Raw genomic sequence first — 56571 nt, forward strand, 5'->3', positions numbered from 1 at the left:
CGAACCCGCACAAAAAAAAGCGAGCACTGGTGATGAATTCGCAAGCGTTAAGAAGCGCATTGCTGGCCGGACCGGTTCAGCACGAGCGGCTTGTCAAACTGGATACGCCGCTCGGCCCCGACGTCCTGCTGCCGCATCGCGTCAAGGGACGATCGCGGCTCGGGCGCCATTTCGAGTTCACCGTCGATACCGTCTCGGTATCCGACAACCTCGAACTCAAGAAACTGATCGCGCAGCCGGTGACGCTGTGGATCCAGCAGAGTGACCGGTCGTACGCGCCTCACCACGGCTACGTGCATGCCGCCCGCCGGCTCGGATCGGACAGCGGCGTCACGCACTATCAGATCGTGTTCGCGTCGTTCCTGCACTTCCTGAAGTTCCGTCGCGATCAGCGCATCTGGCAGGACCGGTCCGCGGACGACATCATCGCCGACGTGCTGAACCAGCACCCGCAGGCCAAGGGGCGCTTCACTTTCAAGCTCTACCAGCCGCTGCCGTCCCGCTCGTTCTGCATGCAATACGAAGACGACTGGAATTTCGTGCATCGCCTGATGGAATCGGAAGGCCTGTACGGCTTCTGGGAACAGAACGAGGACGGCAAGTCGCATCGGCTCGTCATCGTCGACCGCATCGACGCGTTGCCCGCGCTGTCGCCGCGAACCGTGCGCTTTCATCACGCAGGCACGGGCGACGAAGCCGACACGCTCGTCCAGTTCTCCGGTACGCGTACGCTGCGAAGCGTCGAGCGCACCACGCGCACGTTCGACTACAAGCAGCCGCCCACCGCGTCGAATCCGAAAGCGACCCATACGCCGACGATCGCGAACCAGGGCGACCTGCCGCAGCAGCTCGAAGTCTACGAATACACGGGCGCCTACACGTATCCCGAGCAGTCTCGCGGCGACCATCTGTCGAAGATCTGGATGGAGGAGCAGGAGTCTCATGCGAAGCGCTTTCACGGCGTCGGCGGCGTGCGACGCATGGACGCGGGACGCACGTTCGAGTTCGCGGATCACCCCGAACACGACAAGGACGATGCCGGCCAGCGCGAATTCGCCGTGATCGAGACCGCATGGATCATCGTCAACAACCTGCCCGTCGGCGGCGAGCAGGCCGCCTTCCCGCACAGCCTGCAGGCCGAGATCGGCAGCATCGTGCAGGCCGGTGGCGCCGACTCGTCGCGCGTTCGCCATCCTGACGGCAGCGAGGGCTTTTTCCGGATCAGCATCGAAGCGCAGCGCACGACCGTGCCGTTCCGCAGCCCGCTCGAACACGCGAAACCGCCGATGCACCTGCAATCGGCGATCGTCGTCGCACCGCAAGGCGAGGAAGTCCATACCGACGAACTCAACCGGGTCAAGGTCCGCTTCCATTGGGACCGCCTCAACGACGGCGACGAGAAAGCATCGTGCTGGCTGCGTGCCGCGACGTCGGATTCGGGCAACGGCTACGGCGCCGTCCACCCGCACCGCAGCGGCGAGGAGGTGCTGGTCGATTTCCTCGGCGGCGACTGCGATCGCCCGATCATCGTCGGCAAGCTGTACAACGGCGCGACGAGCCCGCAGTGGCACACCAACGGGATCCTGTCCGGATACCGGTCCAAGGAATACGCAGGCGCCGGCTACAACCAGCTGGTGCTCGACGACGCGACCTCGCAGAACCGCGTGCATCTGTACAGCAGCCAGACCAACGCACACCTGCATCTCGGCTACCTGATCGACCACACGGGCAACAACCGCGGCAGCTATCTCGGCAGCGGCTTCGACCTGCGGTCCGACGCATACGGCGCCGTGCGCGCGAACCGCGGCCTGTACGTCACGACGCATCCGAAACGGCCGGCAAGCCAACCGCTCGACGTCGAGGAGACGCAACAGCAACTCGTTCGCGCGGAAGGCCTGATGGAGGCGATGTCGGATGTCAGCGCACAACATCAAGGCGAGTCGCTCGACCCCGGCCACGCGGCGCTGAAGCAGTTCACCGACGCGACGCAAAACAGCGTGAGCGGCAGTGCATCGGGCGGCCGAACCGCCGGCGGCGGAACCGGCAGCGCCAATGCGTTCAAGGAGCCGGTGATGCTGTTCGGCAGCCCGGCCGGCATCGGGATGTCCACGCAGCAGTCCACGCAGCTTGCCGCGGACCGTCACATCAACCTCGTCAGCGGGCAAAGCACGCACGTCGCCGCCGGAAAGTCGCTGATCGCGAGCGTCCTCGACCGGATCAGCCTGTTCGCGCAGAACGCGGGGATGAAACTGTTCGCGGGCAAGGGCAAGGTCGAAGTCCAGGCGCACGCGGACAACATCGAGCTGACCGCACAGAAGGCGCTGAAGCTGATGGCGGTCACCGAGTCGATCGAAGGCGCCGCGGCGAAGGAAATCCTGCTGACGTCCGGCGGCGCCTACATCCGCATCGCGGACGGCAACATCGAAGTGCACGCGCCCGGCAAGATCGACATCAAGGGTGCGCAGCATGCGTTCAGCGGCCCCACGCACCTGTCGCAAACCATGCCGACGCTGCCGAACTCGACCGGCAACTACGATCAGGCGTTCATCGCGCACTGGGCCGGCACCGACATCCCGGTCGCAAACACGCGGTACCAGATGTTCTCGAACGGCAAGCTGCTCTCGGAAGGCGTCACCAACGCGGCGGGAGAGACGGGGCTTACACAGAGCCATGTACCGCATGACGTCGTCGTCAAGTTTCTAGGGAAATCGAATGGCTGACGGACAACAGGAAAAGGTGCTCGGCACCGGCTCGGGGATGCTGACGCCGACGGGGTACAAGGATCGGCCGAAGGTGGAGATCAATATCTGCGACAAGCATGTCACGCCGGCCGCCGATTCTGTAATCGGCACGTGCACGTTCTACTACCAACCACTTCACGGCGAGTATTGGGAGACGGTCGAGAAGGTCAGCATGTCGAGCGCATGGGCGACCGTCAAGAAATTCGCCACGTCATGGGATCCTTGGAAAGACAAGAAAGTCGTGCATGAACTGCTGCATCGCCGGGAGAATCTGATCAAACCGGAAAGCACCGATTCCGACTGGTCACGCCATGGCAATTTCATGATGCGTCATATCGGATGCGGACATAAACCTCCCGATTACTATGTCAGCTACGGCTATTACTATTGCTCGGATTATGGCGCAAACCTCTACCCGCACCTCACCGAAAGAGGGCAAGCCTGGCTTCGGAATGCCAGGTGGTGGCTGCAAAAGTACATCGAGTTGGGACTCCAGCAGAACATGAAACGCGGGAAAATCTCGCTGGTGGGTTTGAAGCAGGAATACGGCGACTGCCAAATGACGGTGCCACAGTTCGAACTGGAAGTGGAAAACAACGGCGAAACGTTCAAAACGTTCGCCTTCAAGACACACCCGCTGGCTTATTTGAATGGTGGATTAGCCAACCTTCCCGTTCGGGATCTCGTGAAAATCGGTATGCGGCCGAACCTTCAAGAATGGGGAGACGGACGGACGCGCGACCAGGCGGTGGACGCAGGAGTCCCCGTTGCCAAACAGAAAATACGCGATTGGGCCGCGTATGTGATGGAAAACGGAGCCGATCCGGACGAGCAAGCCGGCCGCGCGCTGGGAAGACTGCTGACTAAATGACATGGCAAAGCACAAGCGCTGGAAATGGGTCGCCGGAGGCCTCGTTGCCCTGGCCATTGCAACATATGGATACGTAAATATGACGACGGGCTGGGAGACTATTTCGACAAGCTTCATGCGGGATGACGCCCCGTATGGCGGCGGCAACTTCCGCATCAACGGAAATGAGGTAATGAGCGTGAAGCTCGCCCACCCCGAAGTCACGTTCAAACCTGCATCCGAATTGAAGGATCCGCAGCGGGCCGAGCCGACGGAAGCGTGGATGAACGATACAAGCGAATTGCTAAACCGGATGACAGTCAACTTCTATCGGGGAACCATAGACGGTGGCATGCGCAGACATTTTCAGCAACCCGGTCAGGATTCGACATGGTGGTACTCGAAGGATTGGAGTACCCAGTTCATCAGTACGTTGTGGATCGACTACAAGGCTCCGAACGGCCCAGACGGTTTCGCGCCACAAGTCACCAAATTATGGAAGTCGGTTGACGGTGGCCAAACGTGGTCGCAAGTTAAGTGGCCCGAGAACCAGGACATCGGCCGCTTGCTGTTTCTCGATCCGCAGCGCGGCTACGCCGTCGGCGGCGGACCGCACGTATGGCGCACCTCGGATGGCGGAAATACGTGGCAAGCAATCGAAGTACCCGTCCCTGCACACGATGTAGGCAAACCGCGCAAGGACTTCAGTGCAGTCAACCTTGGGCCGGACGGCGTCTTGCGCGTCGTCTATTACGTCGGTCGAACCGCTCAATCGCCGGCAGTGAGCATCGTCGATCGGCTCGACTGGGAACAGCGGACCTTTGTGCATGACACCACGCTGCCGAATCAAGTTGTCCTCGCCATAGACGCCACACCGGTGTCTGCCGAGCGTTACTCGCTGTATACGGTATCCCTTCTGGATAGCCCCCAGGATGCCGAGAGCACGCATGGCAACAACCGCCGCACCGGAGCAATTTCAACTTGGGCGAATGGACATCCTGAGTCCGTACAGCAACTGCACACGTTCGACGGAAAGCTCCGGCTTGAAGATCTGAATGTCGGCCGTGACGGTGTCCTGCTCGTCCATGCGACCGACCCGAATACGGAGAACGGCGGCGGTGCACCGATCAATCTGACATTCAGCAGCACCGATGCAGGCAAAACCTGGAAGCAGGCGGTCAACAATCCCGATCAAGGTGGATATTTCGATCCGCAGACCAATACGCTCTACTCCCTATTTGCATACACGCTGAAGAAGCGAACGTTCTGACCGTCAACTCGGCCCCCAACCTCCTGACAGGCAGGGCGTCGCAAAGTACTCCACTACGAATAGGGCCATCTTCATGAACAAAGGGCTGACGTTCGCGACGCTCGTGCTATGTACCATCCCGTCCGTCACGTTCGCCGGCACCTGCCCCGCCGCCGACACCGCCGCACGCGCGGCAATCGACGCGCAGCACCGCGTGCAGCAGGTTCGCAATCCGCAAGGCGACGGTGGCGGCAACGTCGATGTTTCACCACCGCTGCGCGACGCGCTTCGCGCATACAAGCAGGCGCTCGTCGGCGCGATCGACGCACGGATCGCGTGCAGCGACGAACACGTCGACCCGGCTGCACTGAAACGCACGCTCGCGGCCGCGCTCGGCGTGCCCGCCCAGTCAGCCCAGTCGGCCCAGTCGGCCCAGTCGGCCCAGTCGGCAGCACCGAAAAACGGCGAATCGGCGTTCGGCCGCAATCCGGACGTCGACGTCGAACGCGGCGGCGCGCCCCGCCCGCTTCTGTTCGTGCGCGCCGGCTTCGACATCGCATGCGGCGACGACAACCTGCTCACCGCATACGCATGGGAAAACGGCGGCTGGCGGCGCGTGCTGCGCTGGCAGGCCGACGATTACAAGGACATCGGCGGCGCCTACGGCGGCGGCTTCCGGTTCTCGGTGCTGCCCGGCGGGCAGGTCGCGGTCGTCCACGGCACGCCGTGGTGCTCGTCGCGCTGGAGCCGGTTCGGCGCGGACGTGGTCGCACCGGCAAACGGCTCGACCGCGCAACGCACGCTGTTCCATACCGAACACGGCTACGTGATCGACGACGACGCGATCCGGTTCAAGGTGCGCCCCGACGGCTTCGAGCTGCGCACGACGGTCGGCTCGCTCGACAGCGAAGTCATGACTCGACCGGGCATCTTCCGCTACCGCGTCGACGGCGACACCGTGCAACGCGTGCAGCCCGCGGCGCTCAACGGCCGCGATTTCGTCGACGAATGGCTGAAGGTGGACGATGCGCTTGCGCGCGAATGGAGCGAGCCCGCCGCCGCAGCGGCCGCGCTGAAAGCCCGGCAGGCGTTCAACGCGGAAAGCAAGGCGCCCGATACCGGCTTCGCGTACGGCCCCGTGCGCGGCTGCTCGGACAGCAAGGAGCGCTTTCAGGTCGAACTGGATCTGACGGGCAAGAGCGGGGAAACGGCCGCGCGGCGCTATGCGCTGATTCGCCAGGAGCGCAACGGATTCACGATGCTCGGGCTGCGCAATTCGGCCGAACCGGCCTGCCGCGGCGCGAACCTGATGCCGCAGCACTGAACATCGGGCGCGCTCGGCGCAACGGCCGCGCGTATCGACTTTCGACGGCCGCGCGAAACGGTGCGGCCGGCCAGCGGCAAAACCGGACGGAAAACGGCGCGCAGGGCACGCCGTCCGACATCACTCGCCGCGTCGCGGCTCGAACACGAACGGCTGGGTCAGCAGGAACGGATTCGCGGTCGCGCCCGTCTGCGCGCAGGTCGCGTGCGTCATCGCGTCGACGGCCGCACGATCGGCGGCCGCATTGCGGCTGCTCGTCGTCACGGTGACGTTCTGCGCTTCGCCGGACGTCGTCATCAGCGCGCGCACGAGCACGGTCGCCGGGCGCGTGAGCGGCTTCGCGGTGTCCGGATAGACGGCGCGCGGAATGTGGCAGGTCAGCTTGCTTTCCTGCGACGACGACAGCATCGCGCAGCCGGAAAACAGCATCGCGACGGCGGGCAGGATCAGGTAGGTCGAGCGAATGGCCATGGTCGAATATCGTTCTTCATCACTGTTCTGGACGAACGCGCCGCGCACCGGAAGACCTCGCTCCCGCATCACGTGCGTCGCACTGCGCCGCGGCCATCGGACCGGCGCCCCGTTACGGCCGCACGGCCGATCGATGCTCGGCCGCGATCCTGCCCTGGCGGGGTTCCTGGATAGCCGGGGTGGCCCGCGCTCACGCCGGGCCCCGTGCCACATGCGGGCCGGCTCGCGAGCGCTTGCGCGCATTGTGCACGCGCCACGCGGCCAGCGGCGCCGATTTGACAATGGTTGACGCGAATCGACGCGCCTTCGGCCGGAATCCGCGCCATTCGCGAGGTAATCGATACCCGGCCGAATTCACGCGGTTCACGCAAGGCCGATCTGTCCGGCGGCGGCCCCTGCCGGGCGCCGCGACGCGGCAAACGCCGGAATGCCCCGTTCCGGCGGCCGCTGCGCGTTTTAATCCGAGTCGTCGTCGTCCGAGTCGTCTGCCGCATCGGCCGGCACTTCCCCGTACTTCGCGACAACGGCCGCCTTGAACACCTTCAGCGCCGGTTGCTGGTCGCACAACTTGTACAGCAACGCCAGTTGTTGCGGCCAGTCCTTCAGTTCCTTCGCAAACACATGCAGGCGCGCGACGGTATCGAGCGCGTCGGCCTCGCGGCCTGCCAGCGCCTGCAGCGCCGCATAGCGGCGCAGCACCGTCTCGCCGGGCAGCAGCGCGATCGCGCGCTCATGGGCGGCGAGCTTGGCCGGCAGGTCTTCCGGCGAAATCGTCAGCAGCGTCGCCGCGCCGTAATCGCCCCACGCGCCGAACAGCAGCGACGGCGCGTCGCGATACTGCGCGGCCGGGTCGCTGCCGTAATACAGCACTTCCGCGCGCTGGTAGTCGCGCAGCACGGGCACCGCCGCCAGCACGCCGCCGAACGACAGCACCGCGAACAGACCGAACGCCGCGCGGCCCGGCAGGATGCGCAGCGGCTTCACGTCGAGCAACCCGATCACGAACATCGCCGGCAGCAGGAAGAACATGTACTGCTGCGGATACTCGACGAGCGCATGCATCAGCAGGATGCCGATCAGCGCGAAACCGAACACGCGCGTGCTCGACTGCGGCGCGCGCAGCGCACGCACGAACCACATCACGAGCGTGACGGCGAGCACGCCAAGGCCGGCGAGCCCCGACTTCGCGAGCAGGTCGATGAAGATGTCGTGCGAGTTGTTCGCGATCTCGACGCCGCCGAGCGTGCGCACGAGCGCAAACTGGTGCGACGGGAATTCACCCCAGCCGACGCCGAGCAGCGGATGCTCGCGGAACATCGCGAGCCCGTACTTCCACAGGGCGAGGCGCGGCGCGATCTGCCCCGCATCGCGCATCCGGTCGGCCGCCGACTCCGCGAGATTCAGGTGATAGTGCACGTTGGCCCAGCGCACCGCGACGTTCACCGCGATGAACGCAACCGCGAGCACGACCGGCATCAGCCACGCACGCGTATTGCCCGGCGCACGGCGCGATTCGAGCCACGCCATCCAGAAGCCCGCGACGACCATCACCGCGACCTGCAGCCACGGCCCGCGCGACACCGTCAGCGCGAGACCGACCGACAGCACGATCGACAGCACGAACCACGCCCATACCGCGAGCCGGCGCGTCTGCACGAGATACAGCGCGCCCGCGAGCGCGAACGCGATGTAGGTGGCCAGATGGTTCGCCTGCGCCATGTTGCCGTACGGGCGGCGATCGACCGCGATGTTGTACATCACGACGAACGGCGATACGGTCGACTCGAGGTGAAACAACTGCACGATCTGCGTTCCGACCGCGAACACGCCGCCGACGAGGAGCGCACCGGCCATCATCCGCGAGACGACTTCGGCCAACCCGTCGCGCGCGAGCGCGTAGCCGGCCTGCATCGCGACCAGCGCGGCGGCGAGATAGCCGAGCGCCAGCCAGTTCATCGACGGCACCTTGAGCGACATCAGCGCGACCTGCGCGATCAGCACCGCGGCGAACCCGAGCGGCACGACGAACGCGGCCGGCGCGGCAAACGGCTCGGCCGCTCGGCTCGTCCGCACGAGCAGGACGACCGACAGCCCCACCAGCAGATACAGCACCAGCGCGGAAAATTCGGAATAGAAGGTCGGGATCGGATACGTGTGATTCGTGATCGCGTACGGCACGATCAGGGCGACAGCCAGCGCAACGAGCGACAACGAACGGGAAAAAGTAGAAGGCATGAGCGAACCGGATGTCAGCAACCGGCGCACTATACAAAACTTTCCCCCCTCTGTGCGGGGCCGTCGCTCGGCCACCCGACTCGGCGCGATCGGGCCGGCCGGCCGAAGCGACGGCCGGCGTGCCGCGCGCGCCGCCGCCCTCCTCCTCCGCGGGCGCTACGCGCGACACTCCGCGGGCGCATATTTCGCAGGCAGCGTCGCGGCGGTGCCCGGCAGCGGCCCGGCCCCCGGCGCCGGCAGCGACGACGCATCCTTGCCGGCGGCGAAGCATTCCCATGCAATCGCACCGGCTTGCATCGCGCCCTTTTTGAGCGCCACGCGCGCGGTGGGCGCATCGGCCTTGTCGGGCGCGGACGGTATGAGTACCAGCGTATTCGTGCCGGCCGCGGCGACGCGGGTCGTAAACGCGACCGTGATCTGGCCGGTCTCGCCGTCGATGGCAACCGATTCGACGTTGCGGGTCGCGGCCGGCGGGCTGTAGCCGCCGTCGAGGCTCGCGCCGCTCGCCGCGTTGTCGGCGACCGCGAGCCGCGCGGACGACGCGAGCGCGAGCCCCTCGCCGACGCGCGAACGCGCGAGGTAATCCTGGTACGCAGGAATCGCATAGGCCGCGACGACGCCGACGATCGCCAGCACGATCATCAGCTCGATCAGCGTGAAGCCGGCCGGCCGCCAGCGCGGCGACGGCCGGTTCGCGCGCCGCAGATCGGCGGCAACGCGACGGAACAGTGAAACGGAAAAGGCTTCGAACATGGCAGGCTCCGGAAACGAAAAACGCCTGCCGGTAAAGGCAGGCGTCTCGATCGTAGCCAGCGGGCCGCGATTCCGGCAGTCGGCCGGACGGCCAACGTCAGTGCGCTTCCGGTGCGCCGCGGCGGCGCCTGAGCGCGTAACCGGCCGCCACGACGAACAGTGCGCCGGCCATGCTCGCACCGTAGATCGCTGGTGGCGTGTCGAGCACCGGCCAGCGATCGCCGACCGGGTCGTTCACGATCAGCCCGCCCGCGATCCAGCCGAGCAGCGCGGCGCCAAGCGTCACGACGATGGGGAAGCGGTCGAGCATTTTCAGGACCAGCGTGCTGCCCCACACGATGATCGGCACGCTGACGACGAGCCCGAAGATCACGAGCGCGATCCGGTGCGACGGGTCGGCCTGCTCGGCCGCGCCGGCGATCGCGATCACGTTGTCGAGGCTCATCACCGCATCGGCGATCACGATCGTCTTCACGGCGTCCCACAGCCGGTCGGCCGGCTTGATGTGATCGTGCGCGTCGGCGGCCGGCGCCATCAGCTTGACGCCGATCCACAGCAGCAGCAGCCCGCCGCCGATCTTCAGGAACGGTACGTCGAGCAGCGCGACCGCGAACGTGATCAGCGCGACGCGCAGCAGGATCGCCCCCGCGGTGCCCCAGACGACGCCGCGCAGCCGCTGGTTCGCCGGCAGGTTGCGGCACGCGAGCGCGATCACGACCGCGTTGTCGCCGCCGAGCAGGATGTCGATGATGACGATCTGGAGAACGGCGCCCCAGTGCAGCGACGTCAGGAATTCGAGCATGGGGGGATATGCAGGATATGGCCACCCGGCGGGCGACCCGGTTCATCGCCGGCACATGCGCGATGCATGCCCGGTGCTTACGAATTCATTGCGCGAGCATAACAAAAAACGCCGGCAAAGCCGGCGTTTTCTGCAGGACGAACCCAGGGGAAATATTACAGCGCCTTCTTCAGCAGACGGCCCATTTCCGACGGGTTGCGCGTGACGGTGATGCCGCACGCTTCCATGATTTCCAGCTTCGCTTCGGCCGTATCCGCACCGCCCGAGATCAGCGCGCCGGCGTGGCCCATGCGCTTGCCCGGAGGCGCCGTGACACCCGCGATGAAGCCGACGACCGGCTTCTTCATGTTGTCCTTGATCCACTCGGCGGCGTTGGCTTCGTCCGGACCGCCGATTTCGCCGATCATCACGACTGCGTCCGTATCCGGATCGTCGTTGAACATCTTCATCACGTCGATGTGCTTCAGACCGTTGATCGGGTCGCCGCCGATACCGACTGCCGACGACTGGCCGAGGCCGAGTGCCGTCAACTGCGCAACCGCTTCGTACGTCAGCGTGCCCGAACGCGACACGACGCCGATGCGGCCCTTGCGGTGGATGTGACCCGGCATGATGCCGATCTTTAGTTCGTCCGGCGTGATCGTGCCCGGGCAGTTCGGCCCGAGCAGAAGCGTCTTGCGGCCTTCGCGACGCATGCGGTCCTTCACTTCGATCATGTCGCGCACGGGAATGCCTTCCGTGATGCAGATCGCGAGATCGAGGTCGGCTTCGACCGCTTCCCAGATCGCAGCGGCTGCGCCTGCCGGCGGAACGTAGATGACCGACACGGTCGCGCCGGTTTCTTCCTTCGCTTCCTTGACGCTTGCGTAGATCGGAATGCCTTCGAAATCTTCGCCGGCCTTCTTCGGGTTCACGCCCGCGACGAATGCTTCGCGGCCGTTTGCATATTCACGGCAGGCGCGCGTATGGAACTGACCGGTTTTGCCGGTGATGCCCTGCGTGATGACCTTCGTGTCCTTGTTGATCAGAATCGACATGTATTTTGACCTCTGTTCGATTGGCGTCGCGTATGAACCGCGCCGCCATGCGTGTTCATTAGCGCGCGCTTACTTGCCTGCGGCTGCCGCGACGACCTTCTGCGCAGCCTCTTCCATGCTGTCCGCCGAGATGATCGGCAGACCCGAATCGGCCAGCATCTTCTTGCCGAGGTCCTCGTTCGTGCCCTTCATGCGCACGACGAGCGGCACGTTCAGGTTCACGGCCTTCGAACCGGCGATCACGCCTTCCGCGATCACGTCGCAGCGCATGATGCCGCCGAAGATGTTCACGAGGATCGCCTTCAGATCCGGGTTCTTCAGCATCAGCTTGAACGCTTCCGTGACCTTCTCGGTGGTCGCGCCACCGCCGACGTCCAGGAAGTTCGCCGGCTCGCCGCCGAACAGCTTGATGGTGTCCATCGTCGCCATCGCGAGGCCTGCGCCGTTCACGAGACAGCCGATGTTGCCGTCGAGCGAGATGTACGCGAGGTCGAACTTCGACGCTTCGATTTCAGCCGGATCTTCTTCGTCCAGGTCGCGGTAAGCGACGATTTCCGGGTGGCGGAACAGCGCGTTCGAGTCGAAGTTGAACTTCGCGTCGAGTGCGATGACCTTGCCGTCGCCGGAAACGTTCAGCGGGTTGATTTCAGCCAGCGACGCGTCGGTTTCCCAGAATGCCTTGTACAGGCCTTGCAGGATGGCGCGCGCTTGCGGGATCGAAGCGGCCGGCACGCCGATCTTCGCGGCGAGGTCGTCGGCCTGGGCGTCGAGCAGGCCCGTCGACGGCTCGACGATGACCTTGTGGATCAGTTCCGGGTGCTTTTCGGCGACTTCTTCGATGTCCATCCCGCCTTCGCTCGAACCCATCAGGACGATCTTTTGCGAGATGCGATCGACGACGAGGCTGACATACAGTTCCTGCTTGATGTCCGCGCCTTCTTCGATCATCAGACGGTTGACCTTCTGGCCTTCCGGACCGGTCTGGTGCGTGACGAGCTGCATGCCGAGGATCTGGTTCGCGTATTCGCGCACCTGCTCGATCGACTTCGCCACCTTCACGCCACCGCCTTTGCCGCGGCCACCCGCGTGAATCTGAGCCTTGACGACCCACACCGGGCCGCCGAGCTCTTCCGCCACCTTGACGGCCTCGTCCACCGAGAACGCCGGCTTGCCGCGCGGTACCGCGACTCCGAATTTCCGCAGGATTTCCTTACCCTGGTACTCGTGAATCTTCATGCGTGATTCCCTTCAGTCTGAGAGTTGGATGAAAAGTCGCTTAAGACGCTTCTTCGAATGATTTCCGTTCATTCCTTCGTGCTGCCGTCGACAGGCACGTCCGGCCGACTCGCGCCATACCAGCGCGGGTAGTACTGCCGCACGACCTCGCCGTCGAACCGCAGCGCGCGGCAGCGGCCGAGCTGGAAAGGCGGTTCGTCGCGCACGCCGTCGTGATCCGGCCCTTCGCCGCCCTCCTCGCGCACGTTCCACACGTCACCGGCGAACGCCTGGATCGCTGCCGTCGGCAGCACGGCGCACAGTTCGGTGAGATGGGAGCAGCCTGCGACACCGGACAGCAGTCGGTTCGCATCGCGGCGGAAATGGCGGAAGAGATTGAGCCCGATGAGGGCCCGATAGGCGGGAGGGGCGGATTGACACTGACCGGGATAGGGCACCCATTCCGAAGACGCTTCAGCGTCGACGACATTGAGTTCACGATCGACAGTCACGCGCAGCCAGAGTTCGTGGATCGGCAGGCCCTGGGGCCGGATGCCCGACGCAAGCGCGACATCGCGCGGCTTGTGGTCGGTCAGGCAGGCTTCGATGTCCCACAAGCCGTCGCCGCGCTCGTAAGCTTCCGCTCGGATTGCGCGTCGATGTCGCAACTGACGGGGCACGGGCTCGGATAGCGGCATGCTGGAGGTTGAGGCCGAAGAGGAAAACCCACGGATTTTAGCATATTGGGTATTTGAGACAGTTTGACGCGACGGCGGGTATTCCCGCCTGTCCGGGAGCGGTTGCGTTGCAGCAAAATCGCGCGCCACGCGCGCGACCGGAGCGCTCAATCGTCGATCGGGAAATCGTCGCCGACCTTCAGCAACTTCACGATGGTCGCGCTCGAGAAGCCGCGCGCGGCGAGAAAGCGCGCCTGCTTCGCACGCTCGGCCGGCGTTTGCGGCAATGCACCGAATTTCTTGCGCCAGACCGCCTGCGCGCGCGCCCATTCGGTCTCGCGTAGCTGCGCGTTCACTTCCTCGACGAGCGTGTCGCCGACCGCATGACGCTTCAGCTCGCTGACGATGCGCGCGACACCGACGCGCGACGCACGACGATGCACGAGGCTCTCGGCGAAACGCGCGTCGGACAGCCAGCCTTCCTTCTCCAGCCCATCGAGCACCGGTTCGACGGACTCGTCTTCGCCGACATACGGCGCGAGCTTGCGCGCGAGTTCCGTGCGGCTGTATTCGCGCCTGGACAGATAGCCGAGCGCGCGGCCCTTCAACGAACGCGGCGGCTTCGACGACTTGCGTTTGCCGGCGCCCGGATCGTCGCCGGAGGCAGCGCTTGAAGCAGCGCCGGACGCACGGCGCGTGCGGCGCGGATGCTGGCTGCTGCGCGTATAGACATCTTCCCTGGCAGGTGCCGACGCATCGGATGCGCGATCGCCCGGGAAGCTGACGCCGGACACACGACGGCGGGACCGGTCGTGCGCGTCGAACGATTCATCGTCATCGAACGGATCGTCCGGCGCGGCAATCTCAAACGAAACGAGGGCATCGTCAGATGCCCTCGTCGCGGTGCGGTTCGCGGCGTTGCTGCCAGCGACCCGCCGGTCGGCGCCCGAGGATCCGGCTCGCCGGCTGGAGCGACCCGCCGTTTCGGACGCGTCGCTCTCCTCCGGCTCGCCAGCCTGACCTCGGCGCCCCACCATCACTCTTCTTCGTCCATCGCCTCGACTTCGTTGCCTGCACCATCGGGCATTGCGACGACGCCGAGCGATTCGCGGATGCGGTTCTCGATCTCGCGAGCGATTTCCGGATTCTCGCGCAGGAATTCACGCGCGTTGTCCTTGCCCTGGCCGATCTTCTCGCCGTTGTAGCTGTACCAGGCGCCTGCCTTGTCGACGATCTTCGCCTGCACGCCGAGGTCGATGATTTCGCCCTGGCGCGAGATGCCCTCGCCATACAGGATGTCGAAGATCGCTTCGCGGAACGGCGGCGATACCTTGTTCTTGACGACCTTCACGCGGGTTTCGTTGCCGATCACCTCGTCGTTCTTCTTGATCGAGCCGATCCGGCGGATGTCGAGACGCACCGACGCATAGAACTTCAGCGCGTTGCCGCCCGTCGTGGTTTCCGGGTTGCCGAACATCACGCCGATCTTCATACGAATCTGGTTGATGAAGATCACGAGGCAGTTCGTGCGCTTGATCGTGCCGGTCAGCTTGCGCAGCGCCTGCGACATCAGGCGGGCCTGCAGGCCCGGCAGCGAATCGCCCATCTCGCCTTCGATTTCGGCCTTCGGCACGAGCGCCGCGACCGAGTCGATGACGATCATGTCGATCGAGCCCGAGCGCACCAGCGCATCGGTGATTTCCAGCGCCTGCTCGCCGGTGTCCGGCTGCGAGATCAGCAGTTCCGGCACGTTCACACCGAGCTTCGCTGCGTACTGAACGTCGAGCGCGTGCTCGGCGTCGATGAACGCGGCCGTGCCGCCGATCTTCTGCAGTTCGGCGATCACCTGCAGCGTGAGCGTGGTTTTACCGGACGATTCCGGACCGTAGATCTCGACCACCCGGCCGCGCGGCAGGCCGCCGACGCCGAGCGCGATGTCGAGCCCCAGCGAACCCGTGGAGACGACCTGGATGTCCTCGGCCACCTCGCCGTCGCCCATCCGCATGATCGACCCTTTGCCGAACTGCTTTTCGATCTGCGCGAGTGCGGCCGCCAGCGCCTTGCTCTTCTCGGCGGTCATCCCGGAGCCCTTCTTGCTTTCTTCCATGAATCGTCCTTTGCTATGATGAGCAGCGTCTGTTAAAGGCGCGCCCGCTTTCAAGCGCCGCCCACGAATGCAGACACTGTATAAAAAAACAGTGTTTTATGCAAGCCCGCAATGCAGGGCGTTGTACACGAATAACTTCGGAGACAGCCGCGCCGGCGCGAACACCCTGCCGGCCATCGGTCAGCAACATGCGAATTCTCATCGCCGAAGACGACAGCATACTCGCGGACGGCCTCACTCGGTCACTCCGCCAATCGGGCTATGCGGTCGACCACGTGAAGAACGGCGTCGATGCCGATACGGCGCTGTCGATGCAGACATTCGACCTGCTGATCCTCGATCTCGGGCTGCCGAAAATGTCCGGGCTCGACGTGCTCAAGCGCCTGCGCGCCCGCAATTCCAACCTCCCCGTGCTGATCCTGACCGCCGCCGACAGCGTCGACGAGCGCGTGAAGGGCCTCGATCTCGGCGCGGACGATTACATGGCCAAGCCGTTCGCACTCAACGAACTCGAAGCGCGCGTGCGCGCACTGACCCGGCGCGGCGCGGGCGGCGGCCCGACCGTCGTGCGGCACGGCTCGCTCGCGTTCGACCAGGTCGGCCGCATCGCGTACGCGAACGATCACGTGCTCGATCTGTCCGCGCGCGAACTCGGCCTGCTCGAGGTGCTGCTGCAGCGGATCGGCCGGCTCGTATCGAAGGAGCAGCTCGTCGACCATCTGTGCGAATGGGGCGAGGAAGTCAGCAACAACGCGATCGAAGTCTACGTGCACCGGCTGCGCAAGAAGATCGAACCGAGCGGCGTCCGGATCTCGACCGTGCGCGGCCTCGGCTATTGCCTCGAAAAGGTCGCGCCCGCCGCGCCGGCCGACACCACAGCGCCCCAGCCCGCGACGGCCGGCACGCCGCTGCGCTGAAGCCGGGCGTCGCCGCGATGGCCACGCCGGCCCATTCCCGCCACCCGACCGGCGCGCCGTCGTCGGCCGCCGACGAGGCGCGCGACGCGCGCTACGAGAACCCGTTCGCGCCGCCCGACGAAACCGATGCGCCCGAGGCGCCGCGCCCGCGCTCGCTGTTCGGCGAAATCCTCGACTGGATGCTCGCGCCGCTGCTGCTGCTGTGGCCGATGAGCATCGCCGTCACCTATCTCGTCGCGAAGACGATCGCGAACGGCCCGTTCGACCGCGCGCTCGAGACCAACGCATACGTGCTTGCACGCCAGATCCACCCGGTGAACGGCGTCGCCGAGCTGACGCTGCCGGAGCAGACGCGCGACTTCCTGCGCGCGGACAACGTCGACAGCGTCTACTTCCAGGTGCTCGGCGCGCGCGGCGAGCTGGTCGCGGGCGAAGCCGACATGCCGCTGCCGCGCGACGAGGACCGCCCGCCGCCGGGCGTCGTCGTGTTTCGCGACGACCTGCTGCGCGGCAACGACGTGCGCGTCGCGTATACGACGGTCGCGCTGCCGCAGGCGAGCGGCACGCAGCCCGTGCTCGTGCAGGTCGGCGAGACGCTCGACAAGCGCAACGCGCTCGCGAACGACATCATCAAGGGCGTGATCCTGCCGCAATTCGTGATCCTGCCGCTCGCGATCCTGCTCGTCTGGTTCGGGCTGTCGCGCGGGCTCGCGCCGCTCAATGCGCTGCAGGCGCACATCCGTGCGCGGCGGCCCGACGACCTGTCGCCCGTCGAGGCGCAGCGCGCGCCGCCCGAGATCGAGCCGCTCGTCACGTCGTTCAACGACCTGCTCGCGCGTCTCGAACAGAACATGGCGCTGCAAAAGCGCTTCATCGCCGACGCCGCGCACCAGATGAAGACGCCGCTCGCGGGCTTGCGCACGCAGGCCGAATTCGCGCTGCGCCACCCCGTCCCGCCCGACGTGCAGCGCTCGCTCGAGCAGATCGCGACGAGCTCCGAGCAGGCCGCGCGGCTCGTCACGCAACTGCTTGCGCTCGCGCGCGCCGAGAACCGCGCGAGCGGGCTCACGTTCGAGCCGGTCGAGATCGCCGCGCTCGCGCGGCGCGCGGTGCGCGACTGGGTGCAGGCCGCGCTCGCGAAGCGGATGGATCTCGGCTACGAAGGCCCGCCGGACGACGCGCCGCTCGACGTCGACGGCAACCCGGTGATGCTGCGCGAGATGCTCGGCAACCTGATCGACAACGCGATCCGCTACACGCCGGAAGGCGGCCGCATCACGGTGCGCGTGCGCGCCGATCGCGCGGCGCGGCTCGCGCATCTCGAAGTCGAGGACACGGGGCCCGGCATCCCGGCCGCGGAACGCGAGCGCGTCGTCGAGCGCTTCTACCGGATCCTCGGCCGCGAAGGCGACGGCAGCGGCCTCGGGCTCGCGATCGTGCGCGAGATCGCTACGCAGCACGGCGGCACGCTGACGCTCGACGATCACGTCTACCAGCAGGCGCCGCGCCTCGCCGGCACGCTCGTGCGCGTCAGCCTGCCGCTGGCGGAAACCGCTCCGGATTAACCCTGACGCGCACCGCGGCAACGCGCCACGATCGCACCGAAACCGGCATTTTGCCGGACGTTCGCACCACGATCGTCACGCGAAGCACCCGATTCGGCACGGGTTAACGCGCAGCCGTTTTGTGCGCGCGAGTCAGTGCGCCGTAAGTTTCCGTGCCAATAATCGTCGACAGGCCCGCCCACCCAAGGCGGCCGCATATCTATATCAAGGGACTTGGAGACGATTCATGGCAACGTTAGGCGGGCAAATTTCGCACGCGCCGATGACGGGCGAAGAGAAAAAGGTGATCTTCGCGTCGTCGCTCGGGACCGTGTTCGAGTGGTACGACTTTTACCTGGCCGGCTCACTCGCGGCCTACATCAGCAAGAGCTTCTTCTCCGGCGTCAATCCGACCGCCGCGTTCATCTTCACGCTGCTCGGCTTTGCGGCCGGCTTCGCGGTGCGGCCGTTCGGCGCGATCGTGTTCGGCCGGCTCGGCGACATGGTCGGACGCAAGCACACGTTCCTCGTGACGATCGTGATCATGGGCCTCTCGACGTTCGTGGTCGGCTTCCTGCCCGGCTATACGACGATCGGCATCGCCGCGCCGGTGATCTTCATCGCGATGCGGCTTCTGCAGGGCCTCGCGCTCGGCGGCGAGTACGGCGGTGCGGCGACCTACGTCGCCGAGCATGCGCCGGCGAACCGGCGCGGCTTCTACACCGCGTGGATCCAGACGACCGCGACGCTCGGCCTGTTCCTGTCGCTGCTCGTGATCCTCGGCGTGCGCACGTTCATCGGCGAGGAAGCGTTCGGCAACTGGGGCTGGCGCGTGCCGTTCGTCGCATCGATCGCGCTGCTCGCGGTGTCGGTGTGGATCCGGCTGCAGCTGAACGAATCGCCGGTGTTCCTGCGCATCAAGTCGGAAGGCAAGACGTCGAAGGCGCCGCTGACCGAAGCGTTCGGCCAGTGGAAGAACCTGAAGATCGTGATCCTCGCGCTCGTCGGCCTGACCGCCGGCCAGGCCGTCGTGTGGTACACGGGCCAGTTCTACGCGCTGTTCTTCCTCACGCAGACGCTGAAGGTCGACGGTGCAAGCGCGAACATCCTGATCGCGATCGCGCTCCTGATCGGCACGCCGTTCTTCCTGTTCTTCGGGTCGCTGTCGGACAAGATCGGCCGCAAACCGATCATCCTCGCGGGCTGCCTGATCGCGGCGCTGACCTACTTCCCGCTGTTCAAGGCGCTCACGCACTACGCGAACCCGCAGCTCGAGATCGCCACGCAGAAGGCACCGATCACCGTCGTCGCCGATCCGGCCACCTGCTCGTTCCAGTTCAACCCGGTGGGCACGTCGAAGTTCACGAATTCGTGCGACATCGCGAAGAGCGCGCTCGCGAAGGCCGGCCTGAACTACGAGAACGTCGCGGCACCGGCCGGCACGATGGCCGAAATCAAGGTCGGCGATACGGTGATCCCGGCGTATGACGGCAAGGCGGCCGACGCGAAGGCACAGGGCGCGGCGTTCGACAAGACGCTCGCATCGACGCTGAAGGGGGCCGGCTACCCGGCGAAGGCCGACCCGGCGCAGCTCAACTGGCCGATGACGATCGTGATCCTGACGATCCTCGTGATCTACGTGACGATGGTCTACGGGCCGATCGCCGCGATGCTGGTCGAGATGTTCCCGACGCGGATCCGCTATACGTCGATGTCGCTGCCGTATCACATCGGCAACGGCTGGTTCGGCGGCTTCCTGCCGGCAACCGCATTCGCGATCGTCGCGGCGAAGGGCAACATCTATTCGGGGCTCTGGTATCCGATCGTGATCGCGCTGGCCACGTTCGTGATCGGCCTGCTGTTCGTCAAGGAGACGAAGGACTCGAACATCTACGCGCAGGATTGATGTCGAGGCATGGGCGGTTGCCGGGCGCGTTCCGGTGACCGGCAACCGCCCTGCGACGAGGCCGGTACGGATCATCGGCAACTTTTTTCGGGGAAGATGAAAAAAGGTGTTGACAGCCTGACGGCCGATCTCCATAATTCATTTCTTCGGCGAATTAGCTCAGTCGGTTAGAGCGACGGAATCATAATCCGCAGGTCCGGGGTTCGAGTCCCTGATTCGCCACCAGTTGTAAAAAAGCCGCTGTTCCGCAAGGAACAGCGGCTTTTTCATTTGGCGTCGTCCGATTCGCGATCCTCTCGCGCCGCCCCCGCCGGCATGCGGCATTTCACGTGCCCTAGCGCACCGACGGCCCCCGCTTTGCGGACACAACGGCCGAATCCGCCGCGTCCCGGCTCGTTACGCCGCCACCGTCCCGCGCCGCTCCTCCGGCAACTGCCCGCGCACCTTCCCGCGCCAGTTCTCCCCACCTTCCAGCGCCGGTGTCGACTCGAACACCTCCGCGATCCAGTCGGCGAACACACGCACCTTCTGCGACAAATGCCGGTTGTGCGGATAGACGATCGAAATCGGCTTCGGCTTCGGATTGCAGTCCGGCAGCACCTCGACCAGCGATCCGTCGAGCAGGTTCGGCAGCACCATGAACAGCGTCGGCTGGATCATCCCGAACCCTTCGAGCCCGCACGTCACGTAGGCATCCGAATCGTTGACCGTGACCTCCCCGCTCATCCGCACCTCGACCGGCTTGCCGTCGATCATGAACACCCACGGAATCGCACGCGCGCCGTGGCTCGAACGGAAATTCACCGCATGATGTTCGGCAAGATCGGCAATCTCGTGCGGCTCGCCGTGACGCGCGACGTAATCGGGCGATGCACAGGTCACGCGCTTCAGCATCCCGATCCGTCGCGCGACCATCGACGAATCCTCGAGCGGCCCGACCCGGATCATGCAGTCGATGCCCTCCTCGACCGGATCCACGTAGCGGTCGGAAAGCCCCAGCTCGAGCGTGATGTCCGGATAGCGCTGCCGGAAAATCGACAGCGACGGCAGCACGATGCGCCGCCCGAGCGAACTCGGCATATGGACGCGCAGCACGCCGCTCGGCTTGCGGTTGCCGGTCTGGAAGCTCGCGTCGGCTTCCGCGATCTCCGCGATGATCTTCATGCAATGCTCGTAGTACGCGGCACCTTCCGGCGTCAACGACAGCCGGCGCGTCGTCCGGTGCATCAGGCGCACGCCGAGCAGCGCCTCGAGATTCTGGATGATGGTCGTCACCGACGCGCGCGGCATCGCGAGCGTGTCGGCCGCGCGCGTAAAGCTGTTCGCGTCGACCACACGGGTAAAAACTTCCATTGCCTGGATTCGGTCCATGCTGCCCCCCTTCGAATCGCCAACGGGACAGAATAGAGCGCGCGGCGGGCACGGCACAAGCCCCCACCCATTGTTCTCCAGCCCTGAATAGTCTCGGCATTTCGCACTGGAAAATGATCGGTTTTCGTTCAGTTCCACACAACAACCGCTCCGGCCCCGATCGCGCGCCGCGCGTTACCGCACGAACCGCTCCCGATACGCCTGCGGCGACACGCCCAGCACACGCACGAAGCTGCGCCGCAACGTCTCCTCCGAACCGAATCCGCACCGCGCGGCGATCCGCTTGACGGGCCATGTCGTTTCGCCGAGCAGGCGCTGCGCGGCCTCGACGCGGATCTGCTCGACCGCGCGCGCGGGCGTGCGGCCGGTTCCCGCGCGATAGTGGCGCACGAAGCTGCGTTCGCTCATGCGCACGCGCTCGGCCAGCGCGGGCACCGACAGGTCGGCCGCCAGGTGCTCGGCCATCCATGCATGCAATTCGCCGAACCGGTCGTCGGTACGCTGCATCGACAGCATCGCGCTGAACTGCGCCTGTCCGCCCGGACGCTTCAGGAACACGACGAGTTCGCGCGCGGCATCGAGCGCGGTCGCGCGGCCGAGATCCTCCTCGACCAGCGCGAGCGCGAGATCGATGCCGGCCGTCACGCCGGCCGACGTCCATAGCGCGCCCTCGCGGATGAAGATCGGATCGGCTTCGACGCGCACGTTCGGGTAGCGCGCCGCGAATTCGTCGCAGCGCGCCCAGTGCGTGACCGCACGCCGTCCGTCGAGCAGGCCGGCCTCGGCGAGCAGGAACGCGCCGGTGCAGACCGACGCAACGCGCCGCGCACGCTCCGCCTGCTGCCGCACCCAGCGCACCAGCCGGGCATCCTGCGATGCCGCGTGCACGCCCTTGCCGCCCGCGACGATCACCGTATCGGGACGGCGCGCGGCCGAGCGCAGCGACTCGGCCATCACGACGAGGCCCGACGACGTCTCGACGGGCCCGGCGTCGGCCGCGACGACACGCGGCGCATACGGCGCCGGCTGCCCACGCTCCAGCGCAAGTTCGTTGACGGACGCGAACACCTGCAGTGGCCCCGACACGTCGAGCAATTGTGCGCGGGGAAACGCAAGGACCAGGATCGAGCGCGGGACGGCAGGCATGGCGATTGGCTGAAAACGTGGGCGATATGGCAATTTCGCCAAACACTACGCACCTAGAATCGATCTGTCCATCGTGTGCCGGCAACGGCGCGCTCCTCTTCCACCCGGAGTCTTCGCATGACCCTGCATATCGGCCTTCTCGTGTTTCCCGGCGTTCAGCAACTCGATCTCACCGGCCCGCACGACGTGCTCGCGTCGCTGCCCGACGCGACCGTCCACCTGGTCTGGAAGTCGCGCGATGCCGTCGCGTCGAGCAGCGGCCTCGCGCTCGCGCCGACCTGCACGTTCGACGACTGCCCGCCGCTCGACGTGATCTGCGTGCCGGGCGGCATCGGGATCAACGACCTGCTGCTCGACGCCGAAACGATCGCGTTCGTGCAGCAGCGCGCCGCCACCGCGCGCTACGTGACGTCGGTCTGCACGGGCGCGCTGCTGCTCGGCGTGGCCGGCCTGCTGCGCGGTCGGCGTGCGACGACGCACTGGGCGTTCCACGCGCTGCTCGAACCGCTGGGCGCGGTGCCCGTGCGCGAGCGTGTCGTGCGCGACGGCAACCTGATCACCGGCGGCGGCGTAACGGCCGGCATCGACTTCGCGCTGACGATCGCCGCGGAGTTGGCCGGCGACGAAGAGGCGCAGGCGATCCAGCTTCAGCTCGAATACGCGCCTGCGCCGCCGTTCGACGCCGGCTCGCCCGACACCGCGCCGGCATCGGTCGTGAAGCGCGTCACCGAACGTTCGGCGGCCAGCTTTGCGAAACGCAAGCAGACAATCGAGCAGGCGCTGCGCGCGATGTCGCGCTGAATGAGGATGCCGGGGAATTGACCGGAAGACGACGCGCATTCGCGCCGGAAAACATATCGATGAACATCATCCGCAGCGCGGCATTCACCGCGGACCGCCCGTGGGGCGCGCTCGACATCGCGAACCTGAACGGCATCACGGTCCGCCTGCACTGGACCGACCAGCCGTATCGATGGCATGTGAACGATGGCGACGAAGTGTTCGCGGTGCTCAACGGCCGCGTCGAGATGCGCTACCGCGTAGCAGGCATCGAGCACGCGACGGTGCTCGAAACCGGCGACGTCTTCCACGCGACGGTCGGCACCGAGCACGTCGCGCATCCGCTCGGCGAAGCGCGCATCCTCGTGATCGAGACGGAAGGCAGCGTCTGACGGCGGGCCGCCGTGCGCCGTGCCGCGCGGCGGGTTTTACCCCGAGATCGTCCCCGTGCCCTGCGACGGGATCAGTTTCGGTTGCGGCGTGCACACGCACTGGCACAGGTCGTGTTCGAGCGCGACGACCTTGCCCATCACGGTCATCGTCCGCTCGCCGCCGTCCGACACGATCACGCCCGTCGTCTTGCACGCGGCGCAGAACACGGGCGCGCCGAGATAGGCGAGTTCGCGCCCGTCGAACGACGAATTGTCGATCCCTTCGAGCACCACGCCGCCGTGGTCGGTCGTGTCGCCCTTCAGAATGAATTTGCGGCTCATGATGTCGGTTCTTCCCTCGGAAACGCCGCGCCGCGCGGCGGCGAGGCCGCGCACGGGCAATCGGACACCGCCCGTCGATTGCGGGCGTCCCGCGAGGATATCACCGCTCGCGGCGGCCGCCGTCGCCCGCCCCGTCGAGTCAGTGCCAGACGGGCACCGGCAGACGGCGGTCAGATACGCATCGGTGCACTTGGACAGGAGGCAGTCGAGTCCTGCCGCGACCTGGCGATACGTCACGCCGCCGCTCGGACGAACAGCGCGATGCACAGCGCGGCGCCGCACAGATACGTGCCGATCGCGCCGATGAAACGCACGGGATTCGGCCTGGCCATCGTCGGCCACGCGAGCAATCCGATCACGAGCAGGCAGCGGCATGCGGTCGCCGCGACGATCAGCGACAGGATCGCGCGCGACGGATCGTGTGCGCCGAAATAGAGAAACAGCACCGCGAGAAACGGCGCGTATTCGGCCGTGTTGCCGTGCGCGCGCACGATCTTGTGCAACCCGTTCGTCGGATCGGGCGCACACCCGGATCCGGTGGTGCACCGGAAGCGCGTGACGGACACGACGAGTCCGAGCCCGAACAGCAGCAGCCCGAGGATGGCCGTGCAAACGAGTGCGACGGGATGGATCGGCATGGGAGTCCCGGCGAAAGCGGAAATGCGCCGCAGATCCGGCGATCCTACGCTCTGCCGGCGTGCACGGCTATCGCGGAAACCCGCAGCGTCGCCATGCGCCGGCCGCGATTTCGCGAACAGGATCCGGCCCGATTTGCCGCGATGCCGCACCGCACGAAACCGGTGCAGCGCCCCCTGCCCGGCCGCCCGGGCCTGCCCGCCGAAACCGTTGTCGCGCGAACGCCTAGGCACGGCACGCGCAAACGTTTCGCCGCGACGGCGTGCGCCGTCGCATCGCAACGCCGGTCGCCGCGCGTCACAGGCATGCGCGTTGCATCGGCGCATCTCGGTAGTGAACCGCCCTTGGCAGCCCGCGGTTGAGGACTACACTAATCCTTAATGGGGTGCGGCCAGACAGCCTGCGCCCTTAGGGAGACGCCGCCATGAATCGGCCGCTTAATCGTATCCTGCCGCGCGTGACCGGTCTCGCATCGGTCTGGACGTGGGTCAAATGGTCCTTGCTGGCCGCGCTGCTGATCGCGCTCGCGATCGTCGCGCGACTCGTGCAGACCGAGATCGAAACGTCCCGGCTGCAGGCGCGCTACCTGTCCGAGCTCACCCGCGATGTCGGCTACACGGTCGAAACGGGCCCGAGCGATCACATCCGCTTCCCCGCGAACGGCCCCTACGACCAGCGCCTCGGCTACGCGATGATTCCGTCGTTCCAGGAGCGGCTGCTCGCGCGCGGCTTCGTCGTCGGCAAGCAGGCGCGCGATTCGCAACGGATGCTGTCGCTCGGCGAGCGCGGATTGTTCCTCCCTTACGAAGAAAAAGACCAGACGGGCCTGATGCTGTTCGATTCGACCGGCGCGCCGCTGTTCGCGACCGCATTCCCGCAGCGCGTCTATGCCGACTTCGACACGGTGCCGCGCGTGGTCGTCGATGCGCTGCTGTTCATCGAGGATCGCTACTTGCTCGACGCGAACGAACCGAACCGCAACCCGGCGATCGACTGGGGCCGCTTCAGCCGCGCGCTCGCCGACCAGGCGCTGCACGTCGTCAACCGTCACCAGGCGCGCCCGGGCGGCAGCACGCTCGCGACCCAGATCGAGAAGTTCCGCCATTCGCCCGAAGGCCGCACCGCGACGCCGCCCGAGAAGCTGCGGCAGATCGCGTCGGCATCGGTCCGCGCGTATCTGAACGGCCCGCAGACGATGCTCGCGCGCCGCACGATCGTCGTGCGCTACCTGAACTCGGTGCCGCTCGCCGCGCGGCCGCATATCGGCGAAATCACCGGCATCGGCGACGGTCTCGCCGCCTGGTACGGCCGCGACTTCAACGACGTGAACCGGATCCTGTCCGCGCCGACGACCGGCGACAACGTCGACGAACAGGGCAAGACGTTCCGCGAGGTGCTGTCGCTGATCATCGCGCAGCGCGCGCCGTCTTACTTCCTCAACCGCGGCTACCCGGCGCTGCAGCGGCTGACCGACAGCTACCTGCGGCTGCTGTCGAACGGCGGCGTGATCTCGCCTGCATTGCGCGATGCCGCGCTGTCCGCGCAGATCGAACGCAGCGCGCCGCCTGCCGCCGCGCAGGTGCAGTCGTTCGTGTCGCGCAAGGCCGTGTCGTCCGCGCGTGCGTCGCTGCTGTCGGCACTCGGCATCAGCGACGTGTACCAGCTCGACCTGCTCGACCTGGAGGCGACCAGCACGCTCGACAACGGCGTGCAGCGAGCCGTCGCCGAGCGGCTCGCGAAGGCATCGACGCGCGACGGCGCGCAGGCCGCCGGCCTCTATGGCTACGAGATGCTCGCGCCGAAGGACGACCCGTCGCATCTCACGTACAGCTTCACGCTGTACGAACGCCGCAACGGCGCGAACATGCTGCGCGTGCAGACCGACAGCGTGAACGAGCCGTTCGACGTGAATCGCGGCGGCCGCATCAACCTCGGCTCGACCGCGAAACTGCGCACGCTGATCACGTACCTGCAGATCGTTTCCGACCTGCACGCGCGCTATGCGAACCTGTCGAACGCGCAGCTTGCGCGTGTGAAACCCGACCCGGTCGACGGGCTGTCGCGCTGGGCGCTCGACTATCTGTCGCATACGCGCGACCGCTCGCTGCAGGCAATGCTCGACGCGGCCGTCGAACGCAAGTACTCGGCGAGCCCCGACGTGTTCTACACGGGCGGCGGCGCGCAGGTGTTCTCGAACTTCGAGAAGTCGGACAACGGCCGCATCCTGACGCTGCACACTGCGTTCGAGCATTCGGTCAACCTCGTGTTCGTGCGGCTGATGCGCGACATCGTCCACTACGAGACGCTGCAGGCGGCCGGCCCGTCGTCGTCGTGGCTCGGCGATCCCGAACAGCGCCGGCATTACCTGCAGCAGTTCGTCGACGGCGAAAGCCAGGTCTACGTGAAGCGCTACTACACGCGCTATGCGGGCAAGGCACCCGACGACGCACTCGCGCTGATGCTGAAGGACGTGCGCAAGTCGCCGCCGAAGATCGCGACGGTGCTGCGCAGCGTCGCGCCGAACGAATCGCTCGCGTGGTTCGATGCGCAGATGCGCGCGCAACTGAAGGGCACGCCGGCCGCGACGCTGTCCGACGACGATCTCGCCGCGCTCTACGCGAAATACGCGATCGACCGGTTCAACCTCAACGATCGCGGCTATATCGCGAGCGTGCACCCGCTCGCGCTGTGGACGCTCAACTACCTGCGCGCGCACCCGAGTGCGCCGCTCGGCGAGGTCCAGCGCGAGAGCCGCGATGCGCGTTTCTACACGTATTCGTGGCTGTACAAGACGCGCTACCACGCGACCCAGGACCGCCGCATCCGCCGCATGGTCGAGTTGCGCGCGTACGCGGAGATCACGAAGTCGTGGCGCGCGCTCGGCTACCCGTTCGCGGAAGTCACGCCGTCCTACGCGGCCGCGATCGGCGCATCGGGCGACCAGCCCGACGCGCTCGCGAAACTGATCGGCCTGATCGCGAACGGCGGCCAGAAAGCGCCGACCGAGACGATCACGCGGCTCGACTTCGCGAAGGGCACGCCGTACGAGACGCGCTTCGTGCGCGCGACCGCGCAGCCGCAGCCGATGCTGTCGCCGGAAATCGTCAACGTGGCGCACACGCTGCTGCGCGACGTCGTGCTCAGCGGCACCGCGCGCCGCCTCGCGGGCGGCTTCACGCTGCCCGACGGCAAGACGCTCGAGGTATACGGCAAGACGGGGACGGGCGACCAGCGCTTCAACGTCTACGCGCGCGGCGCGCGGCTGATCGAATCGCGCAAGGTGAACCGCAGCGGCACGTTCGTGTTCGTGATCGGCGACCGGTTCTTCGGGGTCCTGACGGCAACCGCGCACGAACCGTACGCGGCGCGCTACGACTTCACGAGCGCGATGGCCGTGCAGTTGCTGAAATCGATGGCGCCGGCGCTCGCGCCGCTGATCGAACGTCCGGCCGCCACCGGCACGCACGCCGCGGAGCCCGCGCCGCAGGCGGAAATGCCCGCGCCGGGCGCCGCGTCGGCGCAACCTTCCTGACCGCGGCACGTAAGTTCACGCGATGGCACGCCGCTCAGTGCGAGCGGCCGTCGTAGTGCGTGACGGGCAGCGCGTCGAGGTCGATATCCTCGAGGCAGCGCACGTTGATCGCGGCCATCGCGGTGCCGTTCGGATGAACGCCCTCGGCGAACGGATGCATCCCGCAGCGCTTGCAGAAGCGATGCCTGATCACGTGCTTGTTGAACAGGTAGGTCGCGAGATTCTCGTCGGGCGTGAGGAGCTTCATGTGGTCGCGCGGCACGAACCACATCAGCGCGCCCTTGCGCTGGCAGATCGAGCAGTTGCACTGCCATCACGCCCTGCAAGTCGCCTTCCGCTTCGAACTTCACGTCTCCACAGTGACAGCTTCCGCGATAAAGCATCATCGTCTCCCGGTGCGGCCGGTGCGCGTCGGCGGCGCCCGGACGGACGCCGTTGGCCAGGCCGATTCAAGCGGGTACAGTAGCGCGCACATGCGCCGCGCGCAATGTCCGGCGGCGCCCGTCCTGACCCTCCCCAACCAAGGAAAACCATCATGCTCGAACTGCGCCCCGGCTGCGAATGCTGCGACAAGGACCTGCCGCCCGATTCGGCGGAGGCGCGCATCTGCACGTTTGAGTGCACGTTCTGCGCGACCTGCGCCGACGACGTGCTGAAAGGCCGCTGCCCGAACTGCGGCGGCGACCTGGTCGTGCGCCCGCGGCGGCCGGCGAGCCTGCTCGCGAAGTATCCTGCGTCGACGGAACGCATCCACAAGCCGGGCGGCTGCGCAAACGCCGCCTGACGGCGCCGCCCCGCCCGCCCCGTTCCGTCACGACATCTCGATCCGCGCGCGCGTCACCGCGAGCAGCGCCGCCATCGCGCGGCGCGCGCCGTCCTCGTCGCGCATGCGAATCGCATCGCTGACGGCCGTATGCTCGGCGAGCGACGCGTTGTACACGTCCGCGCGACGCGCATTCAGATGCAGTTGCGCCTCGAGCGTGCGGTCGATCAGCGCGCCGAGCGGCATCAGCAATTCGTTGCCGCCGGCCGCGAGCACGCTCAGGTGAAAGCGCAGGTCGGCGCGCACCCATTCGTCGACGTTGCGCGCGGCGGCCATCGCGCGCGCCGCGTCGTCGATCGCGTCGAACGCTTCCGGCGTATGCGCGCGCGCGGCAAGCGCGGCCGCGTACGGCTCGATCATCTCGCGCATCTCCTGCAGCTTCAGCGCGAACGCGAGCGGCGGCGCAACGCGCGCGTACCAGTCGAGCAGGTCGGCGTCGAGCAGGTTCCACGCATGGCGCGGCCGCACGCGCGTGCCGACCTTCGGCCGCGATTCGACCAGCCCCTTCGACGTCAGCGTGCGCAGCGCCTCGCGCATCACCGTGCGGCTCACGCCGTACATCTCCATCAGGTCGGGCTCCCTCGGCAGCAGCGATTCGGGCGGATAGTCGCCGCGCAGGATCGCCGTCGCAAGCCGGAAAGCCGTCTGTCCATGCAGGTCGTGTTGAATGATCGTTCTCCGTTGGGCCCGCGTGCCGGCTGCCCACTATCTGCACAATAATGCTATTAATACTATTTTTTATCCGGCTACGCTAGGATAATCCTGAAAGCACGCGACCGCGCGCCGCGCCCGTGCGCCCGCGCCGGTCAACCATGGAGACTCGCATCGTGAAAATCACCCGCCTCGAAACTTTCGTCGTCCCGCCGCGCTGGCTGTTCCTCAAGATCGAAACCGACGAGGGCATCGTCGGCTGGGGCGAGCCGATCGTCGAGGGCCGCGCGCACACGGTCGAGGCCGCGGTGCAGGAACTGGCCGACTACCTCGTCGGCCGCGACCCGCTGCTGATCGAGGATCACTGGCAGGTGATGTACCGCGCGGGCTTCTACCGCGGCGGCCCGATCATGATGAGCGCGATCGCGGGCGTCGACCAGGCGCTGTGGGACATCAAGGGCAAGCATCACGGCGTGCCGGTGCACGCGCTGCTCGGCGGCCAGGTGCGCGATCGCATCAAGGTGTATTCGTGGATCGGCGGCGACCGGCCGAGCGACGTCGCGAACAATGCGCGCGCGGTCGTCGAGCGCGGCTTCAAGGCCGTGAAGATGAACGGCTCCGAGGAGCTGCAGATCGTCGACACCTACGACAAGGTCGAGCAGGTGATCGCGAACGTCGCGGCCGTGCGCGACGCGGTCGGCCCGCACGTCGGGATCGGCGTCGACTTCCACGGCCGCGTGCACAAGCCGATGGCGAAGGTGCTCGCGAAGGAGCTCGACCCGTACAAGCTGATGTTCATCGAGGAACCCGTGCTGTCGGAGAACGCCGAGGCGCTGCGCGACATCGTCAACCAGACCAACACGCCGATCGCGCTCGGCGAACGGCTGTACTCGCGTTGGGACTTCAAGCACATCCTCGCGGGCGGCTACGTGGACATCATCCAGCCCGACGCGTCGCACGCGGGCGGCATCACCGAGTGCCGCAAGATCGCGACGCTCGCGGAGAGCTACGACGTCGCGCTCGCGCTGCACTGCCCGCTCGGCCCGATCGCGCTCGCCGCATGCCTGCAACTCGATGCGGTCAGCTACAACGCATTCATCCAGGAACAAAGCCTCGGCATCCACTACAACCAGGGCAACGACCTGCTCGACTACCTGCGCAATCCCGAGGTGTTCCGCTACGAGGACGGCTTCGTCGCGATCCCGCAGGGCCCGGGGCTCGGCATCGACGTCAACGAGGAGAAGGTGCGCGAGATGGCGAAGACGGGCCACCGCTGGCGCAACCCGGTGTGGCGCCACGCGGATGGCAGCGTCGCCGAGTGGTGAGCACGCTGCGTATCGCGCGGCTGCGGCCCGCGCGGTACGCATCGACTTCGGAACGGCCGCCCGACAGGCGGCCGATTTTTTGCATGCGCGGCGCGACGAACGGCACGTGCCGCGCACGCGCCGGCGACCTTGCTTCGCGCCATGCGGAACCTGCCGTCAACCGAGCGCCGCGAACCCCGGCACGCTGAACGACAGCACGGCGGCCGCGACGAACACGCCGATCATCGTCATCCCTTCGAGATGCAGGATGTTGCGGAACGTGTGCGCATCCTCGGTCGACGCGGTGCGGCGCAGCCGCGGCAGCGCCGAGAAGCGGTTCAGGCCGCCGAGCACGAGCGCGAGCGCGACGAGCAGCAGCTTCAGCAGCAACACGCGCCCCCACGTGCTGCCGTCGAGCGGCGCGAGCGATCCGCCGAGCCCGCGCAGCGCATTGAGCACGCCCGTCGCGAGCAAGAAGACGACCGCGATGATCGACGTACGCGACAGTTGCTGGCCGATGCGGATCAGCGCGCCGCGTGCGACCGACGAACCGAGCGCCGGCAGCACCGCGAGCCCGCCCGCGAGCACGAGGCCGCCCCACACGGCCGTCGCGAGCAGGTGCAGCGTCTGCACGCCGACCGCCGCGGACAACGCGCCCGTATCGGCCGCATGGCCGAGCGATGCCTTGCCGGCCGCGACCACGATCACCGCGAGCCACAGCACCGCGTGCGCGCCCGGGCCCTCCGGTTTCGCCAGCGCGACGATCGCGAGCACCACCGCGCCGGCGAACGCGACGCTCCACGCGAAGCCCGCGTGCGTCTGCATCAGCACGACGGGAATCGCGGCCAACGCGCCGCCGAGCCCCGCGCCGCTCATCGTCGCGGCCTCGTAGACCAGCCAGCCGAGATCCGCGAGCACGAGCGCCAGCGCCGCCGCGACCAGAGAATGTTGTGCGCGCAACCACGCGGGATGCGAAGGCGAGACGACCGGCCGCGCGCCGTCCTTGCCGAGCCAGGCCTTGAGCAGCGCCGAGCCGACCGCCATCGCGAACGCGGCGTCCATTAGCGCCGCGAGCGCGACCTGCCCGATCCACAAGCTGTCGAACTTCATTGCGCGCACCCTCCCGCAAACGGCCGGCCGGCGGCGCGGCGGCAACGGGACAGACAACGGGAACGAGGCAACGGCACGGTAGAAAACGTCATCGATGAATCCGGAAACGGGAGAAATGACTGGACCTGCGGCGGAGGCGGCGCCGCGCGACCCGCGAGTGTACGGTCTTCGATGGCGAAAGCGCACGCCGGTTCACTTCGCCGCTGTGCAATACGCGTCAAATTGTCGCAAGTCGTAAACAGACAGGAACCGCTGTCCTTTTGCCAAATAGCCGTCATTACCCATCGATGATAGAATGCCGCGTCGCAGCAGCCCGGCTGTCCTGCCGTCCATGCGCCGAGCCGATCGTAGCCCGGACAAGGTCCCCGACGAATAATCATGGAGTCTCGTGTGTCTTCAAGACGCCTCTTCCGTCCGCTGCTCGCCGTTCTGTTGATCGGCGGAGCGGGCCTTATGAGCGCTGCCCAAGCGCAGACCAAGCCCACGGAGCAAGCGCACGCCCAGCAGGCGCCGCTCAAGGCACCCGATACGATGGCCGAGCGCGTGCGCGGCTGTACCGCATGCCACGGCGTCCACGGCCAGGGTACGGACAACGACTACTTCCCGCGTCTTGCCGGCAAGCCGGCCGAGTACCTGTACAACCAGCTCGTCAACTTCCGTGACGGCCGGCGCAAGTACCCGCCGATGAACTATCTGCTGACGTACCTGAACGACGACTACCTGCGCGAAATCGCCGAGCACTTCTCGGCCGAACGTCCGCCGTACCCGACGCCGGCGAAGCCGACGCTGCCGGCCGCGACGCTCGCGCGCGGCAAGCAGCTCGTCACGCAGGGCGACCCGTCCCGCAAGCTGCCGGCCTGCGTGGCCTGCCACGGCGCAGGGCTGACCGGCATGCAGCCGGCGATCCCCGGCCTCGTCGGCCTGCACGCCGATTACCTGAGCGCACAGCTCGGCGCATGGCGCTCGGGCAACCGCCACGCAAAGGCACCGGACTGCATGCACGACATCGCAGCGAAGCTTTCCGACGAAGACGTGACGGCCGTGACCGCATGGCTCGCCGCGCAACCGGCGCCCGCCAACCCCGTGCCGGCCCCGGCGCGCTCGATGAAGACTCCGCTCGCCTGCGGCAGCGAACCGCAATAAGGCAAGGGAGACAGACACAATGAAACGCAAGTCCCTGTTTGCACTCTCGGCTGTCGCGATCGTCGCGGCTACCGCCCTCGTGCCGGTCCTGTGGCCGGGCAACGACACGCTGCACGGCGCTGCCGCCGTCGCGGCCACGCCGGCCGACCAGGCCGCGCTGATCAAGAAGGGCGAATACCTCGCGCGCGTCGGCGACTGTATCGCGTGCCACACCGTGCGCGGCGGCAAGTCGTTCGCGGGCGGCCTGCCGATGGCAACGCCGTTCGGCACGATGTACACGCCGAACATCACGCCGGACGACAAGGACGGCATCGGCAAGTGGACGTCGGACGACTTCTACCGCGCGATGCACACGGGTCGCTCGAAGGACGGCAGCCTGCTCTACCCGGGCTTCCCGTTCGCGAGCTATACGAAGGTCACGCGCTCGGATTCGGACGCGATCTACGCGTACCTGCGTTCGGTCCCGCCGGTGTCGGTGCCGAGCCGTCCGCACGAACTGAAGTTCCCGTTCAACAACCGCAACCTGCTGATCGGCTGGCGCACGCTGTTCTTCAAGGAAGGCGAGTACAAGCCGGATCCGACGAAGTCGGTCGAATGGAACCGCGGCGCTTACCTCGTCGAAGGCCTCGGCCACTGCTCGATGTGCCACACGTCGATCAACATGATGGGCGGCCCGGTGAGTTCGTCGGCGTTCGCAGGCGGCCTGATCCCGCTGCAGAACTGGTATGCGCCGTCGCTGACGAACGACAAGGAACTCGGCCTCGGCGACTGGCACGTGCAGGAGCTGTCCGACCTGCTGCAGGCCGGCGTGTCGCAGAAGGGCGCGGTGTTCGGTCCGATGGCGGACGTGGTCCACAACAGCCTGCAGTACATGACCGACGAAGATACGCGCGCGATGTCGACGTACCTGAAGTCGATCCCGCAGAAGGCTGAAGCGCCGAAGAACATGCAGTACGAGCCGTCGAAGCAGTTCGGCAATGCGCTGTTCGACCAGGGCAAGAAGATCTACGCCGACAACTGCGCGACCTGCCACGCCGAAACCGGCGCGGGCAAGCCGCCGGCATATCCGCCGCTCGCGGGCAACCACTCGATCATGATGGAATCGGCGGTCAACCCGATCCGCATGGTGCTGAACGGTGGCTATCCGCCGAGCACGTTCAAGAATCCGCGTCCGTACGGCATGCCGCCGTTCGCGCAGTCGCTGTCGAACCAGGAAGTCGCAGCCGTTGTAACGTATATCCGGATGTCGTGGGGCAACAACGGTACGCCGATCTCGCCGCAACAGGTGAGCGACCTGCGTTCCGCGCCGCTTGACTAAATAACGCGTGACGCAAACGGGGCGTGGCTGCGGGAAACCGCAGCCGCGCCCCTTTGCTTTTTGCGACGCCAGTCCCCGCGCGGGCCGCGCGAGGTGTCGCCGATCATAAAACTCAAGAGTGGTATCTATGTCTTTCGAATCTCTCGGCCTGGCCGAACCGCTTGTCAAGGCGGTCAACGAGCTCGGCTACACGTCGCCGACTCCGATCCAGCAGCAGGCGATCCCCGCCGTGCTCGGCGGCGGCGACCTGCTCGCCGGCGCACAAACAGGCACCGGCAAGACCGCCGGCTTCACGCTGCCGATCCTGCAGCGCCTGCACACGTTCTACGCCGAGCATCGCGGCGCGAAGCGCGCGGTGCGCGCGCTGATCCTCACGCCGACGCGCGAACTCGCCGCGCAGGTCGAGGAAAGCGTCCGTGCCTACAGCAAGTACCTGAAGCTGCGCTCGACCGTGATGTTCGGCGGCGTCAGCATCAATCCGCAGATCGATGCGCTCAAGCGCGGCGTCGACATCGTCGTCGCGACGCCGGGGCGCCTGCTCGACCACATGCAGCAGAAGACGATCGACCTGTCGGATCTCGACATCCTCGTGCTCGACGAAGCCGACCGGATGCTCGACATGGGCTTCATCCACGACATCAAGCGCGTGCTCGCGAAGCTGCCGCCGCAGCGCCAGAACCTGCTGTTCTCGGCGACCTTCTCCGACGAGATCAAGGCGCTCGCCGACAGCCTGCTCGACTCGCCCGCGCTGATCGAGGTCGCGCGCCGCAACACGACCGCCGAGAGCGTCGCGCAGAAGATCCACCCGGTCGACCGCGACCGCAAGCGCGAGCTGCTCACGCACCTGATCCGCGAACACAACTGGTTCCAGGTGCTCGTGTTCACGCGCACCAAGCACGGCGCGAACCGGCTCGCCGAACAGTTGACGAAGGACGGCATCAGCGCGATGGCGATCCACGGCAACAAGAGCCAATCGGCCCGCACGCGCGCGCTTGCCGAGTTCAAGAACAGCACGCTGCAGGTGCTCGTCGCGACCGATATCGCCGCGCGCGGGATCGACATCGACCAGTTGCCGCACGTCGTCAACTTCGACCTGCCGAACGTGCCCGAGGATTACGTGCACCGGATCGGCCGCACGGGCCGCGCGGGCGCGACCGGTGAAGCCGTGTCGCTCGTGTGCGTCGACGAGAAGCAACTGCTGCGCGACATCGAGCGGCTGATCAAGCGCGAGATTCCGCAGGAAGTGATCGCGGGCTTCGAACCCGATCCGAACGCGAAGCCGGAGCCGATCCAGCAGCGCCGCGGGCAGCAGCAACCTCGCAGCGGTGGTGGTGGTGGCGGCGGCAATCGCCAGCCGCGCGCAGGCGGCTCAGGCCAGCCGGCCGCGAAGCGCGACGGCAACGCGCAACCGAAGGCATCGCAGCAGAAGGCCGCGAAGCCGCGCACGCAAGGCGGCGCCGGCGGCAGCGGCGGACGCCCGGCGGGCGGCGGCAACAGCGCGCGCCCCGCGAGCGGCAACGCCGCGCACCCGAACCGCAACCGTTCGTCGCGCAGCGGCCAGCGCGGTCACTGAAGCCGCGCGGCCGCGCGCCGCAGGTGCTCGACCTGGCGTTGCCAGCGCGCGAGCACCGCGGCGCGCTCTCCTTCCAGCGTGAACGTGACGCCTGTCGCGAGACGCGCATAACCGACCCGCTGCGCATCGCCGTGCGCGATCGTCGCAGCGAATCCGGCCAGTCCGCCGAAGTCGCCTTCGAGCGGCTCGATCCTCAATTGCGCCTGAAAGAATGCGCCGTCCGCGACGAGCGTCAACGCGGCCGCGCGCCGTTGCGCGAGCGCGCGCGCCGCACGCGATTGCGGCCATAGCGCCAGCAGCAGCGTGCGCGCATCGTGCGCATAGATCTCGCCGACGCCGAGCAGCGTAGTGCGCAACTGGCCGTCGTCGATCGCGACGATCAGCGACGCGGCGATATCGGCATGACGCTCGAGCGCGGTGCCGTCGAACAGCGATACGACGGCCGGCGGCCACGCGTCGAACGTCCATTGTTCGAGCGCGTGGCGATGGGTATCGGTCATGATGGCGTGGCCCCGGTGCGGATCAAGATCGGATGACGATGCGGCAGCATACGCCAGCCGGGCCGGGCCGCGGCGATCAGCGCAGGAATACGTGCCGCGTGATCTTCGTGAGCGGATAATGGACGCCCGGCTGGATCCTCGCGGGCAGGTCGAGCGGCTTGAGCAGCATCTTCACGCACATGTCGGCCGACAGGTTGCGCCGCACGAGCGTACTGATGCGCGCGGCGCGCTCGCGGTTGTACTGGCTGTCGCCGACGCGATCCGGATAACGAACCGCGAACACGTGGCGCAGCGCGATCTCGGAATCCTCGTTCTTGATTTCCATCACGCGACGCGCCAGCGCACCGAGCACCGCGAGCCGGCCATTGCCTTCGAGCTTGTTGTACTTCTTGAAGAATTTGAAGAAGTGCTTGTAGTGACGCACTTCGTCCGTGCGGATGTTGTCGGTGATTTCCTTCAGCACGGGCTCGTCCGAGCATTCGTTGATCGCACGATAGAGCGTGGCCGTGCCCGTCTCGACGACGCAGCGAGCGACCATCTCGAGCGCGCGGGTCTTCTCGAATGCCTCGACCTTGCAGGTCTTCGAATACTCGGCGAAGAAATTCGCGAAGGCGGTATCCCAGTCGAACTCGGGCCACACGTGCGCGATGTACGCCTTCAGCGCGCGGCCGTGCTGCAACTCTTCGTGCTCCCATGCATTGTTGAGCCACTCGGATACTTCAGGATCGTCGTTGAAGAATTCGCTCAGATTGCTCGTGTAGAGATCCGAGCCGCTTTCGATGAACGACGACGCGCATAGCAGCAGCAGCAGATCCTCGTTCGCGGCGGCACGCTGACGGTCGATCCGGTTCAGGTCGATGTCCTCGATTCGCCACGGCATGACATGCGTCGTTTTAGTGTCCATGGTGGTGCGCTCCCAGTCGTCGCGCGGGGGCCGGCCCATGCCTTGGCACAGGCGCCGACCATCCCGCAGGCGGCGTATTACTTGCGTTTCTAGTGAATTGGTCCGGCCGAACCATCTTGGCATCTTAGCCGGACTTTGACGTTCGTGCTCCAGAGCACTGACCATACCGGACAGGCGCAGTTCCACGGCGTCTGTTGCCGTTCGTTAGACGAGTCCTTCGAACTGCTTGCAGCCGTTCAGCAGTACGGTCGCATCAAACGAAACGGGCGGCCGTTCGGCCGCCCGTCGAGCGCATGAAATTGAGGCGAACCGTCAGAAGCCGGCCGCCAGACCGTCGCGCCGGCTGTCGCTCGCAGCCACGTAGCCGCGCTCGCGATCGTCGCGATCAAGACGCCAGATGAACTGCCCCGAACCGAAATCCATGTAAGGATCGTCGATCGACTTGATCGTATGGCCGCGTGCGGCCAGCGCGTCGACCGTCGCGCGATTCATCGTCGATTCGACGTCGAGCGTGAAGTCGCGGTTGACCTTCCAGCGCGGCGCATCGCATGCGGCCTGCGGCTGCTGCCCATGGCCGAGCATCCGCACGATGGTCTGCAGATGGCCTTGCGGCTGCATGTCGCCGCCCATCACGCCGAAGCTCATCACGGCCTCGGTGCGGCCGTCGACCTGCTCGGTCACGAACGCCGGGATGATCGTGTGGAACGGCCGCTTGCCGCCCGCGACGACGTTCGGCGAAGCCGGATCCATCGAGAAGCCGTGCCCGCGATTCTGCAGCGCAATGCCGGTGCCCGGCACCACGAGCCCCGAGCCGAAGCCCATGTAGTTCGACTGGATAAAGCTCACCATCATCCCGCGCTCGTCGGCGGCCGACAGGTAGATCGTGCCGCCCGAATGCGGCCGGCCGGCGCCGAAGTGCGTCGCGCGCGCGGGATCGATCTGCTTCGCGCGTTCGGCGAGATACGCATCGTCGAGCATCTGCTCGGGCGTGACTTCCATCGCGCGCGGATCGGCCACGTAGCGATAGACGTCCGCGAATGCGAGCTTCATCGCCTCGATCTGCAGATGCTGCGAGTCGACCGAATCGAGCGGCCAATCGGTCACGCCCGCATGCTCGGCGATCCCGAGCGCGATCAGCGCGGCAATGCCCTGCCCGTTCGGCGGGATCTCGTGAATCGTGTGACGGCCGAAGCGCTTGCCGATCGGCTCGACCCACTCCGGCCGGTATGCGCGCAGGTCGGCTTCGGTCAGCGCGCCGCCGCCTTCGCGGGCGAACGCGGCGATGCGCCCGGCGAGCGCGCCTTCATAGAACGCACGGGCGCCGTCCTTCGCGAGCGTGCGCAGCGTCTGCGCATGGCCCGGCAGGCACACGCGTTCGCCGACGAGCGGCGCACGGCCGCGCGGCATGAAGGTCTCCGCGAAGCCCGGCAGGCCCTGCAGCGCGGGCACCGCCGCCGCCCACTTGTGCGCGACGATCGGCGGCACCGCATAACCGCGCTCCGCGATCTCGATCGCCGGCTCGAGCAGGTCCGCGAACGGCAGCGAGCCGAACTTCGCGTGCAGCGCCTCCCAGCCCGCGATCACGCCCGGCACGGTGACGGTATCCCAGCCGCGCATCGGCATGTTCGCGATGCCGTGCGCATCCTCGCCGTGGCGCTTGCGGAAATAGTCGACGTTCCACGCGGCCGGCGCGACGCCCGACGCGTTCAGCCCGGACAGCCGCTCGCCGTCCCACACGAGCGCGAACGCGTCGCCGCCGAGCCCGCAGGACACGGGCTCGACGACGGTAATCGCGGCCGCGGCGGCCAGCGCCGCGTCGACCGCGTTGCCGCCTTTCCACAGCATCCGCAGCCCGGCCTGCGCGGCGAGCGGATGCGACGTCGACACGACGTTGCGCGCGAATACCGGGATGCGGGTCGTCGGATACGGGTTGTGCCAGTTGAAGCCAGTCATCGGTGCCACCTCGTCGAAAGCTGAATGAACGCGCCGAACGCGTGCCCGCATGCGCGGGCAGTCCGCCATTGCAACGCGATCAGCGCAATCGCACAAATTCATTTGTCACATGAATCCATGCAATTCCCGCATGAATTTCACGCGGCCGTGCCGGCCAGGCCGGCCGAACGCCGTTGCCGCCCTTACAATACCCGCTCCGTCTCACGACACGACCACCGAGCCATGACCCGAGATCCCCGCCTCACCCTCAACGCGCGCCAGCAGGAACTGCTCGAATGGGTGCAGCGCGACGGCTTCGTGACCGTCGACGATCTCGCCGCGCACTTCGCGGTGACGCCGCAGACGATCCGCCGCGACGTGAACTGGCTCGCCGACCTGAACCTGCTGCGCCGCTACCACGGCGGCGCGAGCCTGCCGACCAGCTCGGAGAACGTGTCGTACACGGCGCGCCAGCGGATGTTCCACGACGAGAAGCGGCGCATCGCGGCGCTCGCGGCTTCGCACATCCCCGACCAGGCGTCGCTGTTCATCAACCTCGGCACGACGACCGAGGAAGTCGCGCGCGCGCTGAACCGCCACCACGGGCTGCACGTGATCACGAACAACCTGAACGTCGCGTCGATGATGAGCGGCTACCCCGACTGCGAGGTGCTGATCACGGGCGGCATCGTGCGGCCGTGGGACAAGGGCATCGTCGGCGAACTCGCGATCGACTTCATCCGCCAGTTCAAGGTCGACTACGCGATCATCGGCACGTCGGCGATCGAGGCCGACGGCACGCTGCGCGACTTCGACACGCGCGAGGTGCGCGTCGCCGAGGCGATCATGCAGCATGCGCGCACGGTCTACCTCGTGACCGACCATTCAAAAGTCGGCCGCCCGGCGCTGGTGCGCCAGGGTCACCTGAGCCAGGTGCACGCGCTTTTCACCGACAAGCCGCTGCCGCCCGAGATGGCGGACACGGTAGCCGCCGCCGGCACCCAGGTGTACGTCGCGGAATGATGCTTGCGAACGCGTCAGCGATGCTGCACCGCACCCGAAACTTCAAGTGAAATCAAGAAGTTGGCGCCGCGAGCGGACCGCTTGCGGTGCATCCTCCTGTCAAACGGAAAATTAACGGGGCACGATTTGTCGTTGCCCGCGCGCTCGACTAGACTCCAGTTCCCCGGCCCGTTCGCCCGATCCGCCTGTGCCAGGGCGGGTGCGAATCGCAGGGCCGGCGAATGCAGCTTTTCCCCCCAAGCCATACACCCCGCGGGGTATCGTGCGTCGGCGTTTGCGCCGGCCGCGCGGGCAGACCGGTTGCCATGGAGAGAACGATGCTGAGTCCGCATGAATTCGCCACGCTATTGCTTGTAAAGGACGCGCCTGACCAGCGCGACATGGATCGGGATGAACTGGACACACTGCTCGAACAGCAGCTCGTCCGCCTTGAAGGACTCGGCTCGGGGCGCAAATACTGCGTGACCGAGACCGGTGACGCCGCACTGCGATCCATCAAGTACCGCTATTCGTGAAACCTCGCTGTTCCTGACCTGACCGCGCGGCCGGACCGACTCCCGGCCGCGCGGTCGTTTCCGCTTCCTCCGCCGGTTCGCCTCACCCGGCCGCAGCCGGGGTCAGCCGCCGCGCAGCGTCGGATCGACCGCCGCCCGCCAGCTGATGGCCTGCGCGCGCGCACCGTTGAAATACGCGATCCAGCCGGCGCGCGCCGCCGCGTCGGGCGCCGCATAGTGCGTCGAAAGTTCGTTTACGAACGCACAATAGTTCGCTTCGGTCAGCTCGCGATACCGTTTCGCCACGTACGCGTCGTACAGCGTCGAGTAGACCGGCTGCGCGTCCGCGCCCCAGTCGCGCGCGGTGCCGCCGCACGACGTCTGCAGGTCGGTGAACGACGGCGCCCGCCAGTTGCCGGCGAGCGGCGGCGTGCCGGCGCTGCACCCCGCCAGAAGGACGGCGCACACGCCGGCCCACATCCCAATACGCATGATTCACCTCGCGAAACGGTCGAATGCGCCAGTATCGTCCGGGATCGCGCCGCGCGCTACTGGCCCCGCTTTTTCGAACTTTACTTTTTCGATTTCGTTCGTTAAATTTCGAATTCGAACATTTAGTGTTCGCCCATTTCCATCAGACGATAAGGACAGCAGGTGACCCAACCGAATCGCTACGATCTGCTCGTCGTCGGCGGCGGCATCAACGGCGCGGGGATCGCGCGCGATGCGGCCGGCCGCGGCCTGTCGGTCATGCTCTGCGAGCAGGACGATCTCGCGTCGCATACGTCGTCGTCCAGCACGAAGCTGATTCACGGCGGCCTGCGCTATCTCGAGTACAACGAGTTCGGGCTCGTGCGCAAGGCGCTGCAGGAGCGCGAGACGCTGCTGCGCGCGGCGCCGCACATCATGTGGCCGCTGCGCTTCGTGATGCCGCACATGCCGAACCTGCGTCCGGCCTGGCTGATCCGCATCGGCCTGTTCCTCTACGATCACCTCGCGAAACGCGAACTGCTGCCCGGCTCGCGCGGCATCGACATGCGCCGCCATGCGGCCGGCGCGCCGCTGATCGACTCGATCAAGCGCGGCTTCGTGTACTCGGACGGCTGGGTCGACGACGCGCGCCTCGTCGTGCTGAACGCGATGGATGCGAAGGAGCGCGGCGCCGAGATCCTGACGCGCACGAAGCTGGTATCCGCCGAACGCCGCGGCGACGAATGGGAAGCGCGGCTGCAGCACGCCGACGGTTCGATCCGCGTCGTGCATGCGCACGCGATCGCGAACGCGGCCGGCCCGTGGGTCGGCGACGTGCTGCACGGCGCGCTCGGCCGCGGCGCACAGCACAGCGTGCGGCTCGTGAAAGGCAGCCATATCATCACGCGCCGCCTGTTCGATCACGATCACGCGTACATCTTCCAGAACCCGGACAAGCGGATCATCTTCGCGATTCCGTACGAACACGACTTCACGCTGATCGGCACGACCGACGTCGAATACACGAACGATCCCGCGAAGGTCGCGATCGATCGCGACGAGACGCAGTACCTGTGCGATTCGATCAACCGCTACTTCAAGCGCAAGATCTCGCCGGCCGACGTGCACTGGACCTATTCGGGCGTGCGCCCGCTGCTGGAAGACGAGAACGCGGCGAATGCATCGGCCGTCACGCGCGACTACCGCCTCGAGCTGGACGACGGCGCGGGCGCGCCGCTACTGTCGGTGTTCGGCGGCAAGATCACGACGTTCCGCAAGCTCGCGGAAGAAGCCGGCGACATGCTGTGCCGCGCGCTCGGCCGCGACGCGAAAACCTGGACGGCCGGCGTCGCGCTGCCGGGCGGCGACATCGCGAACGCGAAGTTCGACGTATTCGCCGACACGTTCGCGAAACGTCATCCGTGGCTGCCGGCCGCACTCGCCCGTCGTTATGCGCGCGCCTACGGCACGCGTGCGGAACGCGTGGTCGACGACGCGAAGTCGCTCGCCGATCTCGGCACCGAAATCGCGCCGGGCATCTACGACGCCGAACTGCGCTACCTGCGCGATGCCGAATGGGCGACTTGCGCGCAGGACGTGCTGTGGCGCCGCTCGAAGCTCGGCCTGCACGTCGCGCCGGGCACGCTCGATGCCGTGACGGCCGCGGTCGACGCATGGTTCGCCGCCGTGCACGCGCCGCACGCCTGATCCGAAAGCAGTTGCAGTTGTCTGACCGAAGTTGACTCACCGACGCGCCGCCCCACATGCGGCGCGCATCACAACTAAGCCAATCCACGGATGGAGATGAGAGACATGCAGGACCAGTACATCCTCGCGCTTGACCAGGGCACCACGAGTTCCCGCGCGATGCTGTTCGATCGCCAGGGCAATATCGTGTCGATCGCCCAGAAGGAATTCGAGCAGATCTACCCGCAACCCGGCTGGGTCGAGCACGACCCTCAGGAAATCTGGTCGACGCAAGCCGGCGTCGCCGCGGAAGCCGTCACGCGCACGGGCCTGAACGGCACGTCGATCGCGGCGATCGGCATCACCAACCAGCGCGAGACGACGATCGTCTGGGATCGCGAAACGGGCCAGCCCGTCTACAACGCGATCGTCTGGCAGGATCGCCGCACGGCCGACTTCTGCGACTCGCTGAAGAAGCAGGGCCTCGAAGCGAAGGTGCGCGCGAAGACCGGCCTGCCGATCGATTCGTACTTCTCCGCGACGAAGATCCGCTGGATCCTCGACAACGTGCCGGGCGCACGCGACAAGGCACGCCAGGGCAAGCTCGCATTCGGCACCGTCGACAGCTGGCTCGTGTGGAACTTCACGAAGCACGAACTGCACGTGACCGACGTGACGAACGCGTCGCGCACGATGCTGTTCAACATCCATACGCGCGAGTGGGACAGCGAACTGCTCGAACTGCTCGACATCCCGCGCAGCATGCTGCCGGAAGTGAAGGCGTCATCGGAAATCTACGGCCATACGAAAACCACCGTATTCGCGTCGAAGATCCCGCTCGCGGGCATCGCCGGCGACCAGCACGCGGCGCTGTTCGGCCAGATGTGCACGACGTCGGGCATGGTGAAGAACACCTACGGCACCGGCTGCTTCCTGATGATGAACACCGGCGACAAGCCGATCGAGTCGAAGAACAACCTCGTCACGACGATCGCATGGCAGATCGGCGACGACGTGCAGTACGCGCTCGAAGGCAGCATCTTCATCGCGGGCGCGGTCGTGCAGTGGCTGCGCGACGGCGTCGGCATCATCAAGACGGCCGCTGAGATCGAAGCGCTCGCCGCGAGCGTGCCGCACACCGACGGCGTCTATCTCGTGCCCGCGTTCGCCGGCCTCGGCGCGCCGCACTGGAACGCGCGGGCGCGCGGTTCGGTGTTCGGCGTCACGCGCGGCACGACGGCCGCGCATCTCGCGCGTGCGGCGCTCGATTCGATCGCGTACCAGTCGCTCGACGTGCTGGCCGCGATGGAAGCCGATTCGGGCATCAGCATCGGCGAGCTGCGCGTCGACGGCGGCGCGAGCGCGAACGACCTGCTGATGCAGTTCCAGGCCGACCTGCTCGGCGTCGACGCGGTGCGTCCGCAGATCACCGAGACGACCGCGCTCGGCGCGGCCTACCTCGCGGGCCTTGCGATCGGCTACTGGAAGAACCTCGACGAAGTGCGCGACCAGTGGCAGCTCGATCGCCGCTTCTCGCCGTCGATGCCGAAGGAGCAGGTCGAACGCTGCATGGCCGGCTGGCAGCGTGCGGTGCGCGCCGCGAAGGCATGGGCCGACGATACCCAGTAATCGTCAGCCATCCATACGAAATACAACAACACCGGCGGACCGCGCGGCGCGCGAGTCCGCCGCGACATACGAGAGACAACCATGTCACCTTATATTGCAGAATTCATCGGCACGGCGATCCTCGTGCTGCTCGGCAACGGCGCGGTCGCAAACGTGCTGCTTGCGAAGACCAAGGGCAAGGGCGCGGACCTGATCGTGATCGTGTGGGGTTGGGCGATGGCCGTATTCGTCGCCGTCTACGTGACCGCGTCGTTCAGCGGCGCGCACCTGAACCCGATCGTGACGATCAGCCTCGCGCTCGCGGGCAAGTTCGCGTGGTCGAAAGTCGGCGGCTACATCCTCGCGCAGATGCTCGGCGGGATGGCGGGCGCGCTGCTCGTGTGGCTCGCGTATCGCCAGCACTTCGCGAAGGAAGCCGATGCGGACCTGAAGCTCGCGGTGTTCTGCACGGCGCCCGCGATCCGCAGCGTCCGGCACAACGTGCTGACCGAGGCGATCTGCACGTTCGTGCTGATCCTCGGCGTGCTGTATCTCGCGTCGCCGCAGGTCGGCCTCGGCGCACTCGACGCGCTGCCCGTCGGCCTGCTCGTGCTCGGCATCGGCATCTCCCTCGGCGGCCCGACCGGCTATGCGATGAGCCCCGCGCGCGACCTCGCGCCGCGCCTCATGCATGCGCTGCTGCCGATTCCCGGCAAGCGCGACAGCGACTGGCGCTATGCGTGGATCCCGGTGGTCGGCCCGCTGATCGGCGGCTCGCTCGCAGCCGTGCTCTATCTGCAACTGCACGTGCCGCACTGACGCGGCCCGTCGCACCGACGAAGCGACACAGCCCGCGTGCCGGAAGGCCGCGGGCTGTTTTTCATTGCACGTTCCGCCTACCCGCCGGCCGACGCCGGCAACAGCGTTTTCAGCTTCAGGTTCGCGTCGGCGACCGCCGCGGGCGCCACCGCGGCGCCGCGTTCGACCAGCGCCCTCGCCAGCTTCATCTCCTTGGCAAATCCGGACGCGCGGCCGAAGCCGCTCGCCGCGACGAGCCGTCCGCCACCATCGAAATGAAAATGGATTTCGGCGTCGCCGTCGAGCCTGCGCGCGACCGACCGTTCGCCGAGCGCCGGCTCTCCGGCCACCTGCAACTGTGCGTCGTACTGATCCGACCAGAACCACGGCATCTCTCGATACGGTTCGTCGGCGCCGAGCATGTTGCGCGCGGCGGCGCGCGCCTGGGTCTCCGCGCCGTGCCATGTCTCCTGCCGGACTGGTTGCCCCGACAACGCACTCGGAAACACTGCGACGTCGCCGGCCGCATAGATGCCGCGCGCCGACGTCTCGAGCCGCGCGTTCACGACGATGCCGCGATCGACCGCGAGGCCCGCGTCGCGCGCCAGTTCGTCGGCCGGTTCGATGCCGATGCCGATGCCGGCCACGACCGTATCGGCGATCAGCGTGTCGCCGTCGTCGAGCGCGACGGCCAGCGCGCCGCCCGAGATCCGCTCGATCGCAACGGGCTTCCGGTTCACGCGGATCGCCACGCCCTGCTCCTCGTGAAGCGCCTGCACGCGCGCCGCGATCGTTTCCGGCACCGCGCGCCCAAGCAGACGCGGCGCGGCGTCGAGCACGGTCACGCGGCAGCCGCGCAGCCGCGCCGACGCCGCGACTTCGAGACCGATGAAGCCGCCGCCGATCAGCACGATCCGCGCGCCGGACACGAGCCGCGCGCCGAGTGCCGCCGCGTCGTCGAGCGTTCGCAATGCAAACACGCCGTCGAGCGCCGCGCCCGGAATCGCGAGGCGGCGCGCGCGAGCGCCGGTCGCGAGCAGCAGCGCGTCGTAGCCGAACACCCGAGCGCCGGACACGCGCACTTCGCGTGCGTGCGAATCGATGCGCTCGACCGTCGCGACGACCGGCTCGATGCCGTCGGCCGCCCATGCGCCCGGATCGCGCAACCGGCACTGCGCCGCGCTGCGCTCGTCCGTCAGCACACCCTTCGACAACGGCGGCCGCTCGTACGGCAGGTGCGCCTCCGCGCCGATCAGCACGATGCGACCGCGCCAGCCGGACTCGCGCAGCACCTGCGCCGCGCGGCCGCCCGCATGGCCCGCGCCGACGATCGCCATCACACGGTGGTTCGTCATCGCATCACACCTCGATCAGGATGCGGCCGCCCTCGATCTTCGCGCGGTACGTGCGCAGCTTCTCGCATGCGGGCGCTGACAGCGGCCGGCCGTCGCGCACGTCGAAGCGGCCGTTGTGCTTCGGGCATTCGATCACATGGCCCATCACGAGCCCGTCCGCGAGATGCACGTTCTCGTGCGTGCACAGGCCGTCGCTTGCATAAACCTGGCCGTCGATCCGGTAGATCGCGTACGTGCGGCCCGCGTGATCGAAGCGCGCGACGTCTTCATCGTCGATGTCGTCGAGCGCGCCGGTGTCGATCCATTGCGTCATGATGCATGTCTCCTTGATTGGGTTGTTCGATGCCGGTCACGCGCGCGCCGTGTCCGGCACCGGCCGCACGACGTAATGGGACGGGTCGCGCGTCTGCCGGACCAGCGCCGGCACGATCTCCGCATACGCGGCGAGCGTGCTGCAGTATGGCGGCGGCATGTCGGCCTTCACGGCCTCGTGCAGCTTCGGCAGCGCGTGAAACGGCACCATCGGGAACATGTGGTGCTCGACGTGGTAGTTCATGTTCCAGTACAGGAAGCGGAACACCGGATTCATCATCACCGTGCGGCAATTGCGCCGGTGATCGAGCACGTTCTCGGGCATGCCTGCGTGCTGCGTGAGGCCGAAGTACAGGTACAGCCACGCGCCGTAGAGGCTCGGCAAGCCGATGTAGAGCAGCGGCAGGAGCGTGTGCCAGTACAGCGACGCACCGGCCACGAGCGCATGGACCGCCAGATGGATGCGCGCCTCGCGCACGACCTTCGGCCATTCCGACTCGGGCACGTAGGTGCGCTCCTCGTCGTCGAGCCGGCCGGTGAACGCGGCCGCGATCATCTTGCGCAGTTCGCCGGCCACATGCTTCAGCGCGACGACGTTCAGCGCGAGCGCGAGCCAGTCGGTCGGCTTCGGCGCGGCAATTTCCGGATCGCGCCCGACGACCAGCGTGTCGGTGTGATGACGCGCATGGCTCCAGCGCCACGCCGTCGCGCGGCGGAACACCTGGAACGACGCGACCTGGTACAGCGCGTCGTTCATCCAGCGCGTGCGAAACGCGGTGCCGTGCCCGCATTCGTGCCAGCGCGAGTCGGCCGGGCTGCAATAGAGCGTGCCGTACACGAAGAACGCGGGGATCGCCCACGCCGAATGCGCACGCCAGGCAAGCCACGCGAGCGTGCCGCTGGCCGCGATCGCCGCGTACCAGATCAGTGTGTCGCGGATCGCACGCGCGTCGCCGCGCTGCATCAACTGCTTCATCAGCGGCCGCGGCACCGCGCACCGGTACCACTCGGCGTTGACGAGCCCAGCCGCGTGCGCGCGCTCTCCGGCGCCGCCGATCATTCTGTATTCCTGACGGCGCGCCGCCGTGCGATCGTGCGCCTGGTCGTCGGTATGGACCACTCGTGTCTCCCTGGTTTGCTTGTGCGCGGGAAGCGCGGCAAGCGCTTCCCCCATGGAACCAAAATTAGGCGACCGGCCGCCCCCGCTCAATCGAAACGTTGACGAAATTTCGCCATCGTTTTAGCGTTCCTGGCAGCGCCACGCCCCCGATGATGGCGACCACAACGATGGAGACGACCATGGCAGGTGAATCCGGGCCGCGCTGGCGCAAGCGCACCGCGCGCTTCGACGAGATCGCGGCGCTCGCGGGCGTCAGCACGACCACCGTCGACCGCGTGCTGAACGAGCGCGGCAGCGTGTCGGCGCAGGCGCGCGAGCGCGTGGTCGCGGCGGCGCGGCAGCTCGGCGTGCCGCGGCAACTGCCCGACACGCGGCACGGGCTGATCCACGTCGACGTGCTGCTGCCGGACACCGACGCGCCGTTCTTCCGGCGGCTGCAGCAGGCGCTGCAGCGCTCGCTGCAGATGCTCGACCGGCGCGTGGTCGTACACCGGACGATCCTGCCTGCCGCGGACGACGAACGCGCCGCCGCGCTGATCGAACGGCCCGCATACCGGCGCGCGGCGCTGATCGTCACCGCACGCGACACCGCCCGCGTGCGCGATGCACTGGCCGGCGCGATCGCGCGCGGCGAAACCGTCGTCACGATGGTCACCGACATCGGCGGCATCGATCGCGTGCACTACGCGGGCATCGACAACTACCGCGCCGGACGCACGGCCGGCTACTACGTCGGCCGCCTGGCGGCACGCCCCGGCCGCGTGCTGCTGCTCGGCGGGCGCATGGGCTACCGCGCGCACGCCGACCGGATGGCCGGCTGCCGCGACCAGCTCGCCGACGCATTCGCCGCGCTGCGCTGCGACGGCGAGCCGGTCGAGACGCTCGACCAGGACGACCGCTGCTACCGCGCGGTGACGAAGGCACTGCAGGCACACGACGACGTGGTCGCGATCTACAACAGCGGCGCCGGCTCGGCCGGCATCGAAGCAGCGCTGCGCAAGGCCGGCGCGACCGGGCGCGTGGTCTGGATCGGGCACGAGATGCTCGACGAGCACCGCAGCTTCATCGAAGCCGGCGCGATGGATCTCGCGATCGACCAGGATCCCGACGGACAGGCGATTTCCGCGCTGCAGCACGTGCTGCATGCGTGCGGGATCGTCGAACAGCCGCCGCCCGGCGACCCGGTCGAATTCCGCGTGTTCTGTGCGGCGAACGTGAGGACGAGCGCCTACCTGCAGTCCTGAATGTCGCTGCGCATCGCGCCGCACGCGCGTGCCGAAAAAAATCGACCGGCGCATTGGCGATTTTTCGTCAACGTTTGTCATGCAGCCCGCTCGGCGCATCCGTACATTGAGCAGCCATCCCCACGACAACAACGGACAGGAGACGATGGCCGAACCGATCCTCATCGGCGTGAACCTCGACGGCGTGCTCGAACACGACGGCCTGCCGTTGCCCGCGCCCGCCGAACGCTTCCGGATGGTCGCCAATGCCGGCGTGTTCGACTACATCGAAAAGAACCCGGCGCGCGGCGAAGATCTGTCGCCGTATTTCGCGCTGGTCGAACGCCATGCGCTGCCGATTCGCGTGATCGGCGGCACCTGGCGCGCGGGCCATGACGAAGCGCATGTCGCCGAAATCGTCGATGCCGGCGCGCGGTTCGGCAGCACGGTGCTCAACTGCCAGCTCTACGCGCATCACGCGGACGGCCATCCGCTGTCGGACCGCGAAGTCGCCGATTTCTACCTGCGTACGTACGAACGCGGCGAGCCGGTCGGCTGCCTGCCGAGCCTCGAAGTACACGTCGACATGTGGAGCGAGGATTTCACGCGCGTCGCGCGTGTCGCGCGGCATGTCGAGCAGGCCGGTGCGCCGTTCCGGATCACGCTCGATCATTCGCACCTGCTGTTCAAGATCGGCAATCGCGCCGAACTCGATGCATCGGGCCTGCGCGAGCCCGCCGACAGCGTGCGCCGCATGCTCGACCCTGCATCGCCATCGACCGTCTACGCCGACTGGATCGCGCGCGGCTGGGTCCGGCATGCGCATGCGCGCAGCGTGATCCCGAACAATCCGGAGAATCGCCGGATGCGCCGCGCGGACGGCCGGCCCGGACGCGGCATCCAGTATCCGTTCGTCGCGCCGGCACCAGGTGCATACCACGGCGATTGGCACGCGGCGGCGCTCGACACGTGGAAAGCCGCGCTACGCCAGTTGCTGCAATCGCAGGTTCACGCTCGGCCGGCGCGGCTCGAACAGATCAGTTGCGAGTTCATCCCGTTTCCCGATTACGGCGGCGGCGCACGCTATTCGATCTTCGACAACAACGTCGCGTGCGCACACTGGCTGCGCGGCACGTGGCACGCGCTCGCAGCGCCGCCGGCAAACCCGCCGGCCGGCGGCACCGCCCGCCCCGGCCCCTGATTCGGACCCCGCCCTACTCGACACACAAGGACAGAACGATGACGCAAGCATTCCACTTTTCGCTGAACCGGATGAGCGCGCCGCGCCTGCCGCTCGACCGCTATGTCGCGCTGTGCCGGCGCCTCGGCATCGACACGATCGAGATCCGCAACGATCTCGACGGCGTCGAGATCGTCGACGGCACGCCGGCCGCCGCCGTGCGCGCGACGGCCGAAGCCGGCGGCGTGACGATCCTGACGATCAACGCGCTGCAGCGCTTCGAGCAATGGAACGCCGAGCGCGCCGACGAAGCGACCGTGCTGGCCGACTACGCGGCGCAATGCGGCGCGCGCGCGCTGGTGCTGTGCCCGACCAACAGCCGCGGCGACACGCGCGGCGCGGACGCGCGCCATGCGGATCTCGTGAAGGCGCTGAAGGCGCTCAAGCCGATCCTCGAAGCGCGCGGCCTGCTCGGCTTCATCGAGCCGCTCGGTTTCGAGGAGTGCGCGCTGCGCCGCAAGTCCGATGCGGTGAAAGGCATCTACGCCGCGGCCGGCGAACAGGTCTTCCGGCTCGTGCACGACACGTTCCACCATCACCTGTCGGGCGAGGACATCTTCTTCCCGAACCTGACGGGCCTCGTGCACATCTCTGGCGTCGACGAAGACGACCTGCCGGTCGACCGGATGCGCGACGGCCATCGCGTGCTGGTCGGCGGCGCCGACCGGCTCGGCAACATCCGGCAGTTGCGCGAACTGCTCGCGCGCGGCTACCGCGGCGCGTTCTCGTTCGAGCCGTTCGCGAACGAAATCGCCGAAGCCGACGACATCGAAGACCGGCTGCGCGCGAGCGTCGAATACGTGCGGCGCGAACTGGCGGATTGCTGAGCGTCGCCGCGGTACGCGGCCGGCGCGGCGACCGGCACGCATGACGCCATGCCCGATACGCGCGGGCCCGACAGGAAGAAGACCACGGACTCAACGGAACAGGAGAACAGGATGATCGAATTCGCTTTGTTCGGCTCGGGAAGAATCGGCAAGATCCATGCGGCGAATCTCGCGCGCCATCCGGGCGCGAAACTGAAATACGTGATCGACCGGCATGCGCCGTCGGCCGAAGCGCTCGCACACGCACACGGCGCGCAGGTCGCCGACATCGATCGCGCGCTCGGCGACGCAGCCGTGCAGGCGGTCGTGATCGCGTCGAGCACCGACACGCATGCGGACCTGATCGTCGCGGCGGCGAACGCGGGCAAGGCCGTATTCTGCGAGAAGCCGGTCGACCTGAGCGTCGAGTGCTCACGCGCATGCGCGGACGTCGTGCGCCGCACCGGCGTGACCTGCATGATCGGCTTCCAGCGCCGCTTCGACCCGACCTTCGCCGCGCTGAAGGCGCGCGTCGAACGCGGCGAGATCGGCGCGCCGGAGATGCTGGTCGTCACGAGCCGCGATCCGGGCGCACCGCCCGTCGACTACATCCGCAGCTCGGGCGGCATCTTCAAGGACATGCTGATCCACGACTTCGACGTGTTCCGCTGGATCCTCGGCGACGAAGCGCAGACGCTGCACGCGACCGGCAGTTGCCTGACCGACCCGGCCGTGCTCGATGCCGGCGACCTCGATTCGACCGCCGTCACGATCCGCACGCGGCGCGGGCTGCTGTGCCAGATCAACACGTCGCGGCGCGCGGCCTACGGCTACGATCAGCGCTTCGAGCTGCTCGGCAGCAACGGGATGCTGCAGGCCGGCAACGTGCGGCCGACCGAGGTGAGCGCGTGGCTGGCCGGCGGCATCGCGACGGACGTGCCGGAGCCGTTCTTCCTCGAGCGCTACCGGCATGCGTACGCGGCCGAGATCGCGCACTTCGTCGACGCGCTGCGCGACGGCACGCCGGTCAGGACGACGATCGACGACGGGCTCGCCGCGCTCGAGCTGGCCGAGGCCGCGATGACGTCGTGGAAAACGGGGCGCGTGATCGAGATGTGACGCAAGCGATGGCGGCCCGTGCAAGCGGGCCGCCGCCGTCGCACCATCGGCAGCACACCTGTACGAAATGCTGCGACGGCACGGCCGCATCGGGCAGATTTGCCGAAACGTCGCGCGGCATGCGCGTGAAAGCACGTATGATGGCGAATCGATCGGCGTCGCCGATATCCCGCTTTTTCACCATCATGCTCGATCACCTCATCTGCGACTGCGACGGCGTGCTCGTCGACAGCGAAGTCATCGCCGACCGCGTGCTGCTCGACACGCTGACCGCCACCTTCCCGCACATCGATTTCGAAGCCGCCGCGAAGTCGGCGTTCGGCCAGCAGACGTCGCGTTTCCTCGCGGGGCTCGAATCCCGCTTCGGGCTCGATATGCCCGCCGACTTCATCGAGACCATCGAGCACAACATCGAGATCGCGCTGGCGCAATCGCTCGCGCCGATCACCGGCGTGCGCGACGCATTGCTGAAGGTCAGCCTGCCGGCCGCCGTCGTGTCGAACAGCCGGCTCGTGCGCGTGCGCAATTCGCTGAAGCGCGCATCGCTCACCGAGATCTTCGGCGAGCGCGTGTTCAGTTCCGAGCAGGTGTCGCGGCCGAAACCCTACCCCGACGTCTACCTGCATGCGGCGCAGACGCTCGGCGTGGCGCCGGCGCGCTGCATCGTCGTCGAGGACAGCGTATCGGGGTTGAATGCCGCGCGTGCGGCGGGGATGAAGACGATCGCGTTCGTCGGCGCGAGCCACATCCCCGACAACTACGCGGACGCGCTGCGCGCGATGGGCATCACGCGGATCATGCGCAAGATGGACGAACTGCCGGCGCTCGTCGAAGCCGGCATGCGCGGCGAATTCGGCGACGTGCAGTCCTGACTTTCATTCAGGCCGGCCCGGCGTGCGCCGCTTCACGCACGCCATGCCACGGGCGCGCGAACGCGCCCGCTCCCTCCTCGCTCAGGCCGGCTCGCAGCAGCGCTCGCGCGCAGCGGCCAGCGCCTCGCGGAATTCGACGAGTTCCGCGATCGTCAGCATCGGCAGCCCGTGCTGTCGCGCGAAACGCTCGACGTCGTCGCCGCGCGTCATCGTGCCGTCCGGATTCATCAGCTCGCACAGCACGCCGGCCGGCTTCAGGCCCGCAAGGATCGACAGGTCGACCGTGCCTTCGGTGTGACCGCGGCGCGCAAGCACGCCGCCCGGTTGCGCACGCAGCGGAAACACGTGGCCGGGACGCACGATGTCGTGCGGCTTCGCTCCGTCGGCGATCGCCGCGCGGATCGTCGTCACGCGGTCGGCCGCCGATACGCCCGTATGCACGCCTTCGCGCGCCTCGATCGATACGGTGAACGCGGTGCCGTTACGGCTCTCGTTGGTCTGCACCATCGGCGGCAGCTCCAGCGCGCGCACCGTGTCGTCGGTCAGGCACAGGCACACGATGCCGCTGCACTCGCGGATCAGCAGCGCCATCGTCTCGGGCGTGATGCGCTCGGCGGCAACGATCAGGTCGGCCTCGTTCTCGCGGTCGTGGTCGTCCTGCAGCACGACCGCGCGGCCTGCGCGCATCGCTTCGAGCGCAGCGGCGATGCGCGGCGGCACCGGTTCGGAATCCAGCAACGGGAGATCGGCAAAGGCGTCGGCGGGAGCCGACGAAACGGACATCAAGGACATGTGAAACGCTCCTCGCAAATACGATTTGGGCGAAAAACGTTTCAGGGCATTGCAAACAGACAGAACGACAATCCGCTTCGCACGCGTCGCGAAGCGGCCCTGGCGGACATGACTATCTGCACATCTTCTCTCATCCGGACTGTGACCGTCGGCTCTGGCATTCGACCAGATCTGCTGACCCCGCGCGGTTGCGCGGGCGCTCGCGGGCTCGCCGGCTTACGCCAGCCTACCGCCGGTGGGGAATTTCGCCCCGCCCTGAAGACGCACTGATTGCCGGATGGGGGCTGCCCATCGCCGGCGGGCCAAGCATACAACAGCCGCGCGCATAGCGCAGCCAACAGCACTTAAAACCTTACTGACGACTCCGTCTAACGGCATCGTCCAAACAGCTGACTGCCGCGCTGCGATCCCGCCCGATATGGGGACGGCACCCGTTCCGTGCGACCCGCACGATCAGCCGGCCGCGTGCGCCGCATCGGGCACGAGCCAGCGCGGCGGCACCTCAGGGCTCACCGTCACGCGGAACGCGCGCGCTTCGCTGTCGCCCGGGTTGCGCAGGCTGTACGGCTGGTCGGCATCGAACACGATCGCGTCGCCGGTCGCGAGCAACTGGCGGCGGTCGTGCACGCTGACTTCGAGCGTGCCTTCGCTGACGACGAGATTGACCGTCGTGCCGGGCGCGCGGCGCGTGCCGGGCTCCGTATGCAGCGGCGCGATCCGCAGCTCGTGGAATTCGGCCGCGGCCGGCTCGCCTTCCGGGTACAGCGCACGCGCCGAGAAACGGCCGTTCGAGCTGACGACGCGCGACGCGCGCTCGGCCGCCAGGTGTTCGAAGCCGTTCACCGCATGGCGGCGCAGGAATGCGGCGACCGACACCTTCAGCGCCGCGGCGATCTTGCAGAGCACCTTGATCGACGGCACGCTGCGCGCCGACTCGATCTGCGCGAGCATCGCGCGCGACACGCCGGACAGCCGCGCGAGCGCATCGAGCGACAACTGCCGCTCGGCGCGCAAGCGCGCGAGGTTCACGCCGACGACCTGTTCGAGGACATCGAGCGATGCGGATGCCCGCGCGTCGGCGGCGTTGCCGGACTCGAAGGAGGACACATCGCGCACCAGCGCCAGGGGTGAAGACATAGCATTGCCTCCGGGCCGCTGCGCGGCCCTGCGTATGGGGTAAGCCGGGATCGGAATCGGGTTGCGCCTGCAACGGCGCGTATCGAGACGCTATCACCCGGCCTTGCGCGGGCAAACGAAGTTATCTTCACACCGTTATCAGCATCGCGGAGGAATGCGTTTCTCGCGAACCTTTTCCTGCCGCTATGGCGTCGCCGTCACGCCGCTATCGCGCCGCTATCGCGCCGCTCATTGCGCCGCCGGCGCCGCGCCGCGTGCCGGCGCCCGCGCGTCGAGCCGCATTGCAAGCCACGTGACGACGAGCGCCGCGAACGTCACCGCGACGGCGACCCACGGCAGCGTATCGAGCGCGAAGCCGTGTTCCAGCGCGAGGCCGCCGAGCCACGCGCCGCCTGCATTGCCGACGTTGAACGCACCGATATTGAGCGTCGACGCGAGATGCGGCGCGCTCGCGGCCTTCTCGACCACGCGCGCCTGCAGCGGCGGCACCGTCGCGAACGCGGCGATCCCCCACACGAACACGGTGACGGCGGCCGCGACCGGCAGATGGCTCGTCCTCGCGAACACGGCCATCACTGCCATCAGCGCGACGAGGATCGCGATCAGCGACGGCATCAGCGCGCGGTCGGCGAGCTTGCCGCCGATCGTATTGCCGATCGTCAGCCCCGCGCCGAACAGCACGAGGATCAGCGCGACCGAGCGCGGCGCGTAGCCCGACACCGTCTCGAGAATCGGCGCGATATACGTGAACACGACGAACACGCCGCCGAAGCCGAGCACGGTCATCAGCAGTGCGAGCCACACCTGCGGCTCCTTCAGCACGCGCACCTCGTGGCCGAGGCCGACGGGCCCGCTGTCGTGGCGGTTCGGCACGAGCGCGGCCACGCCGCCGAGCGCCAGCACGCCGAGCGCGGCCACGATCCAGAACGACGCGCGCCAGCCGAGCAGCTGGCCGACGAACGTGCCGAACGGCACGCCGAGCACGTTCGACAGCGTGAGCCCCGTGAACATCAGCGCGATCGCGCTCGCCCGCTTGTCGGCCGGCACGAGCGACGCGGCGACCACCGCGCCGATCCCGAAGAACGACCCGTGCGCGAACGACGTGACGACGCGCGCGACCATCAGCATCGCGTAGCCGGACGCGGTGGCACACAGCACGTTGCCGACGATGAAGATCGCCATCAGCAACTGCAGCGCGGCCTTGCGCGGCATGCGGCTCGTCAGCACCGCGAGCAGCGGCGCGCCGACCGC

50 protein-coding genes, 1 tRNA gene, 1 pseudogene and 1 riboswitch (1 of these 53 running past the window's edge) are annotated in these 56571 nt (G+C 67.2%); of the genes and pseudogenes, 26 read left to right on the plus strand and 26 right to left on the minus strand.

Annotated elements, in window-relative coordinates; genetic code table 11:
- The first annotated feature begins 32 nt into the window (after nucleotides 1-32).
- The 4 genes from FPJ27_RS32685 to FPJ27_RS32700 all read left to right on the plus strand — a co-directional run bounded on the left by FPJ27_RS32685 (nucleotide 33) and on the right by FPJ27_RS32700 (nucleotide 6164).
- Nucleotides 33-2720 carry a type VI secretion system tip protein VgrG gene (locus tag FPJ27_RS32685; protein ID WP_204424382.1) on the plus strand — a complete coding sequence of 896 codons (2688 nt, stop codon included), beginning with the start codon at nucleotides 33-35 and terminating at the stop codon, nucleotides 2718-2720.
- On the plus strand, nucleotides 2713-3612 hold the full coding sequence (locus FPJ27_RS32690) for a hypothetical protein (protein WP_072442735.1): 900 nt from the start codon (nucleotides 2713-2715) through the stop codon (nucleotides 3610-3612). The genes FPJ27_RS32685 and FPJ27_RS32690 overlap by 8 nt, the downstream gene beginning before the upstream one ends.
- A 79-nt stretch (nucleotides 3613-3691) precedes the next feature.
- Entirely contained in the window at nucleotides 3692-4861 is a 1170-nt protein-coding gene (locus FPJ27_RS32695) for a glycosyl hydrolase (RefSeq protein WP_204426387.1), read from the plus strand.
- Between the two features lie 73 nt (nucleotides 4862-4934).
- Nucleotides 4935-6164, plus strand: coding sequence for a hypothetical protein (locus FPJ27_RS32700; RefSeq protein WP_204424384.1), 1230 nt, complete (start codon nucleotides 4935-4937; stop codon nucleotides 6162-6164).
- 120 nt (nucleotides 6165-6284) lie between these two features.
- Here FPJ27_RS32700 and FPJ27_RS32705 read toward each other — a convergent pair whose 3' ends face one another.
- The 9 genes from FPJ27_RS32705 to recA form a co-directional block, all read right to left on the minus strand.
- Entirely contained in the window at nucleotides 6285-6635 is a 351-nt protein-coding gene (locus FPJ27_RS32705; protein WP_034178929.1) for a TonB family protein, read from the minus strand.
- Nucleotides 6636-7091: 456 nt separating this feature from the next.
- Nucleotides 7092-8870: a Wzy polymerase domain-containing protein gene (locus tag FPJ27_RS32710; RefSeq protein WP_204424386.1), complete on the minus strand. Its 1779-nt coding sequence runs from the start codon at nucleotides 8868-8870 to the stop codon at nucleotides 7092-7094.
- A 156-nt stretch (nucleotides 8871-9026) separates the two neighbouring features.
- The gene (locus FPJ27_RS32715; RefSeq protein WP_072442728.1) at nucleotides 9027-9623 is read right to left on the minus strand and encodes a pilin; all 597 of its coding nucleotides are present in this window, start codon (nucleotides 9621-9623) and stop codon (nucleotides 9027-9029) included.
- A 97-nt stretch (nucleotides 9624-9720) separates the two neighbouring features.
- The gene (locus tag FPJ27_RS32720) at nucleotides 9721-10425 is read right to left on the minus strand and encodes a TerC family protein (protein WP_204424388.1); all 705 of its coding nucleotides are present in this window, start codon (nucleotides 10423-10425) and stop codon (nucleotides 9721-9723) included.
- Between the two features lie 155 nt (nucleotides 10426-10580).
- A complete protein-coding gene (gene sucD / locus FPJ27_RS32725; RefSeq protein ID WP_072442724.1) occupies nucleotides 10581-11462 on the minus strand; it encodes a succinate--CoA ligase subunit alpha in 882 nt (293 codons plus the stop codon).
- A 69-nt stretch (nucleotides 11463-11531) separates the two neighbouring features.
- Nucleotides 11532-12698 carry an ADP-forming succinate--CoA ligase subunit beta gene (gene sucC / locus FPJ27_RS32730; protein ID WP_006755512.1) on the minus strand — a complete coding sequence of 389 codons (1167 nt, stop codon included), beginning with the start codon at nucleotides 12696-12698 and terminating at the stop codon, nucleotides 11532-11534.
- Between the two features lie 68 nt (nucleotides 12699-12766).
- A complete protein-coding gene (locus tag FPJ27_RS32735) occupies nucleotides 12767-13375 on the minus strand; it encodes a DUF2889 domain-containing protein (RefSeq protein WP_204424390.1) in 609 nt (202 codons plus the stop codon).
- A gap of 146 nt (nucleotides 13376-13521) precedes the next feature.
- The gene (recX, locus tag FPJ27_RS32740) at nucleotides 13522-14391 is read right to left on the minus strand and encodes a recombination regulator RecX (protein ID WP_204424392.1); all 870 of its coding nucleotides are present in this window, start codon (nucleotides 14389-14391) and stop codon (nucleotides 13522-13524) included.
- Nucleotides 14391-15461 carry a recombinase RecA gene (gene recA / locus FPJ27_RS32745; protein WP_072443410.1) on the minus strand — a complete coding sequence of 357 codons (1071 nt, stop codon included), beginning with the start codon at nucleotides 15459-15461 and terminating at the stop codon, nucleotides 14391-14393. Before recA ends, recX begins: the two co-directional genes overlap by 1 nt.
- Before the next feature lie 188 nt (nucleotides 15462-15649).
- Between recA and FPJ27_RS32750 the strand changes: the two genes are divergently transcribed.
- The 4 genes from FPJ27_RS32750 to FPJ27_RS32765 all read left to right on the plus strand — a co-directional run bounded on the left by FPJ27_RS32750 (nucleotide 15650) and on the right by FPJ27_RS32765 (nucleotide 20053).
- On the plus strand, nucleotides 15650-16378 hold the full coding sequence (locus FPJ27_RS32750; RefSeq protein WP_034178938.1) for a response regulator transcription factor: 729 nt from the start codon (nucleotides 15650-15652) through the stop codon (nucleotides 16376-16378).
- Between the two features lie 17 nt (nucleotides 16379-16395).
- Nucleotides 16396-17943: a sensor histidine kinase gene (locus FPJ27_RS32755; RefSeq protein ID WP_072443413.1), complete on the plus strand. Its 1548-nt coding sequence runs from the start codon at nucleotides 16396-16398 to the stop codon at nucleotides 17941-17943.
- Between the two features lie 226 nt (nucleotides 17944-18169).
- Complete coding sequence (locus tag FPJ27_RS32760) at nucleotides 18170-19828, plus strand: MFS transporter (RefSeq protein WP_072443415.1); 1659 nt, start codon at nucleotides 18170-18172, stop codon at nucleotides 19826-19828.
- A gap of 148 nt (nucleotides 19829-19976) precedes the next feature.
- A tRNA-Met gene (locus FPJ27_RS32765) sits at nucleotides 19977-20053 on the plus strand.
- A 171-nt stretch (nucleotides 20054-20224) separates the two neighbouring features.
- On the opposite strand, the gene FPJ27_RS32770 is transcribed toward FPJ27_RS32765, so the two are convergent.
- Nucleotides 20225-21199, minus strand: coding sequence for a LysR family transcriptional regulator (locus FPJ27_RS32770; protein ID WP_072443417.1), 975 nt, complete (start codon nucleotides 21197-21199; stop codon nucleotides 20225-20227).
- Between the two features lie 174 nt (nucleotides 21200-21373).
- Nucleotides 21374-22345, minus strand: coding sequence for a GlxA family transcriptional regulator (locus FPJ27_RS32775; RefSeq protein WP_204424394.1), 972 nt, complete (start codon nucleotides 22343-22345; stop codon nucleotides 21374-21376).
- A gap of 117 nt (nucleotides 22346-22462) precedes the next feature.
- On the opposite strand from FPJ27_RS32775, the gene FPJ27_RS32780 reads away from it, so the two are divergent.
- Complete coding sequence (locus FPJ27_RS32780; protein ID WP_204424397.1) at nucleotides 22463-23146, plus strand: DJ-1/PfpI family protein; 684 nt, start codon at nucleotides 22463-22465, stop codon at nucleotides 23144-23146.
- A gap of 59 nt (nucleotides 23147-23205) precedes the next feature.
- Nucleotides 23206-23517, plus strand: coding sequence for a cupin (locus FPJ27_RS32785; protein ID WP_204424400.1), 312 nt, complete (start codon nucleotides 23206-23208; stop codon nucleotides 23515-23517).
- Between the two features lie 36 nt (nucleotides 23518-23553).
- On the opposite strand, the gene FPJ27_RS32790 is transcribed toward FPJ27_RS32785, so the two are convergent.
- Together FPJ27_RS32790 and FPJ27_RS32795 are read right to left on the minus strand one after the other, a co-directional pair.
- Entirely contained in the window at nucleotides 23554-23838 is a 285-nt protein-coding gene (locus tag FPJ27_RS32790) for a PAAR domain-containing protein (protein ID WP_204424403.1), read from the minus strand.
- A gap of 233 nt (nucleotides 23839-24071) precedes the next feature.
- Nucleotides 24072-24476, minus strand: coding sequence for an MAPEG family protein (locus FPJ27_RS32795; protein WP_072443518.1), 405 nt, complete (start codon nucleotides 24474-24476; stop codon nucleotides 24072-24074).
- A gap of 422 nt (nucleotides 24477-24898) precedes the next feature.
- Here FPJ27_RS32795 and FPJ27_RS32800 point away from each other — a divergent pair, with 422 nt between their 5' ends.
- Complete coding sequence (locus tag FPJ27_RS32800; RefSeq protein WP_204424405.1) at nucleotides 24899-28006, plus strand: transglycosylase domain-containing protein; 3108 nt, start codon at nucleotides 24899-24901, stop codon at nucleotides 28004-28006.
- A gap of 34 nt (nucleotides 28007-28040) precedes the next feature.
- Here the strand turns inward: FPJ27_RS32800 and FPJ27_RS32805 are convergent.
- Nucleotides 28041-28389, minus strand: a pseudogene (locus tag FPJ27_RS32805) (GFA family protein).
- Between the two features lie 152 nt (nucleotides 28390-28541).
- Here FPJ27_RS32805 and FPJ27_RS32810 point away from each other — a divergent pair.
- Nucleotides 28542-28790, plus strand: coding sequence for a DUF1272 domain-containing protein (locus FPJ27_RS32810; RefSeq protein ID WP_072443430.1), 249 nt, complete (start codon nucleotides 28542-28544; stop codon nucleotides 28788-28790).
- A 27-nt stretch (nucleotides 28791-28817) separates the two neighbouring features.
- On the opposite strand, the gene FPJ27_RS32815 is transcribed toward FPJ27_RS32810, so the two are convergent.
- Nucleotides 28818-29501 carry an FCD domain-containing protein gene (locus tag FPJ27_RS32815; protein ID WP_072443432.1) on the minus strand — a complete coding sequence of 228 codons (684 nt, stop codon included), beginning with the start codon at nucleotides 29499-29501 and terminating at the stop codon, nucleotides 28818-28820.
- Nucleotides 29502-29656: 155 nt separating this feature from the next.
- Here FPJ27_RS32815 and dgoD point away from each other — a divergent pair, with 155 nt between their 5' ends.
- Nucleotides 29657-30805 carry a galactonate dehydratase gene (gene dgoD, locus FPJ27_RS32820; protein ID WP_072443519.1) on the plus strand — a complete coding sequence of 383 codons (1149 nt, stop codon included), beginning with the start codon at nucleotides 29657-29659 and terminating at the stop codon, nucleotides 30803-30805.
- 156 nt (nucleotides 30806-30961) lie between these two features.
- On the opposite strand, the gene FPJ27_RS32825 is transcribed toward dgoD, so the two are convergent.
- Nucleotides 30962-31894, minus strand: coding sequence for a CopD family protein (locus FPJ27_RS32825; RefSeq protein ID WP_072443434.1), 933 nt, complete (start codon nucleotides 31892-31894; stop codon nucleotides 30962-30964).
- A gap of 378 nt (nucleotides 31895-32272) precedes the next feature.
- On the opposite strand from FPJ27_RS32825, the gene FPJ27_RS32830 reads away from it, so the two are divergent.
- The 3 genes from FPJ27_RS32830 to FPJ27_RS32840 all read left to right on the plus strand — a co-directional run bounded on the left by FPJ27_RS32830 (nucleotide 32273) and on the right by FPJ27_RS32840 (nucleotide 35928).
- The gene (locus FPJ27_RS32830; RefSeq protein WP_072443436.1) at nucleotides 32273-33037 is read left to right on the plus strand and encodes a c-type cytochrome; all 765 of its coding nucleotides are present in this window, start codon (nucleotides 32273-32275) and stop codon (nucleotides 33035-33037) included.
- Nucleotides 33038-33056: 19 nt separating this feature from the next.
- Nucleotides 33057-34355, plus strand: coding sequence for a cytochrome c (locus tag FPJ27_RS32835; protein WP_204424407.1), 1299 nt, complete (start codon nucleotides 33057-33059; stop codon nucleotides 34353-34355).
- A gap of 127 nt (nucleotides 34356-34482) precedes the next feature.
- Nucleotides 34483-35928: a DEAD/DEAH box helicase gene (locus tag FPJ27_RS32840; protein ID WP_072443438.1), complete on the plus strand. Its 1446-nt coding sequence runs from the start codon at nucleotides 34483-34485 to the stop codon at nucleotides 35926-35928.
- Here FPJ27_RS32840 and FPJ27_RS32845 read toward each other — a convergent pair.
- The 3 genes from FPJ27_RS32845 to FPJ27_RS32855 form a co-directional block, all read right to left on the minus strand.
- Complete coding sequence (locus tag FPJ27_RS32845; RefSeq protein WP_204424409.1) at nucleotides 35922-36428, minus strand: hypothetical protein; 507 nt, start codon at nucleotides 36426-36428, stop codon at nucleotides 35922-35924. The two genes, FPJ27_RS32840 and FPJ27_RS32845, sit on opposite strands and share 7 nt — an antisense overlap.
- 76 nt (nucleotides 36429-36504) lie before the next feature.
- Nucleotides 36505-37332 carry a ferritin-like domain-containing protein gene (locus FPJ27_RS32850; RefSeq protein WP_034178954.1) on the minus strand — a complete coding sequence of 276 codons (828 nt, stop codon included), beginning with the start codon at nucleotides 37330-37332 and terminating at the stop codon, nucleotides 36505-36507.
- 312 nt (nucleotides 37333-37644) lie between these two features.
- On the minus strand, nucleotides 37645-39285 hold the full coding sequence (locus tag FPJ27_RS32855) for a gamma-glutamyltransferase family protein (protein WP_204424411.1): 1641 nt from the start codon (nucleotides 39283-39285) through the stop codon (nucleotides 37645-37647).
- A 222-nt stretch (nucleotides 39286-39507) separates the two neighbouring features.
- On the opposite strand from FPJ27_RS32855, the gene FPJ27_RS32860 reads away from it, so the two are divergent.
- Together FPJ27_RS32860 and FPJ27_RS32865 are read left to right on the plus strand one after the other, a co-directional pair.
- The gene (locus FPJ27_RS32860; RefSeq protein ID WP_006493999.1) at nucleotides 39508-40287 is read left to right on the plus strand and encodes a DeoR/GlpR family DNA-binding transcription regulator; all 780 of its coding nucleotides are present in this window, start codon (nucleotides 39508-39510) and stop codon (nucleotides 40285-40287) included.
- Between the two features lie 317 nt (nucleotides 40288-40604).
- Complete coding sequence (locus tag FPJ27_RS32865) at nucleotides 40605-40802, plus strand: hypothetical protein (protein ID WP_034179421.1); 198 nt, start codon at nucleotides 40605-40607, stop codon at nucleotides 40800-40802.
- A gap of 102 nt (nucleotides 40803-40904) precedes the next feature.
- Here FPJ27_RS32865 and FPJ27_RS32870 read toward each other — a convergent pair whose 3' ends face one another.
- Nucleotides 40905-41273 carry a hypothetical protein gene (locus FPJ27_RS32870; RefSeq protein ID WP_204424413.1) on the minus strand — a complete coding sequence of 123 codons (369 nt, stop codon included), beginning with the start codon at nucleotides 41271-41273 and terminating at the stop codon, nucleotides 40905-40907.
- A gap of 162 nt (nucleotides 41274-41435) precedes the next feature.
- On the opposite strand from FPJ27_RS32870, the gene glpD reads away from it, so the two are divergent.
- The 3 genes from glpD to FPJ27_RS32885 all read left to right on the plus strand — a co-directional run bounded on the left by glpD (nucleotide 41436) and on the right by FPJ27_RS32885 (nucleotide 45365).
- Nucleotides 41436-42959 carry a glycerol-3-phosphate dehydrogenase gene (gene glpD / locus FPJ27_RS32875; protein WP_204424416.1) on the plus strand — a complete coding sequence of 508 codons (1524 nt, stop codon included), beginning with the start codon at nucleotides 41436-41438 and terminating at the stop codon, nucleotides 42957-42959.
- Nucleotides 42960-43064: 105 nt separating this feature from the next.
- Nucleotides 43065-44567, plus strand: coding sequence for a glycerol kinase GlpK (gene glpK / locus FPJ27_RS32880; protein WP_034178958.1), 1503 nt, complete (start codon nucleotides 43065-43067; stop codon nucleotides 44565-44567).
- A gap of 81 nt (nucleotides 44568-44648) precedes the next feature.
- The gene (locus FPJ27_RS32885) at nucleotides 44649-45365 is read left to right on the plus strand and encodes an MIP/aquaporin family protein (protein WP_034178959.1); all 717 of its coding nucleotides are present in this window, start codon (nucleotides 44649-44651) and stop codon (nucleotides 45363-45365) included.
- Between the two features lie 77 nt (nucleotides 45366-45442).
- Here FPJ27_RS32885 and FPJ27_RS32890 read toward each other — a convergent pair whose 3' ends face one another.
- From FPJ27_RS32890 to FPJ27_RS32900, 3 genes are read right to left on the minus strand one after another with little or no spacing between them, the layout of a single operon-like run.
- Complete coding sequence (locus FPJ27_RS32890; RefSeq protein WP_204424418.1) at nucleotides 45443-46699, minus strand: FAD-dependent oxidoreductase; 1257 nt, start codon at nucleotides 46697-46699, stop codon at nucleotides 45443-45445.
- 4 nt (nucleotides 46700-46703) lie between these two features.
- On the minus strand, nucleotides 46704-47012 hold the full coding sequence (locus FPJ27_RS32895) for a non-heme iron oxygenase ferredoxin subunit (RefSeq protein WP_072443450.1): 309 nt from the start codon (nucleotides 47010-47012) through the stop codon (nucleotides 46704-46706).
- Nucleotides 47013-47048: 36 nt separating this feature from the next.
- Nucleotides 47049-48131, minus strand: coding sequence for a fatty acid desaturase family protein (locus tag FPJ27_RS32900; protein ID WP_204424420.1), 1083 nt, complete (start codon nucleotides 48129-48131; stop codon nucleotides 47049-47051).
- Between the two features lie 179 nt (nucleotides 48132-48310).
- On the opposite strand from FPJ27_RS32900, the gene FPJ27_RS32905 reads away from it, so the two are divergent.
- From FPJ27_RS32905 to FPJ27_RS32925, 5 genes are all read left to right on the plus strand, one after another.
- Nucleotides 48311-49375 (plus strand): LacI family DNA-binding transcriptional regulator, encoded by a 1065-nt coding sequence (locus FPJ27_RS32905; RefSeq protein ID WP_204424423.1) that lies wholly within the window; start codon nucleotides 48311-48313, stop codon nucleotides 49373-49375.
- Nucleotides 49376-49520: 145 nt separating this feature from the next.
- Nucleotides 49521-50555, plus strand: a complete 1035-nt coding sequence (locus FPJ27_RS32910; protein WP_204424427.1) for a xylose isomerase — start codon at nucleotides 49521-49523, stop codon at nucleotides 50553-50555.
- A 38-nt stretch (nucleotides 50556-50593) separates the two neighbouring features.
- Entirely contained in the window at nucleotides 50594-51421 is an 828-nt protein-coding gene (locus tag FPJ27_RS32915; protein WP_204424429.1) for a TIM barrel protein, read from the plus strand.
- A 111-nt stretch (nucleotides 51422-51532) separates the two neighbouring features.
- Nucleotides 51533-52519, plus strand: coding sequence for an inositol 2-dehydrogenase (gene iolG, locus FPJ27_RS32920; protein WP_204424432.1), 987 nt, complete (start codon nucleotides 51533-51535; stop codon nucleotides 52517-52519).
- Nucleotides 52520-52704: 185 nt separating this feature from the next.
- Nucleotides 52705-53391, plus strand: coding sequence for an HAD family hydrolase (locus FPJ27_RS32925; protein WP_204424434.1), 687 nt, complete (start codon nucleotides 52705-52707; stop codon nucleotides 53389-53391).
- 81 nt (nucleotides 53392-53472) lie between these two features.
- Here the strand turns inward: FPJ27_RS32925 and ribB are convergent, their stop codons facing one another.
- The 3 genes from ribB to FPJ27_RS32940 form a co-directional block, all read right to left on the minus strand.
- A complete protein-coding gene (ribB, locus tag FPJ27_RS32930) occupies nucleotides 53473-54183 on the minus strand; it encodes a 3,4-dihydroxy-2-butanone-4-phosphate synthase (protein WP_072443457.1) in 711 nt (236 codons plus the stop codon).
- A 118-nt stretch (nucleotides 54184-54301) separates the two neighbouring features.
- A riboswitch (FMN riboswitch) is annotated at nucleotides 54302-54450 on the minus strand.
- 186 nt (nucleotides 54451-54636) lie between these two features.
- The gene (locus FPJ27_RS32935; RefSeq protein WP_072443458.1) at nucleotides 54637-55320 is read right to left on the minus strand and encodes an XRE family transcriptional regulator; all 684 of its coding nucleotides are present in this window, start codon (nucleotides 55318-55320) and stop codon (nucleotides 54637-54639) included.
- Nucleotides 55321-55548: 228 nt separating this feature from the next.
- Nucleotides 55549-56571: the 3' portion of an MFS transporter gene (locus FPJ27_RS32940; protein ID WP_204424436.1), read on the minus strand. 153 nt of this gene lie beyond the right edge of the window; the window shows 1023 of its 1176 coding nt (coding positions 154-1176); the start codon falls outside the window, past its right edge; its stop codon occupies nucleotides 55549-55551.

Origin of the sequence: Burkholderia sp. MS455 (assembly GCF_016899445.1) — a bacterium.
GTDB lineage: Bacteria > Pseudomonadota > Gammaproteobacteria > Burkholderiales > Burkholderiaceae > Burkholderia > Burkholderia pyrrocinia_C.

What these genes read in the sequence shown, in the direction of transcription:
- FPJ27_RS32685 (WP_204424382.1), top strand. Translation starts at nt 33, where the DNA reads ATGAATTCGCAAGCGTTAAGAAGCGCATTGCTGGCCGGACCGGTTCAG.
- FPJ27_RS32690 (WP_072442735.1), top strand. Translation starts at nt 2,713, where the DNA reads ATGGCTGACGGACAACAGGAAAAGGTGCTCGGCACCGGCTCGGGGATG.
- FPJ27_RS32695 (WP_204426387.1), top strand. Translation starts at nt 3,692, where the DNA reads ATGACGACGGGCTGGGAGACTATTTCGACAAGCTTCATGCGGGATGAC.
- FPJ27_RS32700 (WP_204424384.1), top strand. Translation starts at nt 4,935, where the DNA reads ATGAACAAAGGGCTGACGTTCGCGACGCTCGTGCTATGTACCATCCCG.
- FPJ27_RS32705 (WP_034178929.1), bottom strand. Translation starts at nt 6,635, where the DNA reads ATGGCCATTCGCTCGACCTACCTGATCCTGCCCGCCGTCGCGATGCTG.
- FPJ27_RS32710 (WP_204424386.1), bottom strand. Translation starts at nt 8,870, where the DNA reads ATGCCTTCTACTTTTTCCCGTTCGTTGTCGCTCGTTGCGCTGGCTGTC.
- FPJ27_RS32715 (WP_072442728.1), bottom strand. Translation starts at nt 9,623, where the DNA reads ATGTTCGAAGCCTTTTCCGTTTCACTGTTCCGTCGCGTTGCCGCCGAT.
- FPJ27_RS32720 (WP_204424388.1), bottom strand. Translation starts at nt 10,425, where the DNA reads ATGCTCGAATTCCTGACGTCGCTGCACTGGGGCGCCGTTCTCCAGATC.
- sucD (WP_072442724.1), bottom strand. Translation starts at nt 11,462, where the DNA reads ATGTCGATTCTGATCAACAAGGACACGAAGGTCATCACGCAGGGCATC.
- sucC (WP_006755512.1), bottom strand. Translation starts at nt 12,698, where the DNA reads ATGAAGATTCACGAGTACCAGGGTAAGGAAATCCTGCGGAAATTCGGA.
- FPJ27_RS32735 (WP_204424390.1), bottom strand. Translation starts at nt 13,375, where the DNA reads ATGCCGCTATCCGAGCCCGTGCCCCGTCAGTTGCGACATCGACGCGCA.
- recX (WP_204424392.1), bottom strand. Translation starts at nt 14,391, where the DNA reads ATGGTGGGGCGCCGAGGTCAGGCTGGCGAGCCGGAGGAGAGCGACGCG.
- recA (WP_072443410.1), bottom strand. Translation starts at nt 15,461, where the DNA reads ATGGAAGAAAGCAAGAAGGGCTCCGGGATGACCGCCGAGAAGAGCAAG.
- FPJ27_RS32750 (WP_034178938.1), top strand. Translation starts at nt 15,650, where the DNA reads ATGCGAATTCTCATCGCCGAAGACGACAGCATACTCGCGGACGGCCTC.
- FPJ27_RS32755 (WP_072443413.1), top strand. Translation starts at nt 16,396, where the DNA reads ATGGCCACGCCGGCCCATTCCCGCCACCCGACCGGCGCGCCGTCGTCG.
- FPJ27_RS32760 (WP_072443415.1), top strand. Translation starts at nt 18,170, where the DNA reads ATGGCAACGTTAGGCGGGCAAATTTCGCACGCGCCGATGACGGGCGAA.
- FPJ27_RS32770 (WP_072443417.1), bottom strand. Translation starts at nt 21,199, where the DNA reads ATGGACCGAATCCAGGCAATGGAAGTTTTTACCCGTGTGGTCGACGCG.
- FPJ27_RS32775 (WP_204424394.1), bottom strand. Translation starts at nt 22,345, where the DNA reads ATGCCTGCCGTCCCGCGCTCGATCCTGGTCCTTGCGTTTCCCCGCGCA.
- FPJ27_RS32780 (WP_204424397.1), top strand. Translation starts at nt 22,463, where the DNA reads ATGACCCTGCATATCGGCCTTCTCGTGTTTCCCGGCGTTCAGCAACTC.
- FPJ27_RS32785 (WP_204424400.1), top strand. Translation starts at nt 23,206, where the DNA reads ATGAACATCATCCGCAGCGCGGCATTCACCGCGGACCGCCCGTGGGGC.
- FPJ27_RS32790 (WP_204424403.1), bottom strand. Translation starts at nt 23,838, where the DNA reads ATGAGCCGCAAATTCATTCTGAAGGGCGACACGACCGACCACGGCGGC.
- FPJ27_RS32795 (WP_072443518.1), bottom strand. Translation starts at nt 24,476, where the DNA reads ATGCCGATCCATCCCGTCGCACTCGTTTGCACGGCCATCCTCGGGCTG.
- FPJ27_RS32800 (WP_204424405.1), top strand. Translation starts at nt 24,899, where the DNA reads ATGAATCGGCCGCTTAATCGTATCCTGCCGCGCGTGACCGGTCTCGCA.
- FPJ27_RS32810 (WP_072443430.1), top strand. Translation starts at nt 28,542, where the DNA reads ATGCTCGAACTGCGCCCCGGCTGCGAATGCTGCGACAAGGACCTGCCG.
- FPJ27_RS32825 (WP_072443434.1), bottom strand. Translation starts at nt 31,894, where the DNA reads ATGAAGTTCGACAGCTTGTGGATCGGGCAGGTCGCGCTCGCGGCGCTA.
- FPJ27_RS32830 (WP_072443436.1), top strand. Translation starts at nt 32,273, where the DNA reads ATGGAGTCTCGTGTGTCTTCAAGACGCCTCTTCCGTCCGCTGCTCGCC.
- FPJ27_RS32835 (WP_204424407.1), top strand. Translation starts at nt 33,057, where the DNA reads ATGAAACGCAAGTCCCTGTTTGCACTCTCGGCTGTCGCGATCGTCGCG.
- FPJ27_RS32840 (WP_072443438.1), top strand. Translation starts at nt 34,483, where the DNA reads ATGTCTTTCGAATCTCTCGGCCTGGCCGAACCGCTTGTCAAGGCGGTC.
- FPJ27_RS32845 (WP_204424409.1), bottom strand. Translation starts at nt 36,428, where the DNA reads ATGACCGATACCCATCGCCACGCGCTCGAACAATGGACGTTCGACGCG.
- FPJ27_RS32850 (WP_034178954.1), bottom strand. Translation starts at nt 37,332, where the DNA reads ATGGACACTAAAACGACGCATGTCATGCCGTGGCGAATCGAGGACATC.
- FPJ27_RS32855 (WP_204424411.1), bottom strand. Translation starts at nt 39,285, where the DNA reads ATGACTGGCTTCAACTGGCACAACCCGTATCCGACGACCCGCATCCCG.
- FPJ27_RS32860 (WP_006493999.1), top strand. Translation starts at nt 39,508, where the DNA reads ATGACCCGAGATCCCCGCCTCACCCTCAACGCGCGCCAGCAGGAACTG.
- FPJ27_RS32865 (WP_034179421.1), top strand. Translation starts at nt 40,605, where the DNA reads ATGCTGAGTCCGCATGAATTCGCCACGCTATTGCTTGTAAAGGACGCG.
- FPJ27_RS32870 (WP_204424413.1), bottom strand. Translation starts at nt 41,273, where the DNA reads ATGCGTATTGGGATGTGGGCCGGCGTGTGCGCCGTCCTTCTGGCGGGG.
- glpK (WP_034178958.1), top strand. Translation starts at nt 43,065, where the DNA reads ATGCAGGACCAGTACATCCTCGCGCTTGACCAGGGCACCACGAGTTCC.
- FPJ27_RS32885 (WP_034178959.1), top strand. Translation starts at nt 44,649, where the DNA reads ATGTCACCTTATATTGCAGAATTCATCGGCACGGCGATCCTCGTGCTG.
- FPJ27_RS32890 (WP_204424418.1), bottom strand. Translation starts at nt 46,699, where the DNA reads ATGACGAACCACCGTGTGATGGCGATCGTCGGCGCGGGCCATGCGGGC.
- FPJ27_RS32895 (WP_072443450.1), bottom strand. Translation starts at nt 47,012, where the DNA reads ATGACGCAATGGATCGACACCGGCGCGCTCGACGACATCGACGATGAA.
- FPJ27_RS32905 (WP_204424423.1), top strand. Translation starts at nt 48,311, where the DNA reads ATGGCAGGTGAATCCGGGCCGCGCTGGCGCAAGCGCACCGCGCGCTTC.
- FPJ27_RS32910 (WP_204424427.1), top strand. Translation starts at nt 49,521, where the DNA reads ATGGCCGAACCGATCCTCATCGGCGTGAACCTCGACGGCGTGCTCGAA.
- FPJ27_RS32915 (WP_204424429.1), top strand. Translation starts at nt 50,594, where the DNA reads ATGACGCAAGCATTCCACTTTTCGCTGAACCGGATGAGCGCGCCGCGC.
- iolG (WP_204424432.1), top strand. Translation starts at nt 51,533, where the DNA reads ATGATCGAATTCGCTTTGTTCGGCTCGGGAAGAATCGGCAAGATCCAT.
- FPJ27_RS32925 (WP_204424434.1), top strand. Translation starts at nt 52,705, where the DNA reads ATGCTCGATCACCTCATCTGCGACTGCGACGGCGTGCTCGTCGACAGC.
- ribB (WP_072443457.1), bottom strand. Translation starts at nt 54,183, where the DNA reads ATGTCCTTGATGTCCGTTTCGTCGGCTCCCGCCGACGCCTTTGCCGAT.
- FPJ27_RS32935 (WP_072443458.1), bottom strand. Translation starts at nt 55,320, where the DNA reads ATGTCTTCACCCCTGGCGCTGGTGCGCGATGTGTCCTCCTTCGAGTCC.